43 protein-coding genes (1 of these 43 cut by a window edge) are annotated in these 41,412 nt (G+C 33.3%); 20 read left to right on the forward strand and 23 right to left on the reverse strand.

Annotated features, from left to right (window positions below; translation table 11 throughout):
- The 18 genes in view from aroA to hisC are tightly spaced (at most 30 nt apart) and all read right to left on the reverse strand, a layout consistent with a single transcriptional unit that may run on beyond the window.
- On the reverse strand, positions 1-478 hold the beginning of the coding sequence (aroA, locus tag ABIN61_03440) for a 3-phosphoshikimate 1-carboxyvinyltransferase (GenBank protein MEO0293260.1). It extends 830 nt beyond the left edge of the window; the window shows 478 of its 1,308 coding nt (coding positions 1-478); its start codon is at positions 476-478; the stop codon falls past the left edge of the window.
- Between the two features lie 2 nt (positions 479-480).
- Positions 481-1,302 (reverse strand): prephenate dehydratase, encoded by an 822-nt coding sequence (gene pheA, locus ABIN61_03445; GenBank protein MEO0293261.1) that lies wholly within the window; start codon positions 1,300-1,302, stop codon positions 481-483.
- Entirely contained in the window at positions 1,299-2,315 is a 1,017-nt protein-coding gene (aroF, locus tag ABIN61_03450; protein ID MEO0293262.1) for a 3-deoxy-7-phosphoheptulonate synthase, read from the reverse strand. The genes pheA and aroF overlap by 4 nt, the downstream gene beginning before the upstream one ends.
- Before the next feature lie 30 nt (positions 2,316-2,345).
- Complete coding sequence (gene trpA / locus ABIN61_03455; protein MEO0293263.1) at positions 2,346-3,125, reverse strand: tryptophan synthase subunit alpha; 780 nt, start codon at positions 3,123-3,125, stop codon at positions 2,346-2,348.
- Entirely contained in the window at positions 3,122-4,303 is a 1,182-nt protein-coding gene (gene trpB / locus ABIN61_03460; protein ID MEO0293264.1) for a tryptophan synthase subunit beta, read from the reverse strand. Before trpB ends, trpA begins: the two co-directional genes overlap by 4 nt.
- Entirely contained in the window at positions 4,293-4,733 is a 441-nt protein-coding gene (gene aroQ / locus ABIN61_03465; protein ID MEO0293265.1) for a type II 3-dehydroquinate dehydratase, read from the reverse strand. The genes trpB and aroQ overlap by 11 nt, the downstream gene beginning before the upstream one ends.
- Positions 4,715-6,295, reverse strand: a complete 1,581-nt coding sequence (aroB, locus tag ABIN61_03470) for a 3-dehydroquinate synthase (protein ID MEO0293266.1) — start codon at positions 6,293-6,295, stop codon at positions 4,715-4,717. The genes aroQ and aroB overlap by 19 nt, the downstream gene beginning before the upstream one ends.
- The gene (gene aroC, locus ABIN61_03475) at positions 6,288-7,430 is read right to left on the reverse strand and encodes a chorismate synthase (protein ID MEO0293267.1); all 1,143 of its coding nucleotides are present in this window, start codon (positions 7,428-7,430) and stop codon (positions 6,288-6,290) included. Before aroC ends, aroB begins: the two co-directional genes overlap by 8 nt.
- On the reverse strand, positions 7,427-8,200 hold the full coding sequence (gene aroE / locus ABIN61_03480; protein MEO0293268.1) for a shikimate dehydrogenase: 774 nt from the start codon (positions 8,198-8,200) through the stop codon (positions 7,427-7,429). Before aroE ends, aroC begins: the two co-directional genes overlap by 4 nt.
- Positions 8,194-8,805: a phosphoribosylanthranilate isomerase gene (locus ABIN61_03485; GenBank protein MEO0293269.1), complete on the reverse strand. Its 612-nt coding sequence runs from the start codon at positions 8,803-8,805 to the stop codon at positions 8,194-8,196. Before ABIN61_03485 ends, aroE begins: the two co-directional genes overlap by 7 nt.
- A complete protein-coding gene (locus ABIN61_03490) occupies positions 8,781-9,872 on the reverse strand; it encodes a bifunctional chorismate mutase/prephenate dehydrogenase (GenBank protein ID MEO0293270.1) in 1,092 nt (363 codons plus the stop codon). Before ABIN61_03490 ends, ABIN61_03485 begins: the two co-directional genes overlap by 25 nt.
- A gap of 2 nt (positions 9,873-9,874) precedes the next feature.
- Positions 9,875-10,654: an indole-3-glycerol phosphate synthase TrpC gene (gene trpC, locus ABIN61_03495; protein MEO0293271.1), complete on the reverse strand. Its 780-nt coding sequence runs from the start codon at positions 10,652-10,654 to the stop codon at positions 9,875-9,877.
- A complete protein-coding gene (trpD, locus tag ABIN61_03500) occupies positions 10,651-11,661 on the reverse strand; it encodes an anthranilate phosphoribosyltransferase (protein MEO0293272.1) in 1,011 nt (336 codons plus the stop codon). The genes trpC and trpD overlap by 4 nt, the downstream gene beginning before the upstream one ends.
- A complete protein-coding gene (gene hisI, locus ABIN61_03505) occupies positions 11,658-12,863 on the reverse strand; it encodes a phosphoribosyl-AMP cyclohydrolase (protein ID MEO0293273.1) in 1,206 nt (401 codons plus the stop codon). Before hisI ends, trpD begins: the two co-directional genes overlap by 4 nt.
- Entirely contained in the window at positions 12,860-13,612 is a 753-nt protein-coding gene (gene hisF, locus ABIN61_03510) for an imidazole glycerol phosphate synthase subunit HisF (protein MEO0293274.1), read from the reverse strand. Before hisF ends, hisI begins: the two co-directional genes overlap by 4 nt.
- Positions 13,606-14,205: an imidazole glycerol phosphate synthase subunit HisH gene (gene hisH / locus ABIN61_03515; protein ID MEO0293275.1), complete on the reverse strand. Its 600-nt coding sequence runs from the start codon at positions 14,203-14,205 to the stop codon at positions 13,606-13,608. Before hisH ends, hisF begins: the two co-directional genes overlap by 7 nt.
- Positions 14,189-14,794 carry an imidazoleglycerol-phosphate dehydratase HisB gene (gene hisB / locus ABIN61_03520; protein MEO0293276.1) on the reverse strand — a complete coding sequence of 202 codons (606 nt, stop codon included), beginning with the start codon at positions 14,792-14,794 and terminating at the stop codon, positions 14,189-14,191. Before hisB ends, hisH begins: the two co-directional genes overlap by 17 nt.
- Positions 14,775-15,839, reverse strand: a complete 1,065-nt coding sequence (gene hisC, locus ABIN61_03525; GenBank protein MEO0293277.1) for a histidinol-phosphate transaminase — start codon at positions 15,837-15,839, stop codon at positions 14,775-14,777. The genes hisB and hisC overlap by 20 nt, the downstream gene beginning before the upstream one ends.
- 386 nt (positions 15,840-16,225) lie before the next feature.
- Here hisC and nagB point away from each other — a divergent pair, with 386 nt between their 5' ends.
- Together nagB and ABIN61_03535 are read left to right on the forward strand one after the other, a co-directional pair.
- Positions 16,226-16,969 carry a glucosamine-6-phosphate deaminase gene (gene nagB, locus ABIN61_03530; protein ID MEO0293278.1) on the forward strand — a complete coding sequence of 248 codons (744 nt, stop codon included), beginning with the start codon at positions 16,226-16,228 and terminating at the stop codon, positions 16,967-16,969.
- Positions 16,966-17,802 carry a radical SAM protein gene (locus ABIN61_03535; GenBank protein MEO0293279.1) on the forward strand — a complete coding sequence of 279 codons (837 nt, stop codon included), beginning with the start codon at positions 16,966-16,968 and terminating at the stop codon, positions 17,800-17,802. Before nagB ends, ABIN61_03535 begins: the two co-directional genes overlap by 4 nt.
- A gap of 191 nt (positions 17,803-17,993) precedes the next feature.
- On the opposite strand, the gene ABIN61_03540 is transcribed toward ABIN61_03535, so the two are convergent.
- The 4 genes from ABIN61_03540 to ABIN61_03555 form a co-directional block, all read right to left on the reverse strand.
- Complete coding sequence (locus ABIN61_03540; protein ID MEO0293280.1) at positions 17,994-19,088, reverse strand: ATP-binding protein; 1,095 nt, start codon at positions 19,086-19,088, stop codon at positions 17,994-17,996.
- A 72-nt stretch (positions 19,089-19,160) separates the two neighbouring features.
- Positions 19,161-19,358: a hypothetical protein gene (locus ABIN61_03545; protein MEO0293281.1), complete on the reverse strand. Its 198-nt coding sequence runs from the start codon at positions 19,356-19,358 to the stop codon at positions 19,161-19,163.
- Between the two features lie 24 nt (positions 19,359-19,382).
- Positions 19,383-19,520 carry a hypothetical protein gene (locus ABIN61_03550; GenBank protein ID MEO0293282.1) on the reverse strand — a complete coding sequence of 46 codons (138 nt, stop codon included), beginning with the start codon at positions 19,518-19,520 and terminating at the stop codon, positions 19,383-19,385.
- Positions 19,521-19,732: 212 nt separating this feature from the next.
- Positions 19,733-24,358 (reverse strand): sigma 54-interacting transcriptional regulator, encoded by a 4,626-nt coding sequence (locus ABIN61_03555; protein ID MEO0293283.1) that lies wholly within the window; start codon positions 24,356-24,358, stop codon positions 19,733-19,735.
- A 106-nt stretch (positions 24,359-24,464) separates the two neighbouring features.
- On the opposite strand from ABIN61_03555, the gene ABIN61_03560 reads away from it, so the two are divergent.
- The 18 genes from ABIN61_03560 (at position 24,465) to ABIN61_03645 (ending at position 41,081) form a co-directional block, all read left to right on the forward strand.
- Positions 24,465-25,145, forward strand: a complete 681-nt coding sequence (locus ABIN61_03560) for a response regulator (GenBank protein MEO0293284.1) — start codon at positions 24,465-24,467, stop codon at positions 25,143-25,145.
- The gene (locus ABIN61_03565; protein ID MEO0293285.1) at positions 25,142-26,878 is read left to right on the forward strand and encodes an ATP-binding protein; all 1,737 of its coding nucleotides are present in this window, start codon (positions 25,142-25,144) and stop codon (positions 26,876-26,878) included. Before ABIN61_03560 ends, ABIN61_03565 begins: the two co-directional genes overlap by 4 nt.
- A gap of 181 nt (positions 26,879-27,059) precedes the next feature.
- Positions 27,060-28,064: a hypothetical protein gene (locus tag ABIN61_03570; protein ID MEO0293286.1), complete on the forward strand. Its 1,005-nt coding sequence runs from the start codon at positions 27,060-27,062 to the stop codon at positions 28,062-28,064.
- Positions 28,065-28,140: 76 nt separating this feature from the next.
- On the forward strand, positions 28,141-28,959 hold the full coding sequence (locus ABIN61_03575) for a phosphate ABC transporter substrate-binding protein (GenBank protein MEO0293287.1): 819 nt from the start codon (positions 28,141-28,143) through the stop codon (positions 28,957-28,959).
- A gap of 92 nt (positions 28,960-29,051) precedes the next feature.
- A complete protein-coding gene (gene pstC, locus ABIN61_03580; GenBank protein ID MEO0293288.1) occupies positions 29,052-29,918 on the forward strand; it encodes a phosphate ABC transporter permease subunit PstC in 867 nt (288 codons plus the stop codon).
- Positions 29,915-30,769, forward strand: a complete 855-nt coding sequence (gene pstA, locus ABIN61_03585; GenBank protein ID MEO0293289.1) for a phosphate ABC transporter permease PstA — start codon at positions 29,915-29,917, stop codon at positions 30,767-30,769. Before pstC ends, pstA begins: the two co-directional genes overlap by 4 nt.
- The gene (pstB, locus tag ABIN61_03590) at positions 30,763-31,518 is read left to right on the forward strand and encodes a phosphate ABC transporter ATP-binding protein PstB (protein MEO0293290.1); all 756 of its coding nucleotides are present in this window, start codon (positions 30,763-30,765) and stop codon (positions 31,516-31,518) included. The genes pstA and pstB overlap by 7 nt, the downstream gene beginning before the upstream one ends.
- Before the next feature lie 11 nt (positions 31,519-31,529).
- On the forward strand, positions 31,530-32,195 hold the full coding sequence (phoU, locus tag ABIN61_03595; protein ID MEO0293291.1) for a phosphate signaling complex protein PhoU: 666 nt from the start codon (positions 31,530-31,532) through the stop codon (positions 32,193-32,195).
- Positions 32,196-32,279: 84 nt separating this feature from the next.
- Complete coding sequence (locus ABIN61_03600) at positions 32,280-32,534, forward strand: hypothetical protein (GenBank protein MEO0293292.1); 255 nt, start codon at positions 32,280-32,282, stop codon at positions 32,532-32,534.
- A gap of 86 nt (positions 32,535-32,620) precedes the next feature.
- Complete coding sequence (locus ABIN61_03605; protein ID MEO0293293.1) at positions 32,621-32,935, forward strand: V-type ATP synthase subunit H; 315 nt, start codon at positions 32,621-32,623, stop codon at positions 32,933-32,935.
- Positions 32,936-34,894: a V-type ATP synthase subunit I gene (locus ABIN61_03610; protein ID MEO0293294.1), complete on the forward strand. Its 1,959-nt coding sequence runs from the start codon at positions 32,936-32,938 to the stop codon at positions 34,892-34,894.
- Complete coding sequence (locus ABIN61_03615; protein ID MEO0293295.1) at positions 34,895-35,368, forward strand: V-type ATP synthase subunit K; 474 nt, start codon at positions 34,895-34,897, stop codon at positions 35,366-35,368.
- A 2-nt stretch (positions 35,369-35,370) separates the two neighbouring features.
- Positions 35,371-35,940 carry a hypothetical protein gene (locus ABIN61_03620; GenBank protein MEO0293296.1) on the forward strand — a complete coding sequence of 190 codons (570 nt, stop codon included), beginning with the start codon at positions 35,371-35,373 and terminating at the stop codon, positions 35,938-35,940.
- A 1-nt stretch (position 35,941) separates the two neighbouring features.
- On the forward strand, positions 35,942-36,928 hold the full coding sequence (locus tag ABIN61_03625) for a V-type ATPase subunit (GenBank protein ID MEO0293297.1): 987 nt from the start codon (positions 35,942-35,944) through the stop codon (positions 36,926-36,928).
- Positions 36,925-37,236, forward strand: coding sequence for a V-type ATP synthase subunit F (locus ABIN61_03630; protein MEO0293298.1), 312 nt, complete (start codon positions 36,925-36,927; stop codon positions 37,234-37,236). Before ABIN61_03625 ends, ABIN61_03630 begins: the two co-directional genes overlap by 4 nt.
- On the forward strand, positions 37,229-38,989 hold the full coding sequence (locus ABIN61_03635; protein MEO0293299.1) for a V-type ATP synthase subunit A: 1,761 nt from the start codon (positions 37,229-37,231) through the stop codon (positions 38,987-38,989). Before ABIN61_03630 ends, ABIN61_03635 begins: the two co-directional genes overlap by 8 nt.
- On the forward strand, positions 38,986-40,413 hold the full coding sequence (locus ABIN61_03640) for a V-type ATP synthase subunit B (GenBank protein MEO0293300.1): 1,428 nt from the start codon (positions 38,986-38,988) through the stop codon (positions 40,411-40,413). The genes ABIN61_03635 and ABIN61_03640 overlap by 4 nt, the downstream gene beginning before the upstream one ends.
- A 50-nt stretch (positions 40,414-40,463) precedes the next feature.
- The gene (locus ABIN61_03645; GenBank protein MEO0293301.1) at positions 40,464-41,081 is read left to right on the forward strand and encodes a V-type ATP synthase subunit D; all 618 of its coding nucleotides are present in this window, start codon (positions 40,464-40,466) and stop codon (positions 41,079-41,081) included.
- Positions 41,082-41,129: 48 nt separating this feature from the next.
- Here the strand turns inward: ABIN61_03645 and ABIN61_03650 are convergent.
- The coding region (locus ABIN61_03650) for a T9SS type A sorting domain-containing protein (GenBank protein MEO0293302.1) at positions 41,130-41,412 on the reverse strand (283 nt) is incomplete at its 5' end.

Genomic DNA, 41,412 nt, shown 5'->3' on the forward strand with positions numbered 1-41,412 from the left:
AGTCTATTCCTTTTAACTTCGTCCCTTTTATTGCAAGAGGTGCATATTCATCGTTATTTCTCCCATATATTATAGCTCCCATCCTTCTAAGAGGCTCAACAATTCTTTTCATAGGACGGCTGAGGAGGGATTTATCTCCTGTAAGAATAGAGAAGAAATCTTGTCCTGCTAAAAGACCTGCGATTAATCTCATAGATGTTCCTGAATTTCTGCAGTCTAAAATATTAGATGGTTCAGCTAATCCGGTAAGCCCTTTTCCTTCTATTTCTAATACTTTATTATCTTCTTTAATCTGAACTCCAAGCTCTTTCATAATTTCTAAGGTGGAGTAACAATCTTCGCATGTTGAATAATTTCTTAGAATTGTTTTCCCTTCAGCGATTGATCCAATTATTAAACCACGATGAGTTATTGACTTATCTCCACTTACTCTTATTTTGCCTTTTATCTTGGGAGATTTTGATAAAATGAGTTTCACTTTTAGTCCTTTACAAGATAACTTCCTAAAATTTTCATATAAGTTACGACTTCTTTTAAAGTCTCTACAGCATGGCTACAATTTTCATTTTCAAGACTTCCCCTAAAATCTATATAGAAGAGATAATCGTATGGTTTTCCAAAGGTAGCTCTAGATTCTAATTTGGTCAGGTCTATATTTCTCAAGGCAAAAATGCTTAGGCAGCGAAACAAGATTCCGGGTTCGTTTTTTACTCCAAATACAAGCATTGTTCTTGCATTTTCTCCTGAGTAGACTTCTTTTTTCTTTGATATTATAAGAAATCTTGTAAAATTATGAGGATGATTTTCAATTCCACTTTTTAATTTTTTAAAGCCGTAAAGTTTTGCCACTTGAGGTCCTGCTATAATCGCTACATCTTTTCTCTTTTCCTCTTTTACAATTTTTGCTGCGCCTGCGGTATCGTAAACTGAGACCACTTTATATTCAGGATGTGAAGAAAGAAATTCTCTGCATTGAGCCAAAGCTTCAGGATGAGACCAAACTTCTTTTATATTTTCTAACTTTATTCCTTTAGGAGCCAATAGATTATGGACTATTTTTTGCTTCACTTCCCCAATCACCCAAACATCAAACTCAAGAAGTAAATCATAGTTTTGGTGAAGACTCCCTGTAAGGGAATTTTCCACAGGAACAATTCCATATGTATCTTTTTCTTTTTGAACTCTTTCAAAAATTTCTCTGAATGTTTTAACCCCAATTCTTTTCACCTCCTTAGGGAAGAATTTATAGGAGGCAACTTCGCTATTACAACCTGGTTCTCCTTGATATATTACCTTTTTCATAGTTCTCTCCCTACAACTTTCGCTATTTTTCTTAAATCTTCCATTAATTCCTGAAAGGTAAGAGGAGTGATTGATTGTTTACCATCTGAAAGTGCGTGGGAAGGATCTGGGTGAACCTCTATAATTAATCCGTCAGCCCCAGCTGCAATTGCAGCTCTTGCTAAGGAGGGAACATATCTACTATCTCCAGCAGGATGGCTTGGATCTACAACAATTGGTAAGTGAGAAAGATTTTTTATTACTGGGATTGTACTTATGTCAAGAGTATAACGAGTATAGGTTTCAAAAGTTCTTATCCCTCTTTCGCATAAAATTACGTTTGGATTTCCTTCCGCTTGAATATATTCAGCTGACATAAGCCATTCTTCAATTGTAGCAGATATACCTCTTTTTAAAAGAACAGGTTTGTTAAACCTTCCAACTGTTTTTAGCAGCTGGAAATTTTGCATATTTCTAGCTCCAATTTGAAGGATATCTGCGTATTTTGCAACAAGTGGGACGTCAACTTCTGAAAGAACTTCAGTTATTATGAGAAGACCCGTTTTTTCCCGTGCTTTCCCCAATATTTTTAGTCCCTTTTCTCCTAGCCCCTGAAAACTGTAAGGGGAGGTTCTTGGTTTAAAAGCACCTCCTCTTAAGATCTTTCCTCCTGCTTTTTTAACTTCTTGTGCTACTTTCAAAACAATTTCTTCTGATTCCACAGCGCAAGGACCAGCCATAACAACGATTTCTTTCCCTCCAATTGAAACCCCATCTATTTTTACAATTGTATCTTCAGGATGAAATTCTCTACTTCCAAGTTTAAAAGGACTTAAAATTGGAGTAATCTTTTCTACGCCTGGAAGAGGTTCAATTGCAAGAATAATCCTTTCTCTATCGGTTGCTCCAATTACATGAATTACAGTTTTTTTTACCCCTTTAAAAACTTTTGTATCATAACCAAGCTCTTTTATTTTTGCCCTTACTTGGTTTATATCTTCTTTTGTTGCAGTTGAGCTCATCGTTATTACCATATTATTTCCTCCCTAATATATTTAACCTTTTCATAGTTTTGTTGCCTCTTTAAGTTGTCGGGTTAAATCTATCAAATTTTCTTTATTTATTATTGCTTCTATTATTCTACTTCCTAAAATTACACCATCGGCTTTTCCGTGAAGCATTTTTATTTGCTCTGGGGTTGAGATTCCAAATCCCACAGCTATTGGTAGGTCTGTTAATTTTTTTACTTCTTTTAGGAATTTATCAAGATAGCTTGGGAGTCTTTCTCTAATTCCTGTGGTTCCTGTTACTGTAACGCAATACACAAAACCCCTTGATACGCTTACAATTTTTTTCCTTCTATTTAATGGAGAGGTAGGGGTTAAAAGAAAGATAAGTTCTGTTTCGTATTCTTTAGATAAAGAAATCCATTCTGATGCTTCTTCAACAGGTAAGTCTGGAATTATAAGACCACTTACCCCACTGTCTTTCATATCTTTTATGAATTTTTCCTGTCCGTAGGCAAGTAGGGGATTCAAATAGCTCATGAAAACAAGAGGGACATTCACTTTTAATTTTTTTACAGCAGAAAGTATTTTCTTTAATGTAGTCCCTTTTGTTAAAGATATTTGTGAGGAGTGTTGTATTGTGGGGCCATCCGCAATGGGATCTGAAAAAGGTATTCCTATCTCAATTATATCTGCACCACTTTTTGATAGAGTTTTTATAATCTTCATTGATTCTCCAAGATTTGGAAATCCTCCTGTTACATAAAGAATTAAAGCCATCTCATTTTTTTCTTTTAATTCTTTGAATTTTTCTTGGATTTTTGAAGATCCCATCATAATAGTCCTTCAACAATTTCTAAGTCTTTATCCCCTCTTCCGGAAAGATTAACAATAATTATTTTATCTTTTGGTATATTCTTTCCAATTTTTATTGCATAGGCAAGGGCATGAGAACTTTCTAGAGCTGGAATTATTCCTTCGGTTTTTGATAGAATATCAAAAGCTTCTAAGGCTTCTTTATCTTTTACTGCTGTAAACTCTACAATCCCTTCTTCTTTTAGATAAGCATGTTCTGGCCCTACCCCAGGATAATCCAAACCAGGAGCAATTGAGTGAGTTTCCATTATTTGTCCGTCTTTATTTTGTAGGAGATAACTCATAGCTCCGTGAAGGGTTCCAATTCCTCCTTTGCATAGACTTGCCGCGTGTTTTTTTGTATCAAGCCCAAGCCCAGCTGCTTCGACTCCAATCATTTTAATTTTTTCTCCTATAAAGGGATAAAAAATTCCTATGGCATTACTCCCTCCACCTACGCAAGCTATGATTAAATCTGGGAGTCTATTTTCTTTTTCTAAAATTTGTGACTTTGTTTCTTTTCCTATCACAGATTGAAAATCTCTTACCATCATTGGATAAGGATGAGGCCCTACCACAGAACCAATACAATAGTGAGTTGTTTCTACATTAGTAACCCAATCTCTTATAGCTTCATTTATTGCATCTTTAAGAGTTTTCGAACCTGAGTCCACTGGAATTACTTCTGCTCCAAGAAGTTTCATTCTAAAAACATTCATTTTTTGTCTTTTTATATCCTTTGTTCCCATATAAACGTGGCACTCTAAACCCAAAAGGGCGCAAGCTGTTGCAGTTGCTACTCCATGTTGACCTGCCCCAGTTTCAGCAATTACCCTTTCTTTTCCCATTTTTTTTGCTAAGAGAGCCTGACCCAAGGTATTATTTATTTTATGAGCCCCTGTGTGCATCATATCTTCTCTTTTTAGATATATTTTTGCTCCGCCTACTTTTTGGGTAAGCCTTTCTGCGAAGTATAAAGGAGATGGCCTCCCAGCGTATTCCTTTAAATAGTAATTTAACTCATCATTAAAATTTTTGTCTTCTTTAAGAGATTTATATGCTTTTTCTAATTCAGAGACTGCATTCATTAAAACTTCAGGGATAAACTTCCCTCCAAATCTTCCAAAATATCCTCTTTCATCGGGTAAATTATAATTCATTTTTACTTTCCTTTAATAGATAATTAAGAGCAAGGATATATCCATACCAACCAAGGCCACTGATTTGTCCTTTACATACAGGAGCAATCATACTTGTGTGTCTAAATTCTTCTCTACCGTATATATTACTTAAATGGACCTCTACTGTTGGGATTTCCATAGCTTCAATTGCATCTCTAATCGCAATTGAGGTGTGAGTATAACCACCCGGATTTATAACTATTCCTGAATATCCTTTTGCCTTATGGATAAATTCCACAATTTCTCCTTCGCTATTTGACTGCTTTATTTCTACCTCAATTTTATTTTCTTTAGCAAATTTTTTTATCTCTTCATTTATTTTTTCGAGATTCATTTTTCCATAAATTTCCGGTTTTCTTTTGCCTAAAAGATTAAGGTTTGGTCCATGAATTACAAGAAATTTTTGCATTCTACCTCCTTAAAAATTATTTTACCTATTCCTTTTGGAACTGGTAATCTTATTTTTCCATTTCTCACTTTTTTGTCTTGTGCTACAAATTTTCTCATCTCTTTATAATTTATATTATCTGGAAGTGATGTTGGCAACTGGTATTTTGAGACTAATTCTTGGATTCTCAAAAAATCTCTTTCTCGGAGTATTTTTTCTTTTAGGGCTAATTTTGCCTCTTCCACCATTCCAATTGCAATCGCTTCTCCATGAGTATATTTAGAATAATTTGTTAAAGTTTCTATAATATGACCTATTGTATGACCATAATTTAGAATTTCTCTTTTCCCTTTTTCTTCCTTTTCGTCTTTTTCTACAACTTCTTTTTTAATCTTGATGCATCTTGTTACGATTTCTAATAGGGTTGGGATGTCTCTATTTAAGATTTCTTTTTGTTTCTCCTCCAAGAGATAGAAAAGCTTTGCGTCTTTTATTATTCCGTATTTTATCACTTCCGCCAGGCCGTTTCTGAATTCTTTCTCAGGAAGAGATAAGAGTTTTTTAATATCAACAATAACTTTCTCAGGCTGATAAAATGTTCCAATCATATTCTTCCCAAGAGGATGGTCCACGCCGGTTTTCCCACCAATTGAAGAATCTACTTGGGCAATTAAGGTAGTCGGAATGTGAAAAATAGGGATTCCTCTTTTAAATGTAGAAGCCACAAAAGCTCCCAAGTCACCAATTACCCCTCCTCCGAGAGCCAAGATGGTTCCGGATCTATCCATTTTTTCTTTAAGAAGAAAATCATAAACATCTTTTACAGTGTCAAGAGTTTTGTATTTTTCGCCACTGGGAATTGTGAATATTAAAGAATTTAATCCTTTTTTTCTCAATATATTTTCTATTTCATAGTAATATAATGAACTAATTAATGGGTTTGATATTACCACTACTTTATTAGTAGGACTTATGTTTAAATAATCTTTTTCAAAAAGATCATATCCAATGATAATCGGATAAGTTTTAGAACTTGTTTTTATTTTGATTATTTTAAAGAGATTTTTCCCCCACTTTTTTTCAATTTTTAGTTCTTCTATTATTTTTCTTGCTACTTCTTCTTTTGTAATTGAAGAGGTATCAATTTTTTTATCTGCGAATTCATATATTCCTTTTTTCATCCTTTCGTTATAGATTTTTTCAATGTTATCTTTATTTTTTATTAAGGGTCTTGTTTCATCATTCTTTAATCTTTCTTTAATAGCGGGAAGAGTAGCATAAAGATAAACCACCTTTCCAATCTTAGAAAGGAGTTCCCTATTTTCTTTGTCTTTTACTACACCCCCTCCTGTAGCAATCACTGTATTTTTTATATTTTTTATTTCCTGGAGTGTCTGTTTCTCAATCTTTCTAAAGTATTTTTCTCCAGACTCTTCAAATATTCTATTTATAGATCTTTTTTCTTTAAAAGTTATATAATCATCCATTGAAAAAAAACAGAGATTAGTCCTCTTTGAGAGCTCTTTGCCTACAGAATCTTTACCTGAGCCCATAAACCCAATTAGAATTATATTGTTAGACACTTTTAATCCTCTTTATATAGAAATTGTAATTTGCTTTAATGTCTTCCATGCAATCTCCGCCAAATTTTTCCAGAAAGGCGTCGGTTAGGATATATGCAAGAACGCTCTCTCCAATAACTCCAGCTGCAGGAACAATGCAAGTATCAGCTCTTTCTTTTTGGGCAAAGGTTTGTTTTTTTGTAATGAGGTCTACAGAGCGGAGGGGTTGAGATAGAGTTGGAATTGGTTTCATAAATATTCTCACTATGATGTCTTCTCCATTACTCATTCCCCCTTCAATACCTCCAGCTCTATTTGTAAGTCTATAGAATCCCTTTTTCTTATCATAAAATATTTCATCATGGACTTCAGAACCAAACATTTCTGTATTTTGAATTCCTTCTCCAATTTCAACAGCTTTTACAGAAGGTATTGACATCATTCCTCCTGCAATTTTTGTATCAAGCCTTCGATCAAAATGAGTATAACTTCCTATTCCAGGGCAAACTCCTTTTGCGATTATTTCACTTACCCCACCAAGAGAGTTTCCATTTTTTCTTGCTTCATCAATTAGTTCCATCATCTCTTTCTCTCTTTCGGGATCTCTACATCTTAGAGGAGTATTTTCTATTTCTTCAAAACTCCTTTTGTTTTCCTTTATTTTTATTTTTCCAATTGAAATGGTATGGGAATAAATTTTTACTCCAAATTCTCTTAAAAAGGTTTTAAATATTGCTCCTGCAGCTACTCTTCCAGAAGTTTCTCTTGCAGAGGCTCTTTCTAAGATGTCTCTTATATCCTCTCTATTATATTTTAAAGTTCCTGATAAGTCGGCATGTCCTGGACGAGGAGAAGTTACTTTCTCTACATTCTTTTCTCCTTCTATTCTCATTATATCTTTCCAGTTTTCAAAATCTCTATTTTGAATTAAAAAAGTTATTGGAGAACCTATTGTTTCTCCGAATCTTATTCCAGATAAAATTTCGATTTCATCTTTTTCAATTTTCATTCTATTCCCACGTCCATATCCTTTTTGTCGCCTTGAGAGTTCTTCATTCAAAAAGTCAAGATCTATTTTTAATCCTGCCGGTAGCCCTTCTATTATTACAGTCAGACTTTTACCGTGTGATTCACCAGAGGTTAATAATCTAATCATTTTTTGAATCCTGCAGCCTTTTTCATTACTTCTATGGGTGCTTTTTTACCTGTCCATATTGTAAAAGCACGAGCACCTTGTAAGACAAGCATTAAAGAACCATCCACTACTTTGATCCCCTTTTTTTGCTTCATTTTAAATTTATAGTTTATGTCGTAGTAAGTAGAACCTTCTTTAAGTAAATTTAAAATTTTATCCTGTAAATCTATTGGGGTTGCGTTAAAAATTATATCCATTTCCGGAATTAGTTTTCTAACATTCTTAAGGAGAATGAACTCGGCGTTATAAATCTTGGCAAGTTTTTTAGCTTTTTCTGAAATTTTATCAGTAATAAAAAATTGGGAAGGCTCTTTTTTGTTTATTATATAAGAACAAGCATATCCTACTCCACCTGCTCCAATTAGCATAACTTTTTTATTCTTAAGATTAATTTTATAATGAGAAAGAGACTGGTTAAATCCGTAGACATCTGTATTGAATCCTTTCAGTTTCCCTTCTTTTATAAGGACAGTGTTTACAGCATCTATTGTTTTTGCTTCTTGAGAGATTTCATCAAGATATTGAATTATTTCTTTTTTATAAGGAATTGTAACATTGAAACCTCTAAAGCCAAGAGCGCGAAATCCATAAATGGCTTCTTTTAACTTTTCTTTTTTAATTGGAAAACTAAGATAAATTCCCTCAATATTAAGGGCTTTAAATGCGGCGTTATGCATATGGGGTGATAATGTTATTTTTAGAGGATAGCCTATTATTCCTGTAATTAACAAGTTCTCACCTCCTCAATGAATTTTTTAACTTTTTCTTTATCTTTTTTACCCTCTATTTTTTCAACTCCTGTAGATACATCAACACCATAAGGAGAAAGCATTTTTATTACAATTTTGACATTTTCAGGGGAAAGACCTCCGGCAATTATTAGAGTTTTTTTAATTCCTCTTGCAATTTCCCAATTGAATGTTTTTCCGCTTCCTTTTCCTGGATCGAGAATATATGCTGAGACAGAATATGGTTCCATTTTTTTTATGAGATTTTCTTTTGAATCAAAAGGAGAGATAGAGATTCGCTTTATAACTTTTCTATTCACTTTATTACAATACTCTGGAGATTCATCACCATGTAATTGAACCACATCTAAAGGGACAAATTCCGCTATTTCGTTAACTTCTGAAAGAGGAGCATCCATAAAAACTCCAACTACTGTAATAAATGGGGGAAGTTTTTTTACTATCTCTTTGGCCTTTTGTGGTGTGATTCTTCTTTTCGATTCTGCGAAGACAAAACCTATTGCGTCTGCTCCAAGTTCTGAAACCATTAGGGCGTCTTCCTCGTTTGTAATTCCGCAAATTTTTAGTTTTGTTCTTCTTGTAGCCATTTTTTTCCTTCTTCCATTACATTAATAAAATTTTTCTTTTTACCATCTTTCACTGATTTTATTACATATCTAAGAGCACTCTCTAAGTTTTTATATAATTTATTCTTAAAAGGATTGAATTTCTGGATCGCATAATATAAATAAGGATTTTCTGTGATAACGTCTTTTGTTGTCTTTAATTGAGAATTAAAAGTTGTGCTTGCCATTTCCTTTAATTCTTCATACTTATACTCTCCATTCATTAAAGCTTTCATAAATATTATGTTAATTACATGGGATAAACCAAGGATATAGGAAATTTTTTTGTCGTGTTCTTCAAGGGAAGTTTCTATAATTGATACGCTTGTATCTTTAAAGAATTTTTTTACTTTTTCATCTGCAAAATTATTTCCACAATTACAGATGCAGATTATTCTATCAGAAAGGGTGCTTACTTTTGGTCCAAACATAGGATGAATGCTTGTGTAGGCTATTTTGTGTTTAATGGCTTTTTTGATTGCAGATTTTAAAGGGCTTTTTAAACTTGCTATATCAAAGACGATCCCTTTGAAATTCAATTTGATTATCTTCTCGATAATTTCTGGCATAACTTCAAAAGGAGTGGCTATTAAAATACAGGTTGCTTTATTAATTGCATCTTCCAAATTGTCAAAGCATTTAAAATCTTTTGATTTCCCTTTTGTATCATAAATTAGCACATGATGCCCTTGATTCGTGAAAAAGTTTGCGAACCATCTTCCCATTTCTCCAAGTCCACCAATGATTAGAATGTCTTCTTTATCTCCTGTGTATGAAGGGGATTGTAGTTTTTCCTGCTGGAGCTTAGATTCCGTTATTATATGTTGCATAATAGCCTTTACCAAATCCTTTGAAAGTTTCTCTTTTGAAGCTGCCTGAAGAGCGTTTTTTATAACCTCTTTTTCTACCTTCCAGTCCCTTAAAGGGATTCCCTTTTCTTTTTTCCTTTTTCCTATTTCTTTTGTTATTGAAAGTCTTTTTCCTATAAGTTTAATTATTTCTCTATCGACCTTTTTTACTTCTTTTCTAAGTTTTTCAATTTCTTCCATTTTTACCTTCCAAGAAGTTCTTTTATTTTTTCTCCAGGTTCTCTTTCCCTTAATAGTGTTTCTCCAACTAAAATTGCGTTAAATCCTGCTTCTTCTAAGATTTGGACGTCCTCTCTTTTTTTAATACCACTTTCACTCACTGTTATATATTTCTCAGGGATAAATTTCTTTAAATTTATTGAGTTGTCAATAGATGTTTTGAATGTTTCGAGATCTCTATTGTTTATCCCTATTATCTCTGCTTCGGTAGAGAAGACTTTCTGTAGTTCTTCTTTTTTGTGGATCTCTACAAGGGGATAAAGTCCAAGGTCTTTTGCAAGTTGGATAAATTTTTTTAATTGTTCTAATTCAAGGATTCTTGCTATTAAAAGGATTGCATCAGCTCCAAGATAGGCGGATTCATATATTTGATATTCGTCTATGATGAAATCTTTTCTTAATATAGGGAGCCCAACTCCTCCTTTTACAAGAGGTATGTCACTATCTTTGCCCCAGAAGAATTTTGCATCAGTTATAATAGATATTGCACTCGCCCCAGAACTTTCATATTCCCTTGCTATAGCAATAGGATCAAGATTTTCCATTATTATTCCAGAAGAAGGAGACATTCTTTTTATTTCAGCAATTAGAGAAATTTTGTTTCCCTCTAAAGCTTTCTTAAAATCTCTTGTTTCTTTTGGTATTTTTTGGATAAAAGTTCTAAGAGGAATGAAACTCCTTCTTTTCTCAATTTCTACTTTTTTAAAATCGAGGATCTTTTTTAGAATATTTTTTTCTATCATAGAGCTATCTTCTTTAATAGGTCTAATTTTCTTAATGCTTCTCCTGAATCGATGGATTCCTTTGCTTTTTCGATACCTTCCTCTAAGGAGTTTGCTTTCCCTGCAATATATATAGCTGCTCCTGCATTTAGCAAAGTAACATCTCTTTTAGGACCTTTTTCTCCTTTGAGAATACTAACTGTTATTTTTGCATTTTCTTCTGGGGTTCCTCCTTTAAGTTCTTCTAAATTTGCCCTTTTTATTCCAAAGTCTTCCGGTGTTATTGTATATTCTATTATTTCCCCCATTTTTAATTCACTTACAAAAGTTTTTCCTGTTGTTGTTATTTCATCTAAGCCATCTTCTCCATGCACAACCATACAGTGAATTGATCCAAGATTAAGAAGAACGTTAGCAATTGTGGAGGTTAATTCTTTAGAATAAACACCCAATAGTTGTCTTTTTGCTCCTGCAGGATTTGTTAAAGGACCAAGGATATTAAATATTGTTCTAATTCCCATCTCTCTTCTTGGCCCAATTGCGTATTTCATAGCGGGATGTAAAAGAGGTGCAAATAGGAATCCAAATCCTGCTTCTTGTATACACTTTTCTACTTTTTCTGGTGGATTTTCAATATTGATTCCGAGCTCTTTTAACAAATCTGCACTTCCGCATCTACTTGATACAGAACGATTTCCATGTTTTGCGACTTTACAATTTGCTCCTGCAGCAACAAATGCGCTTATTGTGGAGATATTGAATGTTCCTACTCCATCACCACCTGTTCCACAGGTATCTATGAGGCATTCAATAGGAACATTTATCTTTGTTACTTTTTCTCTCATAGCTCTTACAAATCCAGTTATTTCATCAACGGTTTCTCCCTTCATCCTCATTCCGGTTATGAGCGAGGCTATTTGAGCATCTGTTGTTTCTCCGTTCATAATTGAAAGAGCCACTTTATATGCCTCTTCCTGAGTTAGATTTTCTTCTTCTACAACTTTTTTAATTGCATCTTTAATGTTCATTTTCTATACCTCCTTAATTCGCTTAAAACTTCGTCAAAAGAAATATTACTCTTTGCCAAAGCAAAGGTCGCGAGGTATAATAAATTTGCAGCCTTTAATTTAATCTCTTCTTTATCTTTTCCTTCTAAAAGTTCCTTATTTAAGTCTTCATAGGAGACTCGGTTTTTAGGATCTCTTATCTTGTCTTTAATTATTTTATACAATTCTTTCAAATTAAAGTTCTTCTCTCCAAAACAAGTGTAAGTTTCGAGGTGACAAGCAACTCCTTTTTGTTGAACTGTGGCAAGTAGGGTATCTCTATCACAATCAGCTCTTATTTTTAGAAGCTTTTGGATGTTTCCAGAAGTTTCTCCTTTCATCCAAAGTTTTCCCCTCGAGCGAGAAAAATAGCACATATTACCTGTTTCAAAAGTTTTTCTTAAAGAATCTTTATTTGAATATGCAAGCATTAAAACTTGACCTTCATCATCTTGAGTAATTGTTGGTAAGAGGTCTGTTTTCCAATTAAGAGATTCTATAAACCCATCTTTTAAAGAAATTTTTCCTGTATATAGAGCCATTCCAAGTTGGACATCACATCCCAAGTTAGCTAATTCTTTTATTTCTTCAATTGTGCTTACACCTCCTGCTACTGTAACTTTATTTTTTGTCTCTTTTAACAATTTCTTTACAATCTCAAGGTTTATACCTTTTAAGGTTCCTTCTTTTTCTACACAGGTAAATAAAAATTCGGAGGCAAATTCTTCTAAATCTTTTATCGCTTTATAAAGAGAAATTCCTGTAGAGTGCTTCCAACCTCTTGTTACAATTATTTCATTTAAAGCATCTATGGCTATTATTATTTTCCCCTTACCTACTTTTTTTTTGAGCTCTTTTAAGAAGGTCTTGTTTATCTTATCATTTTCAAAAGCCTTAGACCCAATTATAACCTTTTTTGCCCCAAGAGAAATCATCTCTTTGGCTTTTTCTACACTTCTAATTCCACCTCCAACCCTGCATTCAGCTATTTTTAGGATATTTTTGATAATTTCTTTATTTTCTCCTTTTTCCATCGCGGCATCAAGGTCAATCACTGCGATTTCTCCATATTTATCGAATTCTTCTGCCAATTTTAGAGGTTGGCTATGTTCCAACATTTTTTCTTTTCCTCTTCTCAGTTGGACAGCTTTTCCTTCCATTAAATCAATAGAAGCCACAATCATCTAACGGTAATCCCCCTTTCTTTTAGATATTTCTTTATATCTTTTATTTTATATTCACCATAATGAAGTAGAGATGCAAGTAAAACACTGGAAGCTTTTCCTTTTAGAATGGCAAGGGCTACTTGTTCGAGATTCCCTGCTCCTCCTGAGGCGATTACGGGAATATTCACTGCTTCTGAGACCATTTTAGTGAGTTCAAGATCATAACCTTCTTTGGTTCCATCCTTATCTATTGAATTAAGAAGAATTTCTCCTGCTCCTAATTCTTCACCTTTTTTTGCCCATTCTATTACAGATAATCCTGAGTTAAATCTACCTCCGTGAGTATATGCTATCCATTTGTTCCCTTTTCTTTTAGCGTCTATTGAAAGCACGATACATTGAGAACCAAAAATTTTAGCTCCTTCACTTATTAAGGAGGGATTTTTTATGGCACTTGTGCAGATTGAGACTTTATCTGCCCCAGCATTTAAGACTTTTCTTATATCTGAAACAGAACGGATCCCCCCTCCCACAGTTAGAGGGATAAAGACTTCTTCAGAGACCTTTTTTACAACTTCTATCAAGATTTCTCTACTTTTGTAAGATGCCCCTACATCTAAAAACATAAGTTCATCTGCTCCATCTTTGTAATAAGTTCTTGCAAGTTCAACAGGGTCTCCAACGCTATTTAGATTTTTAAATTTCACTCCTTTTACAACCTTCCCATTTTCTACATCAAGACAAGGGATGATTCTTATCGCTAACATTTTTCTACCCAATTTCTTAGGAGTTTTAGACCCATTTCTCCACTTTTTTCAGGATGAAATTGAACTCCTATTATATTACCTTTTTCTATTATTGAAGGATAATTCTTATAGTAATTGGTAGTAGCTACAATTATTTCAGAATCGATAGGTTCTACAAAATAACTGTGCAAAAAATAAAAATAAGTTTTATTTTTGATTCCTGTAAGGAGAGGAGAATTCTTTTTAATTTCTATTTCGTTCCATCCTATTTGAGGAACTTTACCTTTTTCAAATTTAAGACATTTCCCCTTAAAGATTCCAAAGCCTTTTGATTCTTTAGATTCCATACTTTCTTCGAAGAGAAGTTGCATACCAAGGCAGATGCCCAAAAAAGGTCTATTATTAATTAGCCAATTCTTTATTATTTCATAAAAACCATTTTCTTTTAATTTATTTATTGCTGCTTCAAAAGCCCCAACTCCTGGAAGAACAATTTTATTAATTTCTTTTAAATCTTTTGGCTCCGTTGCTACTATAGTCTCTTTTTTTAGAAAATTAAAAGCTTTCTTTACCGAGTGGAGATTCCCTGCACCATAATCAATTATTGCTATCATTTTCTATTACTCCTTTTGTGCTCGGTATGTCTTCAATTGCTCTTTTATCCAATGAGCAAGCCATTTTCATTGCCTTTCCAAAAGCCTTAAAAATGGCTTCAATTTTGTGGTGGTCGTTTCTGCCATAAGGCATCCTTACTACAAGATTTGCCCCAAGATTTGTAGCGAATCCATAGAAGAAATCTTCGATAAGGTCTGTGTCTAAGTCTCCGCAAAATCTCCTTTTAAATTTTGCTTCAAATTGGAGATATGGTCTTCCGCTTATGTCCACAGCTACAACAGCAAGGGCCTCATCCATTGGATAAACAAAATATCCTGCCCTATTAATTCCCCTTTTGTCTCCAAGAGCTTTTTTGAAGCTAAGACCAAGGGTAATCCCACAATCTTCTACAAGGTGATGTTGATCTACGTTTAAATCGCCAATTGCTTTTATTTGTAAATCAAAAAGACCGTGTTTAGCGAAATTCTCCAGGGAGTGATTTAAAAATCCAATTGGAGTTTCAATCTTGTAAGTTCCGCTCCCATCAATATTTAATTCAACTTTTATCTCTGTTTCTTTTGTTTTTCTTTCAACAGATGTTTTTCTCATTTATAACCTCTCTCAATCTTTCAATAAAAATTTTATTTTCTTTGGTTTTTCCAATTGTTACCCTCAATGTGTTTTTCAATCTTGGGTTGTCGAAGTATCTTAAAAGGACTCCCTTTTTATAAAGTTCTTCAAATAGTTCTTTTCCAGAAAGAAATTTTGTTTTAAAAAGGATAAAATTAGTGTAAGAAGGAATGGGTTCAATTCCTGGAAGATCTTGTAATTTGGAGAAAATATTCTCTCTTTCTTTTATGATTTTTTTTACAACCTCTTCTTTATATTCCTTATTTTTTAATAAAACCTCTCCCGCCACCTGGCTGAATATTCCCAAGGAGAAGGGAAGCTTTGCCTTTTGAATTTGGCTTGCTAAAGTTTCATTACTTAAAAGATAGCCGATTCTAAGGCCTGCCAGTCCAAAAGCTTTAGATAGAGTTCTAATTATAACGAGATTTTCATATTTATTTAATAGGGGAACTGCGGTTTCCTTTGAGAATTCGAAATAAGCTTCGTCTAAAACTAAAACTCCATTTATATTTTTTGCAATTTCTTCTATTTCTGGAAGAAAAATTGTTGTTCCTGTAGGATTGTTTGGGACTGCTAAAACGACCATTTTTGAATTTTTTCCTTTTTTGATTATTGATCTTATATCAAAACTGAAATCTTCTAAAAGGGGAACCTCTATTATTGTTAGATTCATAATTTTAGCAAGATAAGTGTATATTGGAAAACTTGGAGAAACGAAAGTAACTTTATCTTTTTTTTCACAGAATGTTTGGAAGACTGCTTGAATTATTTCATTTGAGGCATTCCCTGCCACTATTCCATTTTTGGGAAAATTATTATATTTAGCAATTGCTTCAACTAAAGGATTGGCAGTTCGTGGCGGATATCTATTCCAGTTTATTTTAAGCATTCTTTTTAATATTTCTTTTTTTAAATTTAAAGGAACATCATAAGGAGACTCATTTTGATTTAGCTTTACTTCATATTTCTCTTGTGGAACTTTGTATTCTTTCAATTCCTGAATTTCTTTTCTTACATATTTCATAAAACCACCTTAACTTTGCATAATGATTTTCTCTAATTTATACAAAACACAATTCTTTTCAAGGGAGTTTCTAAAAAAAAGAGGTTTATTAAAAATATTTTTTTGAGATTTAAGAATTAAATTAAAGGGAAATTTTTCTTTTAAGTAAAAGAGTAATTTGGAAGTGAAGATAAAAAAATTCCCTTTTTGGAGGGATGAAAAGAGACCTCCTTTCGAGATTTTTTGATTTTAAAAGGAAGATTGAATTAATCATAATAAAATAATTATAAAAAGAAGTAAAGTTATGTCAAGTGCTAAGAGAAATCTTTGTTTTTAAGGAAATAATCTAAAAAATTCTCTTGACGAAAATTAAAAATATATTAGTGTTATAGAAAGGAGAGGTTTATATGCTTAAATTAATAATTACCTCTGATTACGAAGAAATGAGTAAACTTGCCGCAAAATTAATAGCCGAAGAAATAAAGAAAAGAGAGCAAATTGTGTTAGGGCTCGCCACAGGAAATACGCCGCTTGGAACTTATAAAGAACTTATCAGATTACACAAAGAGGAGGGCCTTGATTTTTCAGATGTGATTACCTTTAACTTAGATGAATATCTTGGGCTTTCTCCAACAGATAGAAGAAGTTATAATTTTTATATGTGGGAAAATTTGTTTTATGAAATAAATATAAGACGAGAGAATGTTCATATTCCAAGAGGTGACACTTCAAATCCTGAAGAATTTTGTAAGTGGTATGAAGAGGAGATCAAGAGAGTGGGGGGGATTGATTTACAACTTCTTGGAATAGGTCGGGATGGTCATATTGGTTTTAATGAGCCAGGTTCGTCTTTTTCTGGGAGAACGCGGGTTAAAAAGCTTGCAGAAGTAACAATTAGAGATAATGCGAGATTTTTTGATAATAAGATAGAAGATGTTCCTCATTATGCGATTTCAATGGGGATTGGCACAATTTTGGAAGCTGAAAAGATAATTCTTATTGCAAATGGGGAACATAAAGCAGAAATTTGTGCCCGGTTTATAGAAGGTCCTGTTACAAAGCAGGTTCCTGCTTCTTCTTTACAATTGCATTCTGATGTTACTGTGATTCTTGATAAAGCTGCGGCTTCCCGGCTTGAAAGAACAAGATGAAGGAAAGAAAAGTAAAAATTGCCTGGTATGGGAAACATTTTGGGGAAGAACCACCTTTAGTGGGAGAGCTTTCTTTTGGGAATGGAAAAAATGGAGCTGGCACAATTTTCTTTTCCGGATGCAATCTTCATTGTGTTTTTTGTCAGAATTATCAGATTTCTCAAGAAAATCTTGGGAGGGAATATTCCATTTTAGACTTAGCTGAGATTATGCTTGGGCTTGAGAGAGATGGTGCGCTTAATATTGATCTTGTTACTCCTACAATTTGGTGGAAAGAGATAAAAGAAGCTATTGTTATTGCTCGGAGAAAAGGGCTTTCTATTCCAATTGTTTGGAATTCGAATGCTTATGAAAGTGTAAATATGCTTAGAGAAATGAAAGGTTTTGTTGATATTTATCTACCTGATTTTAAATATATGGATGATAAATTGGCAATGAAATATTCAAGAGCTTTTGGTTATTCTAAAATAGCTGAGAAAGCAATTAGGGAAATGTATAATCAGGTCGGTAATTTATATTTGAAGGACCAAATTGCAAAAAGAGGTTTAATCATTCGGCATTTAATTCTCCCTGGGTATTTAGATAATAGTTTTTGTGTTCTAAAGAAAATTGCAGAGATTGATAAAGAGATTTATGTAAGCTTAATGACTCAATATTACCCTCTGTATCTTGCAAAAAATTTTCCTGAAATAAATCGTTCTCTTACTGAAGATGAAATTATCTACTCAGAGAATAAGAGACTGGAACTAGGGCTTTTAAATGGTTGGAACCAAGAAAGAGGTTCTGGAGAGGTATTTTTGCCAGACTTTAGGAAACAAAATCCCTTTTCCTAACTTAGGGTCAGGTCTTGATTTTTGAATTTACTCCAAATTTTAATAACTTTAGGGTTTCGATACCAACTTACAAAAATCTTAAGAGGATTCTCTATCAACATAAGTTATAGAAAGGAAGACAATCCTTCGGCAATCTAAAAATTATCTAGAAATCATAGGAATTCAAAAATCAAGACCTGACCCCAAAGGTATTAACTTTTGGGGATAAAGAGGGTGAATTTAGAACCTTTATCCTTTTCGCTTTCTACTTCGATCCAACCACCCATTCCTCTTATTACGCTGTTGACAAAGAAAAGTCCTATTCCTGAGCCTCCTTCGTCTCCATTTTCTTCTGTTTTTGTTGTAAAGAAAAGTTCAAAGATTTTTTCTTTTACCGCAGGTTCCATACCGCATCCATTATCAGAAACTGATATAGCGACATATTCTTTTTCCTTTTCGTCTTTCTCAAGGCGGAAGATATTTCTGACTTCAAAGTGAATTTTACCCTCGTTTGATTCTCCAATTGCATCTTTTGCGTTCATTAGTAGGTTTATAAGCACTTGATGAAGTTGGTCTGGGTCTCCTATTACTAAGGGTTCTGGATCAAAATAAGAAGCTGTAATTGTTAATTTTTTGGATAATGCTTGTTGACCTAAATGAACTACTTCTTTTACCACATCAATTACATTAAAGAGTTTCTTCTCTCCTCTAATTTTTCTTGTGTTAGAGAGAAGAGCTTTTAAGAGATTTTTTATTCTCCTTACCCCATCCGCACCTAATTGGACGTCCTCAAGGACTTCAGGGTCCTTTATGTATTCTAAGGCAGCATTAATTCCATATGAAACTTCCATTAATAAATTGTTTGCTTCATGGGCTATTCCCCCAATAAGTTGTCCAATTGTTGCAAGCCTTCTTGAAGAAAGCATCCTTTTTTGGAGTATTTCTAATTTTGAGACATCTTTTGCCATTGATAAACCCCTAATTTGTGAACTCAAATTAAGGAAAATAGAACTCCATTCGTAAATTCTTTTACTTCCAAATTCAGGCTTTATTTCTATATTTTGGATGATTATAAAAGGCTCTTTTTCATCAAAGGCTTCTCCTTCAATATTTCCCTCTTTTTGAGCTTTAATTGATTCCTGTAACTCACGCATAAGTGTTGGTTCTAAGATTTCCTTTATTGGTTTTCCAAATTCTTGTTCTGCCCTTCCATTCCAGAAAAGAATTTTGTAATCTTTGTCCCAAGCGATAAGAGGAACAGGAATAAAATCAAGTAAAAATCCCAATTCTTTTTCTATCTCTATCATAAAAGGTTTCTAAAAATAAAGGGAAGAGAGTAGGACTTTCTACTCTCTAAACCCTTTATTTTTGTTTTATTTTTATTCCTCCCAGTCTTTCACTTCAAGATGAGAAATCGCACGATGGGAGACGAAAACAGATCGGTTGTTCGCCATTGGGGTTTCCACTTTTAGAAATAAACCTCTATCATTTCTTCCAGTTACAGTCCCTTCAAACTTTGATCCATCTATCGTTATTATCTTTACATGTCTTCTTAACCCCCTTTTCCAGTCCACCATTTCTCCTCCTTTATTTTTTACTTTTTAACAATAACCTACAGTTCCATCACCGCTTAAGACAATCATTCCAATTTCTGGATTACTTAAATTTTCTAATTTTGTTCCCTTTTTCAAAGACCCAACAAAACTTAATAAGATTAATAATACATTTAAAGTAACCATACGTACACCTCCTTTTATTCTTTTGTAATTTTTATACGCAATACTCGTTCCAAAAAGATTAAGTTATTGAAAATCAAATACTTATATTGTTAAAAAGAGAAAATTTGTGACATTTATGTCATAAAAAATTGCTTAATCTTTAGAAAGTATTGAAATTGCTGAATTTTTATTGTGACAAAAATGTCATAAAAGGGACAGAAGAGGCGTAAAATTTACTTTTTTATTTCAAATTCTTTAATTAGTCTATATAGATGTCTTTTTGAAATTTTTAAGTTTTCTGCGGTTTTTTTTATATCCCAATTTGTTTCTTCAAGAGCTAAAAGGATTGTTTCTCTTTCCCATTTTTTCTTTATCTCTGGCCATGAGACCTTTTTCTCTTCTATTTTTTCTCTTTTTACTTCTTCTGGTAGGTCTTCTTCTTTTATATATTCTCCTTTACATTTAATTATAGAAATTTCTACAATATTTCTTAATTCTCTAATATTTCCGGGGAAGGGATAATTTTTCAAAATCTCAATTGCTTCTTCTGTAAAGCCCTTTATCTTCTTTTCTCTTTTTTCTCTAAATATTTTTAAATAATGTTCAAGTAAAATGGGGATATCAATTTTTCTTTCCCTTAGGGGAGGGATTGATATGTTTATTTGGTTTAAACGATAAAGGAGGTCTTCTCTAAATTCTCTTAAGAAAGCCATTTGTTCGATATCCTTATTTGTTGCAGAAATAATTCTAACATCGACCTTTCTTATTTCTGTTTCTCCCACCCTTCTAATTTCTCCAAGGTCTGTAACTCGCAAGAGTCCTGCTTGGATTGAAGGAGGAGCATCTCCAATCTCATCCAAGAAGAGAGTTCCTCCGTTTGCCTCTTCGCACATTCCCTTTTTGTCTTTTATTGCTCCGGTGAATGAACCCTTTTTGTGACCAAATAATTCACTCTGAAGCAAGGTTTCTGTTAGGGAACTACAATCCACAGTTACAAAGGGCCTATTTTTTCTTTTGCTTAAAGAGTGGATCGTTCTTGCAATAAGTTCTTTTCCAGTTCCTGTTTCTCCTGTGATTAAAACATTTACATCTGTTGGAGCAATTTCTTCTATTGTTTTATATATCTTTTGCATTGGTTCTGAAATCCCAATTATTGAATGGAAAGAATGTGGAGGGGAAGTCATTTTTCTTAACCGAGCTAACTCCTCTTTTATTTGGTAAAGGAGATCTCCTTTTGCAAAAAGAATGCCGAGAATCCTTCCAATTGACTGTAAGAACTCTTTATCAGAAGGAAGGAAAATGTCTTTTTTTATTGTTGAATCAAGATAAAGAACTCCATAAATTTTGTTTTTATAAGTTATTGGAACACATAAAATTGAACGGATTTTATTTCTCTGAATGGAATCCATTTTGTAAAATCTTTCATCTATTGTTGCATCTCCTGTGATTATGACTTCTCCTTTTATAACTTTTTCAGTTATTGTTTTTGAGATCTTCCTTGCGTCCTGGAGAGTTATTTCATCTATGTTGTAAGAAGAAACAATAATATTTTTATCATTCTCTTTTAAAATTAGAGCTCCTCTTTCTGCATTTAGAAATTCTGTAATTGTGGATAAAGCTTCATCAAACCTTTTTTCCGAGTCAATTGAAGAAAGGAGTTTACTTATTTCGTCATAGGTGTAGATATATCCTTTTCTTAATGAAGTTTTTCTAGCGCATTCTGCAAGAAGTTTGGTTGTTTCATTTAAGAAAAGTTCTGATTTTAGCTCCTTAAAAACTTCCTCTGCTTTTTTTAATTCTTCAATTGCTTCTTCTATTCTATTTTTTTGAAGTAAAATGGTTCCTTTTTTCAATTGTGTTTGAGCAATGTGGAAAGGTAGGCTAATCTTAGAGAAAAGCTTAATTGCTTTATCGCAAAACCTTGGTTCCTCGTTTATAAAACCCCAAGAAGAAAGAAGCTTCCCTTTTTCAAAATTTGATTTTAAGGAAGAGATTTTCTCAAAATAAGGTTTTAGAGTTTCTACTGCCTCTTCTTTTTTTCCTTCTAAGAATAAAACTTCCGAAAGTTGTCGAGCAATATCTCTTTCATCTCTTGGGTCTCCTTTTGTTCTTTTTAAAACCTCTCTAAAAATCTTCTCAGCTTCTTTTAGTTCTCCTTTCCATCTAAGAATTGTTCCTTCTAAGTCTCTTAAGTCATATTTTTCTTCTTTTAATTCATTTCTTAATCTTTCAACCTCAAGCCAATTTCCTTTATATAGCTCTCCTTCAAGTAATTTTGCCTTTAAGAAAGGTTGAAGCTTTCCATGCCTATTTTTAAAATCTTCTATTTTCTCTTTTAATTTTTCCCAAAAACCAGTATTAAGATAAAGAATAGATAAACTTGTTAGACAAGGAGATTCAAGTTCTCCAATTTTTAATTTTTTGAAAATTGAAAGGGCCTCTTCAAGTTGTTTTAAAGCTTCCTTATAGTTATCAAGGCGTAAAAGGGAAATTCCTTTATATGTTATAAATATTGCTTCATTTACAAAATCTCGTTCTTTTTTAGATATCTCAAGACATTTCTCAAAATATTCAATTGCCTCTTCATGTTCTTCTTTCTGTTGATTCGCAATCCCTCCAAGGGTTAAGAAATGTCTTTTTAAGGTAGGGGAGAGGTCTTTTTTTAGTTCCTCTTCAACAATTTTTAATGTTTTCTCAAAATCTCCTTTTGCGCAGAGAAACCTTCCTTCAACAAATTTTAATTTTGGTGGTAATTCTTTTGCTTCATTTTTGTATTCCAAAATGAGTTTTTCTGCCTCTTCTATTCTTTCCTGTCTTACAAGAAAATAACCTAACCAATAAATCCCTTCTTCTTTTAATTTTCCCTTTGCAAATTTAATTCCTTCTCTAAAATATTTTTCAGCTTCTTCTTTATTCTCAAGCCTATCAAAAATAGCTCCAATTTTTAATAAATAAAAAGGATTCTCTTTTTTCTTTTCTAAAAGTTCTTTGTAAATGGATAGGGCTTCATTTATCTTTCCTCCTAATTCAAAAACTCTTCCAAGAACCATCCGAAGAATTGGCTCATCTTTTAAAAGAAGAGCTTCTTGTAAAAATTTTCCAGCTTCCTGATAATCTTTCTCTTTTATTTTCTTTTTTGCTATTTTTATTAAAGATTCTCTATATTCTTTTTCTTTACCTAAGTCTTTTTCAAGAAGATGTAAAGACTCAGGAGTGGAGATTCTTTTTTTTATTCTTTTATAAAGTTCTTCCTTTTCTTTTTGGGTCAGTTTTTTATAGAAGAAATCTCTTGTCCAATTAGAAAGAAATTGAATTCCTTTCTTATCTTTTTTTAATATGTTCTTTGAGGAAAGAGAATTAACCAAAGTGTAAGGATTTTTTATTTCAAAAATTGAAATTGAATTTAAAGGGAAGCTTTCCTGGAAAATGGATAGTTTTTTTAATAGTTCCTTTTCTTCTAAGGGAAGCTTTTCGAGTTTTGCTTTTAAATTTTCTTCAATACCTTTTGGTAAGGAAATAGATAAGGGAAGTTTCTCATTAAAGAAAATTTCATCTCCTTTTCTTTCAATTGCTCCTTCTAAAATGAGATTCTCGATTAGCTGATTTAAAATAAGAGGATTCCCTTCGCTTTGTTTAAGGAGAAAAGAAGTTAGCTCTTTTTTATTTATAATCTTATTAGGAAAATTTTTGTTAATAATGAATTCAATTTCTTCTTTGTTTAAGGGAGAAAGGGTAAAAGAAGTTGTAATATCTTCTAATTCTTCTAATTCGTTTTCTTTATCAGGGCTGCTTATCACAATTAAAATAGGGCTTAACCTTATTGTTGTTTTATTTTCTTTTAAGATAACTTTTATTTCCTGAAGAGAAGCATTATCAATAAATATAACAATGGGTTCTGTTATTCTTTCTTCTTTAAAGAAAAGATGGATTTCTCCGGAACTCATTTCTTTTATGTTTATTCCCTTTATAAGAGCTCTTATTTTGAATTCCCTTAAAAGAGCTGTTTTGCCAATTCCTTTTTCTCCTTTTATTAATAAAATGTGAGGCTCAGGCAGGTTGGAAAGATAAAACTCGAAATCCTTTATTTCTTTTTCTCTTCCAGAAAAAATTGTAATAAATGAGAGCTTTCTTTCTTCTATTGTGGTTCCAAGAAGAATTTCTCTTTTTACATCTTCTATATTCTTAATCCTATTTTCAATTTGGGGTTCAATCATCCTCTGAATTAGAAAGTTTAATTCCTCTGGAATTAAAGGATTATATCTTTCTGGTGGGGGAAGACGGTTTTTTAGTTTTTCCTCTATTATTTTTGACAGGTTTCCTTTAAATGCTTTTTCTCCTGTTAAAATCTCGTAAAGAATTATGCCAATAGAGTAAATGTCAGAAGAAAAAGAAGGGACTTCTGTAAAGGCTTCTGGAGATGTATATGTAGGAGTAATTATTTCCGGATTATATCCTGGATCGATCAACTTGACGTTATTTCTTTCATCCACAAATATGTGATTTGGTTTAAGATCGCCACAGACAATTCCACGAGAATGTAGAACTGAAAGAGCATCAAGAATGGAGTTAAGAATATTTTTGATTTTGTCGAAATCTTCTTTTTGAGACGGTTTTACTTTGAAGACTTTGTCGATTGTTGGAGAAGAGATTTTTTCCATTGAAAAGCCACATTTTTCACCATCTTCAAACCACTCGTAAACAGTTACAAAATGAGGGTCTCTAATTTCAGAGAGAAGTTTAAATTGTTCGTAAAGTAAATCCTTCTTTAGAAGTTCTCCAACTTTGTATACAATTTCTCCTTTTTCGTAAATCTTTGCAAAATTTCCTTTTTTAATAAGATTAAATTTAGTTAAATCCATAAATTATTTTTATAATTTAATCAAAATATGTGAAATACACAAGAGGGGAGGAGAAGATAATAAAACCTCTTTACTTTTATCTTCTTTTTTGTAAAATATAAAAAATATGGGTAAAATAATTGTGGTTGTAGATGATGAGGTTGATATTGTAGAGCTTATTTCTGTTAACCTGGGAAAAGTAGGCTTTAAAGTTGAAGGTTTTTATAATGCAGGTGACTTTTTAAATTTTCTTAAAAAGAGAACCCCTGACCTTATTATTCTTGATTTAATGTTGCCTGACGCGGATGGTTTTGAGGTTTGTAAATATTTAAAATCTGAGGAGAAATATGGAAATATTCCAATTATAATGGTAACAGCAAAAGGTGAAGAGGTGGATAAGATTTTAGGTCTTGAGATTGGAGCTGATGATTATATCACAAAGCCTTTTTCTACAAGGGAATTAATTGCAAGGGTTAAGGCGGTTTTAAGAAGGTTTGAGAAAGAGGATAAATTTGAGGTTATTAAGATAGGGGGAAACGTGGAAATTCTTCCTAATAAGTATAAGGTTATTGTTTCTGGCAAAGAAATTGAGCTTACTTCAACCGAGTTTAAAATTTTGGTTTTGCTTGCTAAGAGGAAAGGGTGGGTTTTTTCCCGAGACCAGATTCTAAATTATCTATATGAAGGGGAGAGACTCGTATTTGACAGAACTATTGATGTTCACATAGCACATCTTAGGGAAAAACTTGGCAAATATGGAGGTTTTATTAAAAGTGTGAGGGGTATAGGATATAAAATAGAAGAATGAAGAATATATTTTTTAGAATCTTTTTTGGGCAGTTAATTTTGATTAGTTGTGTTTCTTTATTTTTTGTTTTGTTTTCTTTTGGTTTAGTAAAAAGGTATTATGTTAATACTCTTACCGAAAACCTTGAAAAAATTGCTCTTTCTCTTAGAAGGACCTTAACTCCTTATCTTGTTTGTGAAAAATTCTCTTCTTTAGATTCTCTTGCAAAGTATATTGGAAAAGAGATAAAGGTGAGAATTACTGTAGTTGACTTAAAAGGGGTTGTTCTTGCTGATTCCGAAGAGAATCCTGAGAAAATGGAAAACCACGGAACAAGGCCAGAAATATTACAAGCTTTTTATGGAAAAACCGGGATTTCTCTTCGTTTTAGCAAAACTTTTGGTAAAGATATGTTATATGTTGCTATTCCTATTAAAGATGAAAAAGGTGAGGTGTTTGGAGTTATAAGGTTGAGTTTATTTTTCACTCAGATAGATGAGCTAATAGGTGCTTTTGTTAGAAATTTACTTATTGTTGTTTTTTCGCTTTTATTTTTTTCTATTTTTGTATCTTTTTTTTATTCTAAATCTCTTGCAAAACCCATTGGTGAGCTTGTAAGTATAGCCGATGAAGTAGCTAAAGGTAATTTTGAACTTGAGGTTTTTGTAGAAGGTAAGGGAGAATTAAAGAGGCTTGCCGAAAGCTTTAATAGTATGCTCACTCGTATTAGAGAATTGGTTTCTAAATTATCAGAACAAAGAGATTCTCTTGATATTGTTATTTCTTCTATTGGAGAAGCTCTTCTTGTGATTAACTCGGATGAAAAGATAGTGATTGTTAATGATAGTTTTAAAGAGATTTTTAATGTAAGTGAAGTAAAAAATAAATATTATTGGGAGGTTTTTAGAGAACCTCAGTTTGGAGAAATTATAGAAGAAGTAAAAAAGAAAAGAGATAGCGTAGTAAAGGAAATAAAAATTGGAGAGAGATATTTTATATGCACTGCTAACTTTTTAAAAAAATATAATGAAGTTGTAATTACTCTTCACGAAATAACCGAGAAAAAGAAAACCGAATTAATGAAAAAAGATTTTATTTCAAATGTCTCTCATGAACTCCGGACACCTTTAACTGCTATTAAGGGTTTTGTTGAAACTCTTTTAGAAACTCAAAAGGGTGATGGTAAGAGATATCTTGAAATAATAAGAAAGCAAACAGATCGTCTCATTAATATTGTTAAAGATTTACTTAGACTTTCTGAACTTGAAGAAATTGAAGAAGGGAAGATTAAAATTGATTTTTCACAGGTGGATTTAAAGAAATTGATAAAGGATGTTTTAAGTATTTACGAAAAAGAAATGAAAGATAAGGGCTTGCGCTTGGTTGTTTCTATAGATAGAAGCGTTTCTAAGATTAAAGGTGATCCATTTAAACTCGAGCAGCTTTTTATGAATTTAATTGAGAATGCTATTAGGTATACAGATAAAGGAGAAATAAAAATAAATGCAAGAAGAGAAAAGAGAGCGATTGTTATTGAAGTTTCTGATACAGGAATTGGAATATCCGAGGAACATTTACCAAGAATTTTTGAAAGATTCTACGTTGTGGATAAGTCTCGTTCCCGTGAATATGGAGGGACAGGTCTTGGGCTATCCATTGTGAAGCATATTGTCCAATTACATCAAGGAGAGATAAGGGTTGAGAGTAAAAAAAATAAAGGAACAAAATTTACCATTATTTTGCCGGAGAATTAGGTTTGTAAGTTTTGTTTTTATAGGGTCGATTAATAAGTCAATTTTTAATCTTAACAAATACTTAATACTGAATTAATAAGAAATTAACCACTCTATTTATGGTAGATTGTGAAGACTAAGTTGTATGTTTGACTTCATTAAATGGTGTATTATAAACCTTTAACTCAAAAAGGAGGTTTTTATGAAGAAGTTTAGTTTAGTAGTCGGTTGGAGTTGCCTGATTTTATTGATTGTTGCTCCTATAGGTCTAAAGGGAGGAGAAACGAAAATCTCTATGACGTTGTGGAATAGATATACTGCTGAAAGAAGCGAAGGGAAATTTACCAAAAGTGCATTTACCTTAGAGAGAGGTTATTTTGGTGTTGAACCCACTTTTACAGATAGGATAAAAGGTAGATTCACAATTGATGTTTTCTCTTCTGATAAATTTGCAGATGGAGCTGGACTTAAGTTGAAATACGCTTATCTTAATTTTACGCAAGTTTTGCCAATACCAGAGAGCGATATCCAGGTTGGGTTACTAAAGCATTATTTTGGAACTGTCTATGACTGGGAGTATATTTCTATTCGGAAAGCCCTGGAGGACGAGAGAAAAGTAGCTTCATCCGCAGATTATGGACTTGCTCTTTTTGGTTATATTCCGCATGGTTTTGGAGAATATGCAATTTCAATTTTAAATGGAGAAGGATATAATAAGACAGGGAGTGCCCTTGACAAAGAACCTGAAATTGCAGGTAACTTGAGAGTTATTCCTTTACCAGGATTAACTATTGGAGGCTCTATTCTTTATGAAAATAAGGAAAGTGATCGATTTGCCTATGTAGGTGTAGGACGTATTGCAAGAGGTCCATTTGAAATCTGGGGAGAGTATCTTATTCAAGATAAAAGCGATATTAAGAGTAATGGTTGGATGATTATGCCAATCTTAAAGCTTCAGAATTTAGCAAAATTGGATGTGGACATTATTGGAAGATTTGATAAATGGGACGGCAATACCGAATTAGAAAATGATGGAGATATGACTATTACCTGTGGGATAAACTGGAATCTCGTTAGAGACGAAAAGAATAAATCTTGTGTTTTCCTTCAAATTCAGGGAGAGAAGACTATTTTCGAAAATGAAGCTATAAGTGATATTAATCAGCTTTTGATTCAACTCCAATGGAAATTCAGCAATACCATATAAAAGACTCTTAACAAAAACTTAACATTTAATTAATGGTTTTTTAATGATTGGATAGAATAATAAAAGGAGGTTTAAAATGAAAAAGAGTGGAATTTTTAATCTTGTAAAAGTGTGGATGGTTCTTTTAGGTTTCTCCGGTTTTGCTGCTTCAAAGAGGATAAATATCACGGGTTCCACCACTGTTTTACCAATTGCCCAAAGAGAGGCAGAAGCTTTTATGGATCTTTATCCAGATATTTCAGTCTCTGTCCGAGGCGGTGGTTCTGGAGTAGGAATTACAGCACTTATTGATGGAAGAACAGATATAGCAAATTCTTCAAGGGCTATTCAAACGAAAGAACTTAAAATTGCTCGAGAGAAAGGTGTAAATGTTTATGCGAATGTGATAGCTCGGGATGGAATTGCAATTGTTGTTAACCCTAAAAACCCTATAGATTCTATTACATTGGAAGATTTAAAGAAGATTTATACTGGAGAGATTAGTAATTGGGAAGCTCTTGGAGGACCATCTAAACCTATAGTTGTTATTTCTCGGGATTTCTCTTCAGGAACTTTTGAAGTTTTTAAAGACCTTGTTCTTAAAGGAGGAAAGGTAAAAGATGATGCTTTGATGCTTGCTTCAAATAAAGCCGTTGCTACAACTGTAGCAGAAACTCCAGATGCGATTGGTTATATTGGTCTTGGGTATATTTCTGAGGAAGTAAAAGTTTTGAAGATTGATGGAGTTTTTCCTAATAAAGAAACAGTTCAAAGTGGGAAATATAAACTATCGCGTGCTCTTTTTATGTATACGAATGGTGAACCTAAAGGCATCATAAAAACTTTTATAAATTTTGTATTATCCAGAGAGGGGCAGAGAATTGTTGAAGAAGAAGGATTTGTGCCAGTTAAATGAAGTCAAATACCTCCTTATTTATGGGTTTGTTGTTGACACAGCTGAAAAAAACCAAGAGGTGGGGGGTAGGCCCCACCTCTTAAATAATAAAAATGTTGAAAGAAAAGATTTTTAAATATTTGACTGAGGCAGCAGCTTTATGTTCTATTATTTTTCTTTTTGGAATAATATTCAGTGTATTTAAGGAAGGATATGTTATATTTTCTGAAGTGGGTTTTCTTAAATTTATTTTTGGTAAATCCTGGCACCCCGTTTATTCTCCTCCAGAATTTGGAATCTTGGGACTTATTGTTGGTTCGGTGATTGTCACTTTTGGAGCCTTGATTATTTCCGTTCCACTTGGTTTGGGCTCCGCCATTTATATTTCAGAGCTTTCTTATCCAAAAGCTAAGGAAGTTTTAAAACCAATTATAGAGCTTCTTGCAGGTATTCCTTCAGTAATTTACGGTTTATTTGGTATGGCTTTTTTGGGACCTTTCCTTGCAAGGATTTTTGGTTTGGAAGTGGGTTTAAATGCTTTTACCGCTTCAATAATTCTTGGGATAATGGTGATTCCCATAATTTCAAGTATTTCGGAGGATGCGATAAATGCGGTTCCAAAGGATTTAAGGGAAGCATCTTTTGCTCTTGGAGCAAATAAATGGGAGACAATAATTCATATAATACTTCCCGCAGCAAAGTCAGGAATCATTGCTTCAATAGTTCTTGGGTTTGGAAGAGCAATTGGAGAAACAATGGTTGTTTTGATGGTAGCAGGGGGATCAGCAAAGATACCCCATTCAATATTTCAACCAGTTCGTCCTATGACTTCTACGATCGCGGCGGAAATGGGAGAAGCAACCGTTGGTAGTTTACACTTCCATGCTTTATTTGGAATAGCGATTGTCCTTTTTTTAATAACGTTTTTTTCTAACCTTTTAACTGAATGGGTGATTAGAAAGGCAAAGGGTAAAAAATGAAGATTAGAAAACTGAAAGAATTTTTAGGAATAAATGCTTTAAGAATAGCAATACTTATAAGCATATTGTTTTTATTTTTGTTTATTGGTATTGTTTTTTCTAAAGGAGTTAAAATGATTTCCTTTTCTTTTCTTCTTGAGCCACCACGGGATGGAATGACAAAAGGTGGAATATTTCCGGCTATAATTGGGACTTTATATTTGACAGTTCTTGCTGTTTTATTTGCTTTTCCTTTAGGGGTTCTATCAGCCATTTATCTTGTTGAGTATTCAAAAGAAAATTTTCTTGTTACTATTATAAGAACAGCTATAGGAACCTTGGCAGGTATTCCCTCTATAATTTTTGGACTATTTGGTCTTGCAATCTTTGTAATAACTTTTGGATTTGGAGTTTCTATTCTTTCTGGTTCTCTAACTTTAGGAATAATGATTTTGCCAATGGTTATTAAAGCTTCGGAAGAAGCTTTAAAGGCAGTTCCTCATAGTTTTAGGGAAGCTGCTTATGCTCTTGGAGCGACTAAAAGACAAACTATTCTTAAAGTTATTGTTCCCACAGCACTACCAAGTATAATGACAGGTGTGATTATTAGCATTGGGAGAGCCGCAGGTGAAACAGCTCCTATTCTTTTTACTGCAGCAACTTTCTATACTAGAAGATTACCCAGATCCGTTTTTGATGAGGTTATGGCTCTCCCATATCATATTTACGCCTTAATGACAGAAGGGACAAGGCCAGAATCTCAAGTTCCTATTGCTTATGGAACTTCAGTTATTCTTTTAACACTTGTTTTAGCGATTAGTTCTCTTTCTATTATTATTAGATACAGAATTAGGAGGCAAAGGAAATGGTGAAGAATAGACTAAAAGTTGAGAGATTAAATCTTTGGTTTGGAGAGAAGCAAATCCTAAAAGATATTTCTTTTTCTATACCTGATAAAAAGGTAACAGCGATTATCGGTCCCTCAGGTTGTGGAAAAACAACTCTTTTAAGATGTTTTAATAGGATGAACGATCTTGTAGAAAACGTAAAGATTAAAGGCAAGATTTTCTTGGATGGTTACAATATATATGAAGAAACAGATTTATCATCTTTAAGAATGAAAGTAGGGATGGTTTTTCAAAAGCCAAATCCTTTTCCTAAGTCAATTTTTGAGAATGTTGCTTTTGGGCTTCATATTAAAGGAATAAGAGATAAAAATAGAATAATGGAGATTGTAGAGAATAGTTTAAAAAGAGCTTGGCTTTGGGAAGAAGTTAAGGACCGCTTAAGCTCTTCCGCAATGGAACTTTCGGGTGGACAACAACAGAGACTCTGCATTGCAAGAGCTCTTGCAACGGATCCAGAGGTTATTCTATTTGATGAACCAACCTCTGCTCTTGATCCAAAAGCTACAGCAAAAATAGAAGAGTTAATTGTAGAACTTAAAAATTCTGTGACTGTTATCCAAGTAACCCATAACATAGGTCAAGCCGCGAGAATTTCTGATTTTACTGCTTTTCTTTATCTTGGTGAGTTAGTTGAGTTTGGCCCTACAGAAAAATTATTTACAGTTCCTCAAGATAAAAGAACGGAAGAATATCTTGAGGGTAAATTTGGATAAGAGGTGTTAAAATGTTGGAAGAAAGAATAAAATCTTTAAAAAAAGAGATAATAAATTATGCTTCTTTGGTTGAGGTAATGATTGAAAAAAGTATTCAAGGCTTAGTAAAGAGACAAAAAGAACTGCTTAAGGAAGTTATTGAGAAAGACGAGGAAAAAGCAAATGAGATGGAGATGAAGATTGAAGAGCACTGTATTGAAACCTTGGCTCAGTTTGAACCGAGGGCTAAGGACCTAAGGTTAATTGTTGCAGCTTTAAAGATGAACAACGATTTGGAGAGAATGGCTGATCATGCTGTAAATATAGCTGGTAACGCTTCTTTTTTGATTGAACTTCCAAGAGAGGCTTTTATAGAAGAAATTCTAACTATGGCAGAAAAGACTAAGAAAATGTTAAAGGATAGTGTGGACTCTTTTATTGAGGGAGATACCCAAAAAGCTGAGGATGTTTGTAAAAGAGATGATGAGGTGGATGAACTTCAGGATAAGATAATCAAAGCCCTTGTTTCGAATATGTGCGTTGAGCCAGATTCGCTTGCCTCGATAGACCAGAGAGTGCATCTTCTTATAATAGCTAAAAATTTGGAGAGAATAGCGGATCTTTCCACTAACATATGTGAAGATACGATTTATTTAGAGAAAGGAAAGGACATAAAACACCACAGAGGATTTAAATAAAGGTTTTTTGGTTGAAATTAACCTTGACTTTTTTTATTTTTATTCTAAAATAGGTTAATGAAATCTTTAAAGAGAGGTGTTTAAATGGAAGAAAAGAAAATAGGTGTTATAACTCATTATTTTGGAAAGATCTCCGTTGGAATAATTGAATTATCAGGCCCTTTAAGGGTTGGGGATACTATTCACATAAAAGGGGCTCATGATGATTTCGTGCAGAAGGTAGAGACAATGGAGATAGAACATAAAGCAGTGGCTTCTGCAGATAAAGGAGATCTGGTAGGGATAAAGGTTACAAATAAAGTGCATCCTAAGGATGAAGTATATTTGGTTGTGGAATGAAATTAGGATAGCTTCTTCTTAAAAAGCTAATTTTTCCTGTTTTCCCCTCAAGATTGTATTATTTCAGTTTAAGAGAAGGAGGCGAAATGCCTGAAGCTTTTATAAAAGAAATAAAAGAAGCAGAAAAAAAGGCAGAAGAGGTGGTTCAAAAAGCAAAAGATGAAACTGTAAAGATGATTGAGAAAGCTAGGGAAGAGGCGGAAATAATTATAGAAAAGAGCAAAGAGAAAGTGAAGGAATTACTCAAAGAGAAAAGAATGGAAGGGAAAAAAGAAGCAGAAGAGGAAAAGAAGAAATTGGATATAGAAATCGATAAGGAGATTGCAGAAATTAAAGATAGGGCTTATAAGAAAATGGAAGAAGCAAAGAAAATGATAATAGAAAGGATTTTAAAGGGCTAAATGCCTCAGAAGGAACTTAAAAAGGTTAGTTTTGTTATATACGAAGAAGATAAAGAGGCCTTCTTAAGAGAACTCCAAGAAAAGGAAATTTTTCATATAAGTGATTTGCGATCTTCTTCTCTGGCGGAAAAATTTCCCGATTTAATTCCTGAGGAGAGATTTAAGGATGGAGAAGCTGAAGAACTTATTAAAAAACTTGAAAAAATTTTAGATTTGCTTAAGCCTTATGTAAATGAGGAAAAAGGCCTACTTGGACAATTTATAGATTTGAAAATTTCTGTTTCAACTGAAGAGTATAAAAGAGTAGTTGAGAGCTTTAATCTCAAAGAAATTGATGAAATTTATAATTGGGGAGAGGAGTTGTATCATCTTAAAAATAAATTAGTAGAACTTACTGATAAGTTAAATTTTTATGAAGAGTGGAAAGCATTAAAGATAAAATTGTCTGATTTAGAAGTTCTAAAAAATGTTACTTTGAAGATATATAAGTTATCTGTGGAAGAAGAAGAATTAAAGGAAAAAATTAAAGAATTACCGGTGGATTTCTATACTATTTTCGAGAAAGAAAAGAAAAAGGGAATGATTTTTTTGATTTATAAAGGGTTTGAAGAGGATTTTAGAAGGATTTTGGCTGATTATCAAGTTGAAGAAGTGAATTTTAAGGGAGAAAAGGAAGAACCAGAAGAAATTGTTTCTAAATGTAGAGAAGAAATAGAGAAAATAAATGAAAAGATTTCAGAAGTTTCTGAAAAGATTAAAAAGAAAGGAAATGAGTATAAGAAGTATATAATTTTGTATGACTATTTTCTTTTTAGGTTGAAGAGAGCTGAGGTTTTAAATAAGTCCCTTGGAACCAAGAAGGTTCTTATCTTAGAAGGTTGGGTTGAAAAGGAAAATCAGGCAATTTTACAAAGTCTTGCTAATTCTTATGAGGGTGTTGAACTTACTTGGGTGGAGCCTGAAAAAGGAGAATCAATCCCAGTTAAACTAAAGAATAATCCCTTAAGTAGCCCCTATGAAGCTGTTGTAAGGTTATATGCTTTGCCTAAAAAGGAAGAAATTGATCCTACTCCTTTTGTGGCCTTATTCTTCGCTTTGTTTTTTGGTTTTTGTATGACTGATGCAGCTTATGGAGTTATTTTAATTGCAGCGTGTTTTTACTTAATGCCAAGGCTACCTGAAGGGAGGAAATATTTATGGATATTTATAGGAGGAGGTATTCTTACGGTGTTTGCAGGAGCTATAACAGGTAGTTGGTTTGGTAGTAACATTGAAATGGCTTTTCCTGAGCTTTCTTGGTTTAAAAATTTTAGAGAAAAATTTATGATTTTTGATCCTTTTTCTAATCCTCTTGATTTTCTAAAACTCTCTCTGGTTTTTGGAGTGATTCAAATTTTTACTGGTTTAGTTATTTCTATAATAGAGAAGATAAAAAGAGGAAAGTTTTATAATGCTTTTACAAATGAGATATCTTGGATCTTATTCTTTCTTCTTTTGGGCTTATATATGTTAGCCGATTTAAGAATACTGAGGCCTTTTCTCTTTATTCCAATTTTTGTGATCTTCTTATTTTCTGGAGAAAGTAAGTCTTGGATTATAAAAATAGCAAAAGGTGGTTTTACTGTATTTAATGGACTTATTAGTTTCCTTGGGAATGTGCTTTCTTATAGCCGTATTATGGCTCTTGGTCTTGTAACTGCGGGACTTGCTATGTCCATAAATATTCTTGCTAAAATAGTTAGGGATTTAATCCCTGGGGTTGGGATTCTCTTTGCTATAATTCTTTTCATCTTTGGGCATCTTCTCTCTATAGGGATAAATACTTTAAGTAGTTTTGTTCATACAATGAGACTTCAGTTTGCTGAGTTTTTCTCGTATTTCTATGAAGGAGGAGGAGAACCTTTTGAACCTTTTGGATTAGTTGGAAAATATATAAGAATTGAAAAAAGGAGGTTTTAAGTGGTTAGTGGTTTTTGGTTAGCAATGTCAGGTGTAGCTTGTGCAGTTTTTCTTGCTGGTATTGGTTCTTCAATAGGAGTTCAGATCCCTTCAAGAGCGGCAGCCGGGGTGCTTTCCGAGCAACCAGAAAAATTTGGGAGGACTTTTATCTTGGTGGTTTTACCATCCACACAGGGTTTCTATGGCTTTATTGCGGCAATGTTTATGATGATGAAATTGGGAATGTTTGGGGGAAATATGAATTTGGATATGAGTATAATTGAGGGTCTTAGATATATGATGGCTGGTCTTCCTGTAGGGATTGTGGGCTTGGTTTCTGGTATTCATCAAGGACTTGTTTCTGCTGCAGGGGTTGAACTTGCTGCAAAACAACCAGAAGCTACAATGAGAGTTGTTATTTTCGCTGTTATGATTGAAACTTATGCTATTTTAGGTTTTGTTACGAGTTTCTTAATGGTTAACGCGATTGGTTGAAAATGAGCAAAGTTATAGAGAAGATTTTAAAAGAAGCAGAAGAAACTAAGAGAAAAATTGAGGAAGAAGCGGAAATTAAGGTTAAGGGAATAATAGAAAAGGCTGAAAAGGAAGCAAAGGAAATAGAAATTAAAGGAGAGAGAGAAGCAGAGGAAGAAAAAAAACGAGAAAAGGAAAGAATTTTAAGTAGGCACAGGCTTGAACTTTCAAAAAGAAAGTTGGAGGAAAAAAACAAAATTATGAATGAACTTAAGGAAAAAGTTGTTGAAGAAATTAAAAAATTAAAATGGGAAGAATATAGGTCTTTTGTTGAGAATCTTATCCTTAAGGCTTCTGAAAATGGAAGTGAGGAAATTCTTCCTGGTCTTCTTCATATTGAGAAAGTAAAAGAACTGATTAGATCAATGAATGAAGAGAAGAAATGTAAATTTAAAATTTCTGAGGAAACTCCAGATTTTGATGTAGGGATTGTGATGGTAAAGGGAAGAAAGAAGATTGATGCAACTCTTCCTACTATTTTAGAGGAAGTCTTTGATAAAAGTCAAGAGGAATTAATAAAGATTTTATTCTGAAGTGAATAGATTTGAGGCTTTAAGGGTTCTAAATCTAAAATATACTTATGCTCTGGGATTAATAAGAGCAAAAGAAGTAAAACTTATCTCTAAGAAGAGATTTGAAGAACTTGTTTCCTCTAAAGATGTTAATGAGCTGATAGCGGCCCTTCATGACACAGATTATGCTTCTTATCTTAGAGTTGGAAGTGGATATGAAGAGATTGAGGAGGGATTACAGAAGGCACGAATTGAACTTTATAGAGAAGTTGAAAAACTTGTAGATGATCCTGAAATTATGAAAATCCTAAGAGCAAAATTTGATTTTCATAACATCACTGTTCTTCTCAAAGGGAGAATCGCGGATAAGGATTTTTCTGATAAGTGTTCTCCTTTAGGTTCTATTCCTATAGTGGAATTAGAAGAGATATTTAAAGAAGAAAAATACCGAGAATTACCTTTTTATCTTAGGGAGGCTATTGACCATGGGGTAGAGGCTTATTACTCATCTAATCATAATCCACAAAGATTAAGTTTTGCGATTGATTCTGTTATGGCTATTACTCTTACTTCTTCAAAAAATGAATTTCTCAATAATTATTATAAGTTGTGGATAGACCTCGTTAACTTGAAAACAATCCTTCGTCTTCTTTTTGTTAAAAGATATCAGGAACTTGTTAGTTTTGCGTTGTTGTGCTGTGGAAATATAAGTAAAGAAGAGATTGAGAAATTAAAAATAGAGAATTCTGATTCACTTCTTTCCCTTTATAAAGGAACAATTTACGAATTTCTTTTAGAATGGAAGGATTCTTTTCCCATTTTAGAAAGAGAAGGAGAAAAACTTCTTATTTCCTATCTTAGGTCTATTGCTTTTGAGTCAATTGGGGTTGAGCCTATTATTTCATATCTTCTTTTAAGGGAAAATGAAATAAAAAATTTAAGGATTATATTTATTGGTAAAGCCAATGGTGTAGAGGAAGAATTAATAAAGGAAAGGTTGATTATATGAAAATTGCATTCGTTGGGCCATATAATTTTGTTTTTCCTTTTAAGTCTTTAGGAGCCGAGATAATTAGTAGCGAAAATAAAAGTATTGAAGAAATAAAAGAAGAGATTCAAAAATCAAATTTTGGAATTGTTTTTGTATTTGAGAGTGTTTTTAAGGAACTAATGAATTTTAAGGATTTTATATTTGATCCTGAGAGAAATATTGTTCCTATCCCGGAAGTAGGAGGAAGTAAGGGATATGGAATTTTGAGGATAAAAGAAATAGTTAGGAAGGCAGTTGGAATTGATATAGGAGGTTTTGATGATTGAAGGGAGAATAATCAGAGTCTCTGGGCCTCTTGTAGTTGCAGAAAAAATGCAGAGTTCAAAGATGTTTGATGTGGTTATGGTTGGAGAAGAAAAATTGTTAGGTGAAATTATTGAGTTAGAGGGTGATAAAGCAGCAATTCAAGTTTATGAAGAGACCGAAGGATTAAAGATTGGTGAACCTGTTTTAGGAACAGGTGAACCACTTTCTGTTTCCCTTGGACCAGGTTTAGTTGAGTCTATCTATGATGGGATTCAAAGACCTCTTGATGAGCTTAGAAATAAAGCGGGGGATTTTATTAGAAGGGGAATTTCTATTCCAGGAATAAATCCTGAAAAGAAATGGTTTTTTACACCTCTTAAGAAAGTAGGGGATAAAGTTTCTGGAGGGGATATAATAGGTGTTGTTAAGGAGACAAAGCTAATTGAGCATAGAATTTTAGTTCCACCCCTTGTAGCTGGAGTGATTGAAGATATAAAAGAAGGGGAATTTACTGTGAAGGACACAGTAGCTATTGTGAAAGCTGATAAAGAGGTAAAAGAGATAAAGATGGAACAAAGATGGGGAGTGCGTAAGCCAAGACCAGTGAAAGAAAGGCTTGCTCCTTCTATCCCCTTATTTACAGGTCAAAGAGTTATAGATACTTTTTTCCCACTTGCAAAGGGTGGAACTGCTTGTGTTCCTGGACCTTTTGGATCCGGAAAAACAGTTATTCAACATGAGCTCGCAAAATGGGCTAGTGCAGAAGTTGTTGTTTATATTGGTTGTGGAGAAAGAGGAAATGAAATGACAGACGTTCTTAACGAATTTCCTAAGCTTATGGATCCGAAGTCAGGAGAGCCTTTAATGAAAAGGACGATTCTTATTGCAAACACCTCCAATATGCCAGTTGCAGCGAGAGAGGCTTCAATTTATACTGGTATAACAATTGCTGAATATTTTAGAGATATGGGTTATTCAGTGGCTTTAATGGCAGATTCAACTTCAAGATGGGCTGAGGCTCTTAGAGAGATTTCTGGTAGGCTTGAAGAGATGCCTGGGGAAGAGGGTTATCCTGCTTATCTTGGAAGTAAAATAGCTGAGTTCTATGAGAGGGCTGGAAGAGTGAAGTGTCTTGGAAGTGATGATAGAGAAGGAGCTATTTCTGTAATTGGAGCTGTTTCTCCTCCAGGAGGAGATCTTTCTGATCCTGTTGTTCAAAACACTCTGAGAGTTGTAAAAGTTTTCTGGAATCTTAAGGCTGAGTTAGCTTATGCAAGACATTTCCCTGCAATTGATTGGTTGACTTCTTATTCCCTTTATTCGGACAATGTAAGAGATTATATGAGAAGAGAAATAGCAGATGATTTTCTTGAGCTAAAAGAAGAAGCTATGAGATTGCTTGAAGAAGAAGATGAACTTCAACAAATGGTGCGACTTGTTGGAATGGATGCTCTTTCTAAGAAGGAAAGGAGAATCCTTATGGCAGCGAGAATGATAAGGGAAGATTTTTTACATCAAAACGCTTTCCATGAAGTGGATACTTATACTTCAATAAGGAAACAATATCTTATGTTGAAAAACATTATTACTTTTTATAAAGAGGCAGAAAAAAAGGATGCTGATCCTAAAGAGCTTGAATCACTTGAGATTCTTGAAGAAATTGCGAGAATGAAGTTTGTTGAAGAAAAAGAAATTTACAAAATAGAATCTTTAGAAAGCAAAATTAAAGAAGAAATTAAGAGTATTGGAGTGAAAGAGGAGATAGTCCAATGAGAGTAGAATACAAGACAATTTCTAACATAGCTGGTCCTTTGCTTTTTGTGGAGGGAGTTAAAGGTGTTAGCTATGGAGAATTGTGTAGAATTAAATTGCCAGATGGAGAGGTTAGGACCGGGAAGGTTCTTGAGATTCACCAAGATAAAGCGATGATACAGGTTTTTGAAGGAACAAGGGGGATAGATATATCTGAATCTTCAGTAATTTTTGAAGGTAGAACAATTCAACTTGACCTTTCCCCTGATATTCTTGGTAGAATTTTTGACGGTCTGGGTAATGTTATTGATGGTGGACCCAAAATTTTGCCAGAAAAAAGAAGAGACATTAATGGCGAGCCAATTAATCCATCTGCTCGTGAATATCCAAATGAGTTTATTCAAACAGGTATTTCTACAATTGATGGTTTAAATCCTCTTGTGCGTGGACAAAAGTTGCCCTTTTTCTCTGGATCTGGACTCCCTCATAATAAACTTGCTGCTCAAATTGTCCGGCAGGCTAAAGTTTTGGGAAAAGAAGAAAAATTTGCTGTGGTTTTTGCAGCGGTGGGAATTACCTTTGAGGAAGCAGAATTTTTCAGGGAGGACTTTGAAAAAAGTGGAGCTTTGGAGAGAGTTGTAATGTTTTTGAATCTTGCTGATGATCCTCCGATTGCGAGAATTTCCACTCCAAGAACTGCTCTAACCGCAGCAGAATATCTTGCTTTTGATCTTGAAATGCACGTTCTTGTTATTATTACTGATATGACAAATTATTGTGAAGCTTTAAGAGAAATCTCAGCTGCGAGGAAAGAAGTTCCTGGAAGAAGAGGTTATCCTGGTTATCTTTATACAGACCTTGCGACGCTCTATGAGAGAGCAGGAAGGATAAAGGGAAAGAAAGGTTCAATCACTTTAATTCCTGTGCTTTCAATGCCTGAGGATGATAAAACGCATCCAATTCCAGACCTTACTGGCTATATTACAGAAGGTCAGATTATATTTTCAAGAGCTCTTGAAAGGAAAGGTATTAAACCCCCCATCGATGTTTTACCTTCGCTTTCTCGTCTTAAAGATAAAGGAATAGGAAAGGGAAAAACAAGAGAAGATCATGCTGATCTTTATAACCAATTATATGCTGCTTATTCAAGAGGAAAAGAGGCAGAAGAGCTTTCTATTATTCTTGGAGAAGCGGCTCTATCTGATATGGATAAAAAATATCTTGAGTTTATGAATAGGTTTGAAAAAGAATATGTAAGTCAGGGTGAATATGAAAATAGAAGTGTAGAAGAGACTTTGGATTTAGGTTGGAAACTTCTTTCTATCTTTCCAAGGAGAGAACTAAAAAGAGTTAGAGAGGAATATCTGAATAAGTATTTTGCAAAATTTGAAGAAAATGATAAATTAGATTTATCTGCTGTTAAAAGTGGAAATAATGAAGGGTAAGAAAAGAGAAAAAGGTCTCAAACCAAAATCTTAAAAGGGGTTTGGAAGATATGGCTATCCAAATAAGTGCAACGAGAATGGAGTTACTTTATCTTAAGAAGCGGTTAAATATTGCGAAAAGAGGTTATAAATTATTAAAACAGAAACAAGATGAACTTTTAAGAATAATTCAAAAGTTTGTGGCTCTTTTTGTTTCAATGAGAAGGGAAATAGAAAAGGAGTTAATAGAAGCTTTGAAGCAAATCTTCCTTGCCAAAGCTTATGAAGATAGAAATATTTTTGAAGGAGCATTTTTATTGCTTGATACTAAGGTTGAGCTTTCTATGGAAATAGAAAAAGTGATGAATGTTCCTCTTCCAAAATACAGAAAGGATTTGAAAGGAGAGATTGTTTCCTATGGCTTTACAACGACTTCTCCTACGCTTGATTTGGCCTTAAAGAGTTTATGGGAAGTTTTTGAAAGACTAATAGAATTGGCTGAATTGGAAAAAAGAATTCTCCTTTTATCTTTCGAATTAGATAAGACAAGACGGAGAGTAAATGCTCTTGAGTATATTTTAATTCCAGAAGTTGAAGAGGCAGTGAGAGAAATAAATATGAAATTAGAGGAAAGAGAACGGGAAAAGAATTCGAGATTAATGATAATTAAGGATATAATAAGAGGATAGCTAATATCTTTTTTTAAACACCTTGTCAGTTTTTGAAATTTTGTTTTTCTACCTCACCACAACTATCTTGTTGCTTTCTGTTTTTTCATCAATAGTTAACCGGTAAAAGTAAACTCCCGAAGGGACAACTTTCCCGTTTTCATCCCGTAGGTCCCAGTCAATAAGATAATCTTTCGTGTTTATTTGCCCATTGAATAATTTTCTAACCTCTCTTCCAGCAATGTCGTAAATGTCCAACTGAACAGAATGAGAAACAGGACTCCCTATAGAGGAGATGCCCGGAGTCACCGGCTCGTTCTTTTCTTCGGTTCTAAGATATATCTTTACCTTC

The organism is candidate division WOR-3 bacterium (assembly GCA_039804165.1).
Classification (GTDB): domain Bacteria; phylum Hydrothermota; class UBA3072; order UBA3072; family UBA3072; genus JAFGHJ01.

Bases quoted from the DNA above. Each gene is read 5' to 3' on its own strand.
- hisC (MEO0293277.1), bottom strand. From the start codon at position 15,839: ATGAAATATGTAAGAAAAGAAATTCAGGAATTGAAAGAATACAAAGTT.
- ABIN61_03635 (MEO0293299.1), top strand. From the start codon at position 37,229: ATGATTGAAGGGAGAATAATCAGAGTCTCTGGGCCTCTTGTAGTTGCA.
- hisH (MEO0293275.1), bottom strand. From the start codon at position 14,205: ATGATAGCAATAATTGATTATGGTGCAGGGAATCTCCACTCGGTAAAG.
- pstA (MEO0293289.1), top strand. From the start codon at position 29,915: ATGAAGATTAGAAAACTGAAAGAATTTTTAGGAATAAATGCTTTAAGA.
- ABIN61_03490 (MEO0293270.1), bottom strand. From the start codon at position 9,872: ATGGAAGAAATTGAAAAACTTAGAAAAGAAGTAAAAAAGGTCGATAGA.
- ABIN61_03620 (MEO0293296.1), top strand. From the start codon at position 35,371: ATGAGCAAAGTTATAGAGAAGATTTTAAAAGAAGCAGAAGAAACTAAG.
- nagB (MEO0293278.1), top strand. From the start codon at position 16,226: ATGCTTAAATTAATAATTACCTCTGATTACGAAGAAATGAGTAAACTT.
- ABIN61_03540 (MEO0293280.1), bottom strand. From the start codon at position 19,088: ATGATAGAGATAGAAAAAGAATTGGGATTTTTACTTGATTTTATTCCT.
- pstB (MEO0293290.1), top strand. From the start codon at position 30,763: ATGGTGAAGAATAGACTAAAAGTTGAGAGATTAAATCTTTGGTTTGGA.
- trpA (MEO0293263.1), bottom strand. From the start codon at position 3,125: ATGATGGGATCTTCAAAAATCCAAGAAAAATTCAAAGAATTAAAAGAA.
- ABIN61_03565 (MEO0293285.1), top strand. From the start codon at position 25,142: ATGAAGAATATATTTTTTAGAATCTTTTTTGGGCAGTTAATTTTGATT.
- ABIN61_03645 (MEO0293301.1), top strand. From the start codon at position 40,464: ATGGCTATCCAAATAAGTGCAACGAGAATGGAGTTACTTTATCTTAAG.
- ABIN61_03640 (MEO0293300.1), top strand. From the start codon at position 38,986: ATGAGAGTAGAATACAAGACAATTTCTAACATAGCTGGTCCTTTGCTT.
- ABIN61_03570 (MEO0293286.1), top strand. From the start codon at position 27,060: ATGAAGAAGTTTAGTTTAGTAGTCGGTTGGAGTTGCCTGATTTTATTG.
- trpB (MEO0293264.1), bottom strand. From the start codon at position 4,303: ATGAATTATAATTTACCCGATGAAAGAGGATATTTTGGAAGATTTGGA.
- aroF (MEO0293262.1), bottom strand. From the start codon at position 2,315: ATGGTAATAACGATGAGCTCAACTGCAACAAAAGAAGATATAAACCAA.
- pheA (MEO0293261.1), bottom strand. From the start codon at position 1,302: ATGAAAAAGGTAATATATCAAGGAGAACCAGGTTGTAATAGCGAAGTT.
- ABIN61_03550 (MEO0293282.1), bottom strand. From the start codon at position 19,520: ATGGTTACTTTAAATGTATTATTAATCTTATTAAGTTTTGTTGGGTCT.
- ABIN61_03555 (MEO0293283.1), bottom strand. From the start codon at position 24,358: ATGGATTTAACTAAATTTAATCTTATTAAAAAAGGAAATTTTGCAAAG.
- aroQ (MEO0293265.1), bottom strand. From the start codon at position 4,733: ATGCAAAAATTTCTTGTAATTCATGGACCAAACCTTAATCTTTTAGGC.
- ABIN61_03560 (MEO0293284.1), top strand. From the start codon at position 24,465: ATGGGTAAAATAATTGTGGTTGTAGATGATGAGGTTGATATTGTAGAG.
- hisI (MEO0293273.1), bottom strand. From the start codon at position 12,863: ATGATTGTGGCTTCTATTGATTTAATGGAAGGAAAAGCTGTCCAACTG.
- ABIN61_03535 (MEO0293279.1), top strand. From the start codon at position 16,966: ATGAAGGAAAGAAAAGTAAAAATTGCCTGGTATGGGAAACATTTTGGG.
- ABIN61_03600 (MEO0293292.1), top strand. From the start codon at position 32,280: ATGGAAGAAAAGAAAATAGGTGTTATAACTCATTATTTTGGAAAGATC.
- trpD (MEO0293272.1), bottom strand. From the start codon at position 11,661: ATGAACATTAAAGATGCAATTAAAAAAGTTGTAGAAGAAGAAAATCTA.
- ABIN61_03485 (MEO0293269.1), bottom strand. From the start codon at position 8,805: ATGGCTACAAGAAGAACAAAACTAAAAATTTGCGGAATTACAAACGAG.
- ABIN61_03575 (MEO0293287.1), top strand. From the start codon at position 28,141: ATGAAAAAGAGTGGAATTTTTAATCTTGTAAAAGTGTGGATGGTTCTT.
- ABIN61_03605 (MEO0293293.1), top strand. From the start codon at position 32,621: ATGCCTGAAGCTTTTATAAAAGAAATAAAAGAAGCAGAAAAAAAGGCA.
- ABIN61_03630 (MEO0293298.1), top strand. From the start codon at position 36,925: ATGAAAATTGCATTCGTTGGGCCATATAATTTTGTTTTTCCTTTTAAG.
- ABIN61_03545 (MEO0293281.1), bottom strand. From the start codon at position 19,358: ATGGTGGACTGGAAAAGGGGGTTAAGAAGACATGTAAAGATAATAACG.
- pstC (MEO0293288.1), top strand. From the start codon at position 29,052: ATGTTGAAAGAAAAGATTTTTAAATATTTGACTGAGGCAGCAGCTTTA.
- ABIN61_03610 (MEO0293294.1), top strand. From the start codon at position 32,936: ATGCCTCAGAAGGAACTTAAAAAGGTTAGTTTTGTTATATACGAAGAA.
- hisF (MEO0293274.1), bottom strand. From the start codon at position 13,612: ATGTTAGCGATAAGAATCATCCCTTGTCTTGATGTAGAAAATGGGAAG.
- trpC (MEO0293271.1), bottom strand. From the start codon at position 10,654: ATGATAGAAAAAAATATTCTAAAAAAGATCCTCGATTTTAAAAAAGTA.
- phoU (MEO0293291.1), top strand. From the start codon at position 31,530: ATGTTGGAAGAAAGAATAAAATCTTTAAAAAAAGAGATAATAAATTAT.
- hisB (MEO0293276.1), bottom strand. From the start codon at position 14,794: ATGAGAAAAACATCTGTTGAAAGAAAAACAAAAGAAACAGAGATAAAA.
- aroC (MEO0293267.1), bottom strand. From the start codon at position 7,430: ATGATTAGATTATTAACCTCTGGTGAATCACACGGTAAAAGTCTGACT.